Below are 44,246 nucleotides of genomic sequence, written 5' to 3' on the forward strand. Positions count from 1 at the left end.
GGTGAGGAGGCCATCGAAAAAAAAGGCGGTTCTTGGTGAGTGGGGGGAAAACTCTGCCGGGTGGTGTGGGGGGGGGGGGAAAAATGGGTGGGGGGGGGGGGGGGGGGGCCCCCCCCCCCCCCCCCCCACCTCCGATCAGGTGGTTCAGCCGCCGATCGTCTGGCCGATCCAGTCCCGGACCGCGACCGGGTCGGCGAAGATGTCGGGCTCGTCGCCGCAGACCGCCTCCTCCGCGGTGCCACCGAACCGGCTCGTGATGCCGATCTGCTCCCAGCGCCCGGCCGCGTCGCGGATCAGCGCGGGACCGCCGGAGTCGCCCTCGCAAACCGACACCCGGTTGCCGGGGGCGCGCAGGCAGGTGTCGACGCTGCCGTCGGTCTTGGCGCACTCGGCGTCGTCGCCCACCTCGGCGTCGTACTGCTTCAACTGGCGCGGGAAGGCCGGGATCTCGCCGCAGTCGAACTCGCTGCACTCCCGGCCCCAGCCGATCAGCCGGGTGTCCTTGCCCGGCACCTGCTCGGCATCCGCGATCCGCACCGTCGGCAGGTCGACGGGCCGGTCGAGCTTCAGCAGCGCGAAGTCGTACTGCGCCAGGAACTCCTTCTTGTACTGCGGGTGCAGGACCTTCTCGGCGATCCGGCGCTCCTCGCCGCCGGTGGTGCGGTCCGGGCTGCCGACGCGCGCCGTCAGCTGCCCCACGTCGAAGGAGTCGACGCAGTGCGCGGCGGTCAGCAGCCAGCCGTCGTCTATCAGCGTCGCTCCGCAGTGGAACCTGGGCTCGTCCGGCATCTGCAGCGACGCCATGAACGGGTACTGCTCGTCGGCCGGGCCGCCGCCGACGATCGCGCCGGCGCTACCGGCGGTCGCGATCCCGACCAGCGCCGCGCCGAAGGCGGCAGCGAGCAACTTGGTGATGCGCATGGTTTTCCTCTCGATTCGGTGAAGGTCCCGGGCAAGGCCCGGAAGATCAGAGCGCCTTGCGGCGCAACAGCCAGCAGGTCAGCGCGATGCACGCCGCGGCGAGCACCAGGAACACCCCGGCGTCGACGAACTGGAGCGTCCAGAACCGGCTGCCGGGCTGGACGAGCACGAGTTGGGTGTAACCGGCCGCGCTGAGCTGGTCGATCTCGGCCGAGCCGACGGAGTTCGGCGCATGCGGAACGCCGCTGGCCCGGAGCGCCCCGAAGATGTCGAGCTCCTCGCCTTCCGGGCTCCGGTAGACGAACTCGGTCACCCAGCCGCGCGGCCCCCGGTAGTACTCGTCGGTCGTGAGGCGCTGCGGCGACATGTAGTGCGGTCGCAGCCACGCCACGATGGGCAGGAAGACGGCCAGGAAACCGGCCAGCGACAACGCCATCCCGACGAGGAGGTGCTTGGTCACCGTTCCGGCCAGGACGCCGAGCGCGAAACCGAACACGCACGTCGCGGGGAAGGACGGCAGCACCATGCCGAAGGCGTCGAACCAGCTCCACTCCGGCACGGCCGGCTGGAAGTACCACACGTACGCCGCCGAGAACACGGTGCTGAGCACGGCGATCGCGCCGCCGAGCAGGAACACCTTGCTGAACAGCCAGTGCTCGCGGGAGATCCCCTGCGTCCAGGCGTAGCGGAAGGTTCGCTGCTCGATCTCCCGCGTCAGCATCGGCGCGCCCAGGAACGCGCCGATCAGCGCCGGCAGCACGGGAAGCAGTGTCCCCTGCAGGCTGCTCAGCATGCTGAGGGACGACGTCCACTCGCCGCAGTCCATCCCGATACCGATGCAGTCGGCCAACTCGGCCCGCCCCAGCGAATCCCGCATCCCGTTGCCCAGCAACAGGAACCACGCGGCGAAACCGAGCAGAACCGCGCCGACCAGGGCCACCATCAACCGATGTTGCCGCCAGGTCAACCAGATCATTCGTACCTCCGGTTTGGGTTTTCCGGGCAGCATCGGCCGGGGCGCGATCAGCGCCCTCGTCTCGCCCGGAATCAGGTCAGCTGAGTTTGCGGCGCAGCCAGTAGAAGGCCAGCGCCAGACAAGCGATGGTCAACGCGAGGTAGATCCCCGCTTCGATGAACTGGAAGGACCAGAAGCGGTCCGCCGGGTGGTAGGTGACGATGCTGACCGGCGCGGGTTCGCCTTCTCCCCAGACCGCCGAATTCCCGGTCCTTCCCGAACTGTCTTGGAAAACCGAACCGAGGTAGTACACATCGTTGAGCGCGTCGTCGGATCCGGATCGCCCGTCGACCGGGTCGAGCGGCCGGGCGAGGGTCATCGGCTCCATGTAGTTCGGCCGCAGCAGCCAGGCCATCACCACGAAGACGGCTGCGCCGCCGAACATGGTCGCGGCCATCGCGGGCACCGTCCGCTTGATCAGCGTTCCGGCGGCGACTCCCAGCGCGAAGGTGAACAGGCAGCTCATCGGGAACGCCGGGACCGACTGGTTGAAGAAGCGGAACCAGCCCATCTCGGGAACCATCGGCGCGAACCAGCTCATGTGCACGAGGGAGAAGATCGTGCTGAGCACCAGAATCGCGGCCCCGACCAGGAGAACCTTGCCGCGCAGCCAATGGCTCCGCGAGACGCCCTGGGTCCACGCGTAGCGGAACGTGTGCTGCTCCAGCTCCCTGGACACCAGCGGAGCACCCGCGAACATGCCGACCAGCAGCGGCAGCGGCAGCAGGAAGCTGCTGACGTCCTCGCCGAACTTGACCAGGCGCGAGAACCCGTACGCCGCGGTGTAAACCGTCGAGGCATCGGCGCCGAGCGAGCCGGAGAAGAGGTAGATCGCCGCCACGCCGAGGAAGACGACGGCGAATCCGGCCAGCCCGAGCCGGTGCTGCCGCCAGGTCAACCAGGTCATGCGGCGGCCTCCCGGATGCGCTGCGGCGCCGAAGCCGTCAGGTAGTGCATGACGAGCGTTTCCAGGTCGACGCGCTGCACGTCCCACGAAGAGCCGGGAGCCGGGGGATTCCCGCGCACCAGCATGGAAACCCGGTCCCCGCGCTCCTCCCGGTGCACGACCTCGCCGGCCACGCCCGCCGCCGCGCCCTTCGGCCCGATCAGGACGTGGTGCTGCTCCAGCAGGTCGTCGATGTCCTCGGAGAGCTTGACCTGGCCGTGGTCCAGCACGATCAGGTGGTCGCAGAGCCGCTCCAGCTCGGAGACCACGTGCGAGGACAGGACCACGGTGCAGTCCCAGTCGGCCTTCGTCTCCATCAGGACGCTCATCAGCTCCCGCCTGGCCAGCGGGTCGAGGCTGGCCACCGGCTCGTCGAGGATCAGCAGCTCGGGCTTCTTCGCCAGGGCCACCGCGAGCGCGACCTGCGCCCGCTGTCCGCCGGAGAGCCCGCCGATCCGGCTCTCCAGCGGGATGTTCAGCTCGGCGAGGCGGTCCAGCGCGATCTGCTCGTCCCAGCGCTTGTTCAGCATCCGCCCGGCCTTGAGCATCTCGCGCACCTTGAAGTTCCGGTACAGCGAGTGCTCCTGGTCGAGGTAGGCCACGCGGTCCAGCACGGTGCCGGGGCCGACGCGCTCGCCGAGCAGCGTCAGCTCGCCCTCCGTCGGCGCGAGCAGGCCGACCATCAGGTTCAGCAGCGTGGACTTGCCCGCGCCGTTCGGGCCGACGAGGCCGACGACCCGTCCCGCAGGCACCTGCAGCGAGCAGTTCCGCAGGCCCCACTTGCGGCCGTACCGCTTGCCGAGGCCGGTCGCCGTCATGGCGGTTTCAGTCATTGGTTCCCCTCAGGACGGAAGTCGTGCAGCACCGTCGCGATCAGCGCGGCGATGCCTTCGGAATCCATGCCGGCCCGGTACGCCTCGGTCAGCCACCGCTCCAGGCCGGTTCGCAGCTCGGCCTGCTTCTCCGCGGGCAGTCCGGTCAGGCCCCGTTCGATGAAGGTGCCCGCCCCGGGACGGCCCTTGGCCAGCCCCTTGTGCTCCAGCTCGCGGTACGCCTTCAACACCGTGTTCGGGTTGATGACGAGGTTCTTCGCGACTTCCTTGACGGTGGGCAGGCGGTCGCCGACCTGCAGCTGCCCGAGCCGGAGGGCGTGCTCGACCTGATGCACGAGCTGCCGGTAGGGCGGCACCCCGGTACCGCTGTCGACGCGGAACTCGATCAAGCACTTCCCCTATCACTCTATTAACCTACGATCATAGGATAACTTTCGAACGATCTAGGTCAAGCGGAACCCCGAAAATGACCCTGAACAGCGAAAACGCCCCAGCTGAACGCTGAGGCGCGGGATGCCCGTCCGGACCAGGTGATGTTTTGCCCGGTCAGGACCCGTGCGTATTTGGTGCTGCTATGGCGACACAACGTGCACGCGGGACCTGAACTGCAGAAACAGGATTTGGCGTCCGGTCGTTCGGCGGTCAGGACATGGCGAAGTTGTCGCAGAGGGCCTGCCACTCCGCCCGGTCCGGCGGCGGCCCCGGCAGCTCCGCGCCTCCCGCGTGCAGGCCTTCGAGCACCAGGGCCAGGTAGCGCGCGCGGAACTCGGCCCGCCGGGACTCGCTCGTCGGCAGCGCCGGGTTGAGGTGCTTGAGCAGCAGCAGGATGTCCGTCCAGTCCACGTCCGGACGCAGCTCACCCGCCCGCTTCGCGGCGTCGACCAGGGCCTCGATCTCCCTCGCGACGCCCCGCTGGAGCTCGCGGAACTCCGCGGAATAGGTGTGCTGCTGGTCCATCGGCGGCAGCACGGTGCCGATCCCGGAGCCCTCCCGCAGGCAGCGGCGCATGAACCGGACCAGGGCCTGCCACGGGTCGGATTCCTCGGCGCGGGCCGATTCCGCCTCGCCGATGATCCGCCGGAACGCGGCGATGCGGACCTGCTCGACCAGCTCCTGCTTGCTCGGGTAGCGCCGGTACACGCTCGCCACGCCGACTCCCGCGCGCTTGGCGACCTCCGACATCGGCGCCGCGAAGCCCTGCGCGGCGAACACCTCACGCGCGGCGGCGATGACCTGGTCGTCGTATCGCGCGGACCTGTCCGGTGTGGGCATGGCCACAGCATACGCGGACAGCGGAATGATCCATTCCGCTGCGGGGTTGGACCCGAGCGGAATCACTCATTCCGCTGCGGCCCGCTGCGAGCAGGGCGATCCGCGGCCGTTGGAAGCAGAGGAAGGCATGACCACAACGGAGCTCGTCCAGCCCCGCAGCGGAACCCTCGGCCGCGGCGCGCTGTCCCGGCCCGCGTCGTTCTGGTTCGTCGGCGGGGTGTACGCCCTGTTCCTGATGGCCTCCACCGCGCCGTCCCCGATGTACTCGATCTACCAGCAGCGATGGCACTTCACCACCACGGTGCTCACCGAGGTCTTCGCCGTCTACGCGGTCCTCATCCTGCTCGCGCTGGTGCTCTTCGGTTCGCTGTCCGACCACATCGGCCGCAGGCCGGTGCTGCTGACCGGGCTCGTGCTGGAGATCGCCTCGATGCTGGTGCTCGCGATCGCGCCGAGCGTCGCCTGGCTGCTGGTCGGCCGGGCGCTGCAGGGCCTGGCCACCGGGATCGCGACCAGCGCGATCAGCGGCGCCCTGCTGGACTTCCAGCGCCCGGGCACCAACCGCGGATCGCTGATCAACGGCGTCGCGGCCGGGCTCGGCATGGCGCTCGGCTCGCTGCTGGCGGGTGCTCTGGTGCAGTTCGTGCCCGGGCCGACGCTGACCAGCTACCTGCTGCTGATCCTCGGCTTCCTGCTCGCGATCCCGGGCGTGCTGCTGATGCCCGAGCCGGTCGCGCACCGCCGCGCGCTGCGCGAGGTGCTGCGCCCGCAGCGACCGACCGTGCCTGCCGGGAAGGGCGCGACGTTCGCGCTGATGGCGACGACGCTGCTGGCCTCGTGGATCGTCGGCGGCATGTTCATGTCCCTCGGGCCGTCGGTGGCCAAGGGGCTGGTCAGCGGAAACCCCTACCTGGTGGGCGGTTTGGCGGTCGCGGCGCTGGCCGGGTTCGGCGGGCTCGCGCAACTGCTGCTGGGCGGCTGGGAGGCGCGGCGCGCGGTGCGGGTCGGCGCGCCGCTGATGCTCGCCGGGCTGGCCGGGGTTGCGGCGGCGGCGCTCGGGCAGGGCGCCGTGGTGTTCTTCGTCGGCTCGGCGGTGCTCGGCACCGGCTGGGGCCTGGTGTTCATGGGCGGGTTCCGGATGCTGACCGGCTTGGCGGCCCCGGAGCACCGGGCGGGCACCGCGGCGCTGATCTACGTCGTGGCGTACCTGTCGGCCAGCGTCCCCAGCGTCGCCCTGGGCTTCCTCAGCACGGCCTACGGCCTGACCGCGGCGACGCTGGTCTTCACGGCGACGGCCGCCGTCTTCGTCACCGTCGCGGCCCTCTCCACCTTCGCCCGCCACTGACCCAAGTTTCAATTGAGGTTTTTCCAAGCTCGTTTTGCGTGGCGGTGCGGGTGGCGGAACCTCAGAGGCTCCCTGGTCTGTGGGTGCCCTGACTTATGTATGTCCAATACACGGCGTCAGGGCCGTCCTCGCCGAGGGAACCCCGGAGGGGTGGGCACCGTGAACCCGCGGCGGTGCCAGTGTCGTAGGTGGGCTATGCGCCTGCGGCGCATGCGACAGCCCATCGACATGCACCTTTGCGACCCGCGGCTGCGGGCCGACCAGGATGGAAAACGCTCAATGGAAATCGGACCTTCGATTTCCATTGAAATTGCGTTGGAGTCACCCGGTCGGGGCGCAGCGGAGCACCACGACCGGACCAAGCACCTGTTGGCTGCACCGGATGCCGGTGCCCGGCGCCGGACCCTGGAGGCGTCATGACCGAAACCCCGGAAACTGCGGGGAACCCCCGGGACGTGCTGATCGACATCGACCAGGTCCAGGTGCACTTCCCGATCAAGCGCGGCGTGGTGCTGGACCGCACGATCGGCTACGTGTACGCCGTGGACGGCGTGTCGCTGACCATCCGGCGTGGCGAAACCTACGGCCTGGTCGGGGAATCCGGCTGCGGCAAGTCGACGCTGGGGCGCGCGGTGCTGCGGCTGGAGAAGCCCACCGGCGGCAAGGTGGTGTTCGACGGCGTCGACCTGTCCGGCATGAAGGGCGAGCCGCTGCGCCGGATGCGCCGCCGGATGCAGATGGTCTTCCAGGACCCGCTGTCCTCCCTGGACCCGCGGCAGTCGGTGCAGTCGCTGCTGGTCGAAGGCATGCGGGCGCACGGGATGGACAGCGGCCGGGCGGGCACGGACAAGCGGCTGCGCGAGCTGCTGTCGGCCGTGGGCCTGCCGTCGACGTCGCTGCGCAAGTACCCGCACGAGTTCTCCGGCGGCCAGCGGCAGCGCATCGGCATCGCCCGGGCGCTGTCGGTGGGGCCCGACCTGGTGGTGGCCGACGAGCCGGTGTCGGCGCTGGACGTCTCGGTGCAGGCGCAGGTGCTGAACCTGCTGGAGGACCTGCAGGCCGAGTTCGGGCTGACGTACCTGGTGATCGCGCACGACCTGGCGGTGGTGCGGCACATCGCCGACCGGGTCGGGGTGATGTACCTGGGCGGCATCGTGGAGGAGTCCGCATCGGACGATCTCTACGAGGAGCCGCTGCACCCGTACTCGAAGGCGCTGCTCTCGGCGGTGCCGGTGCCGGACCCGACGGTGGAGGACGAGCGGGAGCAGATCCTGCTCTCCGGCGACCTGCCCTCGCCGGCCGCGCCGCCAGCAGGCTGCCGGTTCCACACCCGGTGCCCGTGGCGGCAGGCGACCCGGTGCGACACGGAGCGGCCGGAACTGCGCGAGCTCAAGCCGGGTCACCGGGTGGCGTGCCACTACGCGGAGGAGATCCGCGACGGCAGGCTGAAGCCCCACGAGGTCGAGGCGGAGGCGGTGAACCCGGCGGACTTCGGCGACCTGGACATCACCTCGGCCCCGGCCTGACCGTCGGTCCAGTCGTGAGCGGCTGTGGCTGCTCCAGCGGCCACAGGCACTCACGACGTTCGAAACCGGCGCGCTGATTTCGCGCGTTGTCCACCGCGCCCGGCGCGCTAGGCCCTAGGTTCACAAGATCGTCGGCGGCCGGTGGAACGGAGGCAGCGAGTGAGGTACAGCAGCGCGCCGCGGTGCTCCGCGTGCGAGCACCGGGCGATCTTGGAGCGGGCGACCGCGGAGCGCCTGGTGGCGGAGTCGGGCGAGGTCCTGGTGACCTACGACTGCCCGGAGGGGAACGGGGTGCACCTCTGCAACCCGGACTTCGAGAAGGGCGAAGCCGTCCGCTGACGCCGGAACCCGCCCGATTCCAGGCGGAATCGGGCGGGCGGTGTCGTCAGGTGGTGCGGAGCGGGGCGCTCGGTTCGGCGGGTTCGGGTGGCGCGTCGGGGACCAGTGGCTTGCGGCGGGTCAGCTTGATGCTGCCCAGCAGCACCCCGCCCACCACCACGGCTCCCGCCGCGAGCTCGATCGGGTGCGGCCGCTCGCCCAGGACCAGCCACGCCGTCGTGAAGCCGACCACCGGCACCAGCAGCGAGAACGGCGCGACCATGCTGGCCGGGTAGCGCCCCATCAGCGTCGTCCACAGGCCCGATCCGATGATCGTCGCCAGCAGCGACGTGTACGCGAGCCCGGCGAGCGCGTACCAGCCGGTCGGCGAGTCGAACGCCGTCGCCAGCGCGTCCCAGCCCGCCGTCGGTCCCTCGACCACCGCCGACAGCGCGAACATCGGCAGCGGCGGCACGATGGCGATCCACAGCGCCAGGTGCAGCGGGTTCGACGCGTTCGCCTTCCGGCCGCACAGGTTGCCCAGCGCCCACGAGAACGCGCCGCAGAGCGTGATCAGCAGCGGCAGCAGGGTGGCGCTCTGGGCGCGGTGCCAGCCGATCGCCACCATGCCGAGCACCGCGATGAGGATGCCGACGATCTGCACCGGAGTGAGCCGCTCCCGCAGCAGCAGCGCGCCGAGCACCACGGTGAACGGCGCGGACGCCTGCTGCACCAGCGAGGCCAGCCCGGTCGGCATCCCGATGTTCATCGCCGTGAACAGGAACGCGAACTGCAGGGCGCCGAAGAACAGCCCGTACCCGATGAGCCACCGCCAGGGCACTCGCGGGCGCGGCACGAACAGCAGCACCGGCAGCAGCACGGCGAAGCGGAGTCCGGCGAAGAAGAACGGTGGGAATTGGCCGAGCCCGTAGTCGAGTGCGATGAAGTTGACGCCCCAGAGCACGACGACCACCACGGCCAGCAAGCGGTCTCGTGAGTTCACCTTGACAGCCTGCGGCCCGGCTCTGTGAAGAACAAGCAATACTATTTACAGCTAATGTGTACCATTCCTTCATGGATGTCCGCAGGTTGAGACTCCTGCGCGAACTCGCTGATCGCGGGACGGTCACCGCCGTCGCGAAGGCCCTGTCCTACACCCCGTCGGCGGTGTCGCAGCAGATCCGGGCGTTGCAGGCGCAGGTCGGCGTGCCGCTGACGGAACCGGCCGGTCGCGGGCTGCGCCTCACCGACGCCGGCCGGGCGCTCGCGGCCCGGGCCGACGAGGTGCTGGCCGCGCTGGACCGCGCCGAGGCCGAGCTGGACAGCTACCGGTCGACGCCGCGCGGCGTGGTGCGGGTCGCGATCTTCCCGTCCGGCGCGTTGTTGCTGCTGCCCGGCCTGCTCCGGCGGATGGCGGCGCACCCCAAGGTGCGGTTGGAGTGCCGCGACGTCGACATGACGCCGCCGGAGGTGCCGGCCCTGACCGCCGACTTCGACGTGGTGGTGGCGCACCGGGACGACCAGGCGCCGCCGTTCGACGGCGCGCGCGTGGAGATCACCCCGCTGCTGCGGGAGCCCCTGGACGTCGCGCTGCCGCCGGGCCACCCGCTCGCCGACCGGGAGCGCATCGAGCCGGCGGAGCTGGTCGGCGAGCCGTGGCTGAGCGTGGACGTCGGCTTCCCGGTCGACGACGTGCTGCGCTCGCTGGCGGTCCGCACGGGCGTCCGGCCGGTGGTGGTGCAGCGGATCAACGACTTCCAGGTCACCCAGGCCCTGGTCGCCGACGGCCACGGCGTCGCGCTGCTGCCGAGGTACACAGTGGACTCTCCCCGGCTGGTCATGCGCCCGCTGGCCGGGGTCCGCGCGGGCCGGAACATCGAGGTGGTGTCCAGGAAGGGGGCGACGGAACGCCCGGCGGTCCGCGTCGTGCTCGACACGCTCCTCGCCGAGGCCGCGACGGTCACCGGCGCTTAGTTCCCGGACAGCGGCCCCGTTTCCGCTGCTCACGACCGCGCCTGCGGAACGCGAGATCGCCCGGCTACTCCGGGGCGTGCTCCCGGGCCCAGCGGCAGATCGCCGCGATCTCATCGGCGTGGGCCGGGAGCGTGTCGTCGGTGATGCCGACGACCGGGATGTGCGCCTCGCGGGCCACGTCCGGCGGCCGGTGCAGGAAGCCCTTCTCGTGCACGCCCGTGCTGCCCCGTCCCGGCGTTCCCTCGGCGAGGTGGCCGGTGGTGCGGGCGTACCGGGTGAGCACGCGGGGTTTGCGCAGGTCCCGGTCCGCGCCGTACCACTGCTGGCTCAGCGGGAAGATCGCCGTCAGCGCGTCCCACCAGCCCTCGGTGGCGAGCACCAGCCCGGGGTGGCGGTGGTGCAGCTCGTCGGCGAGCCGGCGGTAGCCGTCGATCACCTCGTAGCGCGGGTCGTTGAACCAGTAGCCCAGGGTGTCCAGGAATGCCGCGTCGACGCCGAAGTCCCGCACCATCGCCGAGATCGACTCCACCAGGTGGGCGCGGAACTCCGGTTCGCCGGGGTTGAGGAAGACCTGATCGCCCTCGCCGACCCGGTCGCCGTCCCAGTCCGGCCGGTTCAGCAGTTCCACGTAGCGGTTGGTGTCGTTGCGCAGCGCCGCCCGCTCCCACCCCGGGTACTCGACCACGTTCGCGCCGTGCCCGCCGTACATCGGCATCAGCCGCACGCCGAGCTGCCGCGCGGTGTGCGCGAGCTCGGTGAAACCCCCTGCGCCGCCCAGGTCTTCGCCGGGCCGGTACCGCGGGTAGGCGTAGTAGTAGCGGCCTTCCCAGCCGGGCAGGTAGGCCAGCACGCGGCTCGGATCGATGTGCCGCGCGACGAAGCGCAGCGCCTCGGCCATCTGCGCGAACGTGTTGAACACGTAGCCCGTCCAGTGCTGGCCGTGCAGCGTCACCACCAGCGCGGTCCGCCGCAGCCAGTCCGGCACGTCCGGGCGGGAGGACCACGGCACCAGGTTCTGCGAACCCTCCACGAAGGACAGGTGCTCGTCCAGGTCGGCGTCGGAGCTGTGCCCGGTGGTGCCCAGCCGCAGCCGGATCGACGGCACCCGGCAGGTCGTCGAGCGCGCCGTCGCCGACGGCACGTGCACCAGCTCGGCGATCGGGCCCGGCGCGTACGGGGGCTGGTGGACGTGCAGGATCTTCCGCCGCACCAGAGGATCGCGGACGCTGAGCGCCAGCCCGTTCGCCTCGTCCCCGGCCGCCACCCAGGGCGTCGCCCAGTCCGAGCCCGGGTATTCCAGCTGGAACCGCTGGCCGTTGACGCCGTGCGCCCAGCCGCGCCCGGTGTTCGGCGTCCACCAGCCGGCCCGCAGCTGCTCCGGCGGCAGGCCGCGCAGCAGCAGCTTCACCGCCTTGATCGGCTCGTCGTGGCGGACCGTGATGGCCCACTCCAGCACGCCGGCCGCGCGGGTCACCTCGACGTCGGCCTCGCCGGCCTCGACCCGGACCTGCTGGCCGAGCCGCGCGTACCGGTCGGCGTGCACGTGGACGCGGTCGCCTTCCCGGACGTGCGCCCGCTCGACGTCGATGCCGTAGCCGTTGGTCGTGGTGAACACCTGCACCGCCCACTCCACGCCAGCGGCGCCGGGGACGGGGAAGTAGGGGTCGCGGGGGTCGAAGCTCAGGTCGGTGTCGATGAGGGCCACGCAGGTGCCTCCGATCCCTCGGCGCCGCGCGACAGGTAGCCGGCGGCCTCGTCCAGCAGCGCTGCGAGGTCATCGGTTTCATCGGCAGTGAAGACGAGCGTCTCGCCCGGCGGCAGCACCACGGCGACCCGATCTCCGACGACCAGCACTGTCATGTTGCCCGAATCGACCGGTGTGGTGCACGGGATTCGCCAGCGGAGCTGTTCGGTCGGGTCCTCGGTCGGCCACATGTCCACCTCAACGCTGCTGCACTTCGGTGCCTGACTGAACCCCGACGGCAGCCCGACATCAAGTCCGGTAGACCGGTCGAGTGATAGAGGCGTGCAACGGCCGCGACGACGTTGCGTGAAAAGGCGATTTGCCCGAAATGGCCCGGCTGTTCAGGTCGACCGCGAAGTTCGCCGCAGGGTCTCGGGCGGAGAACGAAGATATGAGGAACAGGGGGAGGGACCGGCGTCCCCGACGTTTCCCCCGTCTCCGGCCCGTCTCCCCCTGCCCCGTGTTCCCCAGGGGCGTCGCTTGGCATCCCGCGACGTCATCAATGGTGCCGATTCGGGGGAAAGCGCAATACCATCTTTGGTCGAGTGTGTTCACCGGACCGGACGCCGATTCTCGGCCCAGCGAAATGCGACTTCTGGTGTATTCAGGCCGGCGGTTCGGCCCCTCCTGGCGGTTCGGCGAAGCCGTACTCGTGCCCCGCGACCTGGTACAACTCCGCGTACCGCGCCAGCCGGTCGCGATCCAGCCGGACCCCGATGCCCGGCCGGTCCGGCAGGCGCAGCCGGCCGCCCGGATAGCGCAGCGGGCCGTCCTCGACCACGTCGTCGGCGAGCAACCGGCCGTAGGACTGGTTGGCGCAGGGGAATCCCGGGGTGGCGGCGATCAGGTGGGCCGCGGCGCACGTCGCGACACCCAGTTCGCCGAGGCTCTGCTTGACGACCGGGATGCCCGCGGCCTCGCCGATCCCGGCCGAGCGCTTCAGGTTCAGCAGGCCGCCGTCCAGCACGTTGTCCGCCGAGATCGCGTCCGCCGCGCCCTGCCTGATCACGTCCAGCTGGTCGTGCCGCGTGCGCGACGCCGCGTCGGCGAGCAGCGGCACGCCCGTGCGGGTTCGCAATCGGGCCATCTCCGGAAGGTTCCGGCCGGAGACCGGTTGCTCGGCGAACTCGATGTCGTAGGGCTCCAGCGCGCGCAGGGCGCGGAGCGCGGCGGCGGGCGACCACGCCCCGTCGGCGTCGATCCGCAGCGCGGCCCCTGCGCCGATGCCGTCGCGGACCGCGGCCACCCGTGCGACGTCGGTGGCCTGGTCGGCGGCGCCGACCTTGACGTAGAAGCTCCCGAAGCCCGCCGCGGCGCCCCGCACGGCCTGCTCCCGCATCCACTCCGGCGGGCCCGCCGGGACGTAGTGCAGGTATTCGACCTCTTCGCGCAGCGGGCCGCCGAAGAGGTTGACCAGCGGTTGGTCGCAGGCCTTGCCGACGATGTCCCAGCAGGCCATGTCGATGGCGGCCGTCGCGGGGCCGGTGGTGCCCGCGTGGTTCGAGGTGCCGGTGACGTCGATCAGCCTCGCGATGCGTTCGGTGCGGAACGGGTCCTCGCCGATGGCGAACCGCTCGACCCAGCGCAGCGCGGCGAGCACGATCTCGGCCGACGGGTAGGCCGGGGCCTCGCCGAGGCCGGTGATGCCTTCGTCGGTGTCGATCTCGATCAGCACGCTGACCAGGCCGCGGCGGCTGCCTGCGGCCCACCTCTCGGTGGTGTCGAACGGCACGGCGACCGGGATGCTGCGGATGCCGATGATGCGCAAAATGCCCTCCCCCAGGGCATCGCGGGCGGCATCTCCCCAGGCCGCTCGCGACTGCTGTGTGGCTACCGTCACACCAACCGCTGCGCTTCGCCAAAGATGCGCACGTCTTCTGCGTCGTCGATGACACCAATCCGGCCCCGGTACGTACCCTGGCCGATGGTGCCGGTCGTTTCGGCGACCGCGCGACGCGTTCTCGGACCGGAATGGACGTACATGATCGAGTGGCTGGACACGATCCCCCCTGGGGTGATCTACCTGGTGGTCGGGCTGATCATCGGGTTGGAAAGCGTGGGGATCCCGCTGCCCGGCGAGATCATGCTCGTCAGTGCCGGGGTCGCGGCGTCGCAGGGCGTGGCGAATCCGGTCGTGCTCGGCATCGTCGCCGCGAGCGGCGCGATCATCGGCGACTCGGTCGGCTACGCGGTCGGCAAGCGCTACGGCCGCACGCTGCTGGGCTGGCTCGGTCGCAAGCTGCCGAAGCACTTCGGGCCGAAACCCGTGCGCCAGGCGGAACGCGCGTTCGACCGCTACGGCGCGTGGGCGGTGTTCGGCGGCCGGTTCGTGGCGCTGCTGCGCATCCTCGCCGGTCCGCTGGCGGGCATCCTGGGCATGCCGTACCGCAAGTTCCTGATCGCGAACGCCACGGGCGGCATCGCGTGGGCGGGCACGGTGACGACCCTGGCCTACATCTTCGGCGTGGTCGCCGGGCAGTGGTTCCACCGCTTCTCGTGGGTGGCGCTGCTGGTCACGGTGGTCCTGGGCTGGCTGATCGTGCGCTTCGTCCGCCGCCGCGCGGAGCGAGAAGACGAGGCGGAGCTGGAAGAAACCGATAACCCGGACGAAACCGATAACCCGGGCGAAACCGGCGAATCGGCGAAGGTCGAAGGCGCCGAGCCCGAGACCGACGCTCCGGTGCGCTGACGCCGCTGGCCCGCAGTTTCAATTGAAACTGCGATCCGTCCGCGAACGAACGGCCCGTTCACCCCGCCAGAAGGGGTGAACGGGCCGTTCGCGTTGCGTCGGTCAGCGGTTGGCGCGGTTCACCGCGGATACCACCGCGCGCAGCATCGCGGTGATCGTCGAGGTGTCGACGCCGGCGCCCCAGAAGATCTCGTCGCCCACCGCGCACTCCAGGTAGGCCGCGGCGCGCGCGTCGTCACCGGCGGTCAGCGCGTGCTCGTGGTAGTCCATGACCCGCACGTCGTAGCCGATGCTGCTCAGCGCATCGACGAAGGCCGAGACCGGGCCGTTGCCGGTGCCGGTGATCTCCTGCTCCTCGCCGTCCACGACGACGGTGGCGGTGATCGACTCGTTGCCGTTCTCGCCGGCGGCGCGCTGCCGGACCAGCCTCAGCGGCGCGGTGGCCTCCAGGTATTCGCTGGAGAACGCCGACCACATCGCCGTCGGGCTGACCTCGCCGCCCTCGGAGTCGGTGTGCGCCTGCACCACCTTGGAGAACTCGATCTGCAGCTTGCGCGGCAGCTCCAGCTGGTGCTCGGTCTTCATGATGTAGGCGACGCCGCCCTTGCCGGACTGCGAGTTGACCCGGATCACGGCCTCGTAGGTGCGGCCGACGTCCTTCGGGTCGATCGGCAGGTACGGCACCTCCCACGGGTGGTCGTCCACCGGGGTGCCGGCCTGGTTCGCCGCGTCGTGCAGCGCGTCCAGGCCCTTGTTGATGGCGTCCTGGTGGCTGCCCGAGAAGGCCGTGTAGACCAGCTCGCCGCCCCATGGGTGCCGCTCCGCCACGGGCAGCTGGTTGCAGTGCTCGACGGTGCGCTTGACGTAGTCGATGTCGGAGAAGTCGATCTGCGGGTCGATGCCCTGGCTGAACAGGTTCATGCCCAGCGCCACCAGGTCGACGTTGCCGGTGCGCTCGCCGTTGCCGAACAGGCAGCCCTCGATGCGGTCCGCGCCGGCCTGGTAGCCCAGCTCGGCGGCGGCGATGCCGGTGCCTCGGTCGTTGTGCGGGTGCAGCGACAGGATCACCGAGTCGCGCCGGGCCAGGTTCCGGTGCATCCACTCGATGGAGTCGGCGTAGACGTTCGGGGTGGCCATCTCGACGGTGGCGGGCAGGTTCAGGATCACCGGCCGCTCCGGGGTGGGCTGCCAGATCTCGGTGACCGCGTCGCACACCTCGGCGGCGTAGGACAGCTCGGTGCCGGTGTAGGACTCCGGGGAGTACTGGAAGCGGAAGTCGGTGTCGGAGTACTTGCCGGCCAGTTCCAGGGCCATCTCCGCGGCCGAGGTGGCGATCTTCTTGATGCCCTCGCGCTCCTCGCGGAACACCACGCGGCGCTGCAGGATCGACGTCGAGTTGTAGATGTGCACGATCGCCTGCGGCGCGCCTTCCAGCGACTGGAAGGTCCGCTCGATCAGCTCGGGGCGGCACTGGGTGAGCACCTGGATGCGGACGTCGTCGGGGATCGCGCCGTCTTCGATGATCTCGCGGACGAAGTCGAAGTCGGTCTGGCTGGCGGCGGGGAAGCCGACCTCGATCTCCTTGTAGCCCATCTGCACCAGCAGGTCGAACATGCGGCGCTTGCGGGCGGGCGACATCGGGTCGATCAGCGCCTGGTTGCCGTCGCGCAGGTCGACCGCGCACCACAGCGGGGCCTTGGTGATCCGCTTGTCGGGCCAGGTCCGGTCGGGCAGGGATACGTTCTCGACCAGCTCGTGGAAGGGGCGGTAGCGGTGGTGGGGCATCGAGCTGCCCTGCTGCGGGTTCCACGGCTGCTGATCGGCGGGGGCGGGCCGGGACGGCTTCCGCACCTTGCCGCCGAAGGGTGCCTGGGAGTCGGGCGTATTGGTGCTCATCCGAAAGGTTCTCCTGCTCGATTACCGGGTCTGGACCGACGACCGGCGCGTTCGAACCCCGCGACGAGGGGCCGGTCTAGGAGACCCCGTCGCGGCTTCGAAGCAGGAGAACGCGAGCCACGGAGCTAGGCTAACCGCAGTAGTGGCCCGAAATGCAAGCACCCCTTCCACATCGTGGGAAGTGACACGTCACGATCTTCTCTCGCACGAGATCGGATCCGCCTGGCAGAGTGGTCGGTGGATCAAGGGGAGGGTCGATGGCGGCGAAGAAGGGGCGATCCGGGGTCGCGACGCTGATCAACGGTGCGGGCTTCCTGCTCGCCGCGATGCTGGTGCTGCACATCCTGTTCGTGGTGACCGGCTTCCCGGCGGAGAACGGGCTGGCCAGGTCCGTGGCGCAGGCGGCCGAGCCGCTGGCGTTGTTCTTCCCCGGCCTGGTGCAGGCGCCGGCCGAGGTGTTGCAGGTGCTGCTCGACTACGGCCTGGCGGCGGTGTTCTGGGTGCTGGTGGGCGGGCTGCTGGCACGAATGTTCGGCTGACCGCCCCGGTCGTGCCACACTGGAGATCGTGGCGGAAGACGTGAGCGCGGATGCGCACGAGAGCGGTGTGCGTCGCGCTGACCTGCGGCGGGCCCGGGCTCGGGTCGTCGGTGTGCTCAGCAACGTGGTCCGCTGGGTCGGCAACGCGGGCGCCGCGCTGCTGGCGATCCACGTGGTGTTCGCCATCGGCGGTGCCAACCCGGACAACGGCATCGCCAAGTTCGTGGCGTCCTGGGCGGAGCCGCTGGCGCTGGGCTTCGAGGACCTGTTCATGCCGGACGACCCGAAGCTCGCGGTGGCGATCAACTACGGGATAGCGGCCCTGTTCTGGCTGATCGCCACGGCGATGGCGGTCCGCATCCTCCGCGCCATCGCCTGACCGTCCACTTCGGACGTTTCGGCGTCGTGCGCGCTTCGTGTCACTGTGGCGACCAAAAACGCTCACGGGTCCCTTTCCGCCCCACGCGGCCGGATGTGATCGAGCCCGCGATGTGACGCCGGTGGCGTTCGGCGGTGCGACGGCTTCCGGCGCGTGACAATCGGGTGCAACCCAATGCCGCTCGGCGTGGAGCGCGTGTCCCCAAGCACCGGAGGGATGTGCGTGTGACGACCCGAGCGCTCCCCATCACCTTGCTGCCGCCCTGGCTGTTGCGGATGTTGCGGCCGGCGCCGATTCCGGCGGACTGGACCCGGGCGTGCGCCGCGAGCATCGGCGTGGGGCTTCCGCAGGTCGCGGGCCTGCTGACCGGCCGGATCGACGAGGCCGTGCTCGCTTCGGTCGGCGCGCTGTGCGCGAGCTTCTCCGACCTGACCGGCTCCTACGGGTACCGGCTGCGCCGGGTGGGGCTGGCCGCGATCCTCGGCGCGCTCGGGTTCGCGGCCGGGGCCGCCGCGCCGGGCCCGTGGTGGGCGGCGGCGATCGTGCTCGCGGTCGCGGTGCCGTCGGTGCTTTCCAGCCGGATGGGCGATCTCTGGTCGTCCGGCGGCGCGCACATGCTGACGTTCTGCGTGGTCGCGACCGGTCAGCACTCGGCGCTGCCGCTCGGCGCGCAGGTCTGGTGGTTCTTCGCCGGTGAGCTGCTGGTGCTCGCGATCATCGCCGCCACCTGGCCGTTGCGAGGCACGGCCCCGGCGCGCGGCGCGGTCGCGGCGGTCTTCGACGCGACACTGCGCATGTTCGACGCCGAGTCGCCGATCACCGCGCGGCAGAACCTGACGAAGGCGCTGGACAACGCGCACGACGTGCTCGTGAGCGGAGGATCGATGTCGCGCAGCCGCGTGCGCGACCGCCTCTACCTCGTCTACACCTACGCCACGCCGATCGTCGAAGCATCGGTTTCTCTTGCGCACAGCGGAAAGCAGCCGCCGGAGCGGGCTCGCGAAGCGCTGCGCGAGCTGGCGCGCTGCATGCGAACCGGCGACCTCCCGCCGTCCTACCGGCCCGCCTCCGACGAATCACCGCTGGTACGCGCCCTGGACCGGGGCATTGCGGACCTGGTCGCCGCGTTCCGTCGCGCGAAGCTCCCGCCGGTTTCCGGCGATCACCGCGAGCGCTTCCGGCTGTCCTTCGGCCGCTCCACCTGGGCGCAGGTGTGCCGGATGCTGCTGTGCCTGGCGCTCGCGGAGGGGATCGGGCTGGCGGCGGGCATGGACGAGCCGTACTGGATCGCGCTGACGGTAGCGCTGGTGCTGAAGCCGAACTCGGGCTCGGTCTTCGCCCGCACCGTGCTGCGCGCGGTCGGCACCGTGATCGGCGTGCTCGTCGCATCGGCGCTGATCGCGCTCGTGCCGGCCGGCTGGTGGCTGCTGCCGTTCATCGTCGCGCTGGCCGCGAAGCTGCCCGAGGCGCTCAGCAGGCATTACGGCCTGTTCACCGCGGTCATGACGGCGCTGGTGCTGTTGCAGATGAGCCAGAACGCGCAGTTCTTCCCGGCGGCCCGGCTGGTGGACACGGTCGTCGGCTGCGCGATCGTCCTGGCCGGCGGTTCCCTGCTGCGGCCGTTGCACCGGGGACCTGCGCTGCCGAGCCGGTTCGCCGACGCGGTGGAGGCGGTCGCGGAGTACGTGTCCCAGTCGCTCGCGGGGGTCCGCCACGGCCGCCCGGCCCTCCGCCGCCGCACCTACCGCCAGCTGGCGGACCTCAGGTCGGCGCTCCAGCAGGAGCTGATGAACCCGGCGACGGCGGCCGAAGCCGAGCGCTGGTGGCCTGCGGTGATCGTCCTGGAGCGAGTGGTGGACGCGGCCACGGAGAAGGCGGTCCGCAACGGCGCCCAGGACCTCCAGGAGGCTCAACTGCTGGTGTCGACGATGCGGTCGACGACCCGTCAACTCCGCACGACCCCGGGATCCCCGGCGGACTTCCGCGACGACCTGGACCGGATCTACGCGCGGATCGCCGAACCGGCCCCCTGACCCCGCCCCCGACCCCCTGACCTCACCCCCGGCGCACGACCTCAACCGGCACACAGTCCGGTCGATGTCCAGTCGCGATCCATGTCCAGTTTCAATTGAAACCGTTGGAAACAGTTTCAATTGAAACTGTTTGAAACTCGGTGTGTCGGGCCACGACACGCCGGTGCCTGTGGACAACTCCCGCAATTTCAATGGAAATCAGACCTCTGATTTCCATTGAAATTGCGGGACGACGGAATCACGGACCGTGCCGTCCACGGACGGTGCCGTCATCGCGGACCGTGTCGTCGGCGGAGGTGACCTTGTCGTCGGGTGATGTTGTTGATCACGTGGTCAGGGCTGTATCGGGCACCGCCGTTCGGGCGGGTCGTGCCGAGGTCGCCATCCGGGCCGCGACCGCGTCGGTGCTCGGCCGGTGCAGGTGTCCACCGCGCGGCCGTCGGCGAAGAACACCACGGCATCGGCGGCCGGGGCGGGGGCGCATCTTCGAGTTCGGCCTGCAGCGGCTCTTGGACGGGGTCGCCCAGCTGATCCCGGAGTGGCCGATTCCCGTTCGCCGGCAACGATGTTCTCCGCCGCGGCCGACCGCGATCGCGAAATCGGTCGCCGGGCGGGGTGGGCGCTGATAGCTTGCGGCCGTGGATCTCTTCTCGCGCTCTTGGGCTGCGTTGCGGACGGCGGTCGCCGGACTCTCCGACGAAGACTTCGCACAGCCGTCCGGCTGCGCCGGCTGGCTCGTGCGAGACCTGGCGTGCCACCTGGTCATCGACGCCCAGGACGTCCTGATCACCCTCGTGACCCCCGCCGACGAGCAGCCGACCCACGACGCGGTGACCTACTGGGCCGTCTCCGGCACGCCGCCGACCGGCGACGACCCGCTGGACGCGCTGATCGTCCGGCTGGCCGCCGCGTACGAGCGGCCGGAGCTGCTGAAGTTCCACCTCGACGACGTCGGCTCCGCCGCCGGGCGCGCCGCCGAACTCGCCGATCCGAAGCTCGCCGTGAGCACCCAGGACATGGTGCTCACCGCGGGCGACTACCTCTCCGCGTACGTCCTGGAGTGGACCCTGCACCACCTCGACCTGATCGCACATCTCCCGGACGCCGCGGGCCCGCCCGCCGAGGGCCTCGCCCGGACCCGCGAGATGCTGGAGGAGATCGCCGGGACGGCGTTTCCCGCGTCGTTCTCCGACGATGACGCGCTGCTGATCGGCACGGGCCGCCGGGTTCCGACCGACGCGGAGCGGGCCGAACTGGGCGACCTGGCCGCGAAACTGCCGCTCGTCCTCGGCTGATGAGTCCACTGTAGATATTTCGAAGTGCGGTCTCGCCGTGTCGTCGTGGGACCGGGTGTTGTGTTGACGGGAGTGTCGGGTGTCGGTAAGTGATGTGCGGGATGCGTATGGCCGGCGGGCGGAGGAGTACGCCGATCTGGCCGTTCTGGCGGAGTGGATGCCCGAGCCGGACCGGAAGTTGATCTCCAGATGGGCCGGCGAGGTGTCCGGACCCGTGATCGACGCGGGGTGCGGGCCGGGGCAGTGGACCGACTTCCTGCGGGGCCAGGGCTGCGACGTCGAGGGTGTGGACCTCGTGCCGAGCTTCGTCGAGATCGCCCGGTCGCGGTTTCCCGGTGTCCCGTACCGCGTCGGCGAGCTGGATCAGCTCGGCGTGCCTGATCGCTCGGTGGCCGGGATCCTGTCGTGGTACTCGATCATCCACACCGACCCCGAGAACGTGCCCCGCATCCTCGACGAGTTCGCGCGATGCCTGTGCGACGGCGGCAGCCTGTTGCTCGGCATGTTCGAGGGCGCGCAGGTCGAGCCGTTCCCGCACGCCGTGACGACCGCCTACTTCTGGACGATCGAGGAGATGTCGCAGCGTCTCGTGGAATCGGGTTTCCAGGTGGAGGAGACCGAAAGCCGCGTTGATCCGGGCAGACGACCGCACGCCGCCATCGTCGCGCGGCGCGTGCGCGCCGACCAGTAGTCCCGCGTGTGGGTGCCCGGCGCCGTCGATCTGGTCAATCCGCACCGGAACGACGGCGCCGAGCCCCGTTGGGCGGCTCGGCAGGCCTGAATTGGGAAGCCCCGAGGCCTAACCGACCTCGTGGAGCGTCGAGTGGAGCTGCTCCGCCGCTTCCCACGCGTCCACGTAGCGCAGCCACGACGGGGCGAAGCTCAGCTTGAGCAGGTCGTCCTCGGCGTAGTCCACCAGCACGTCGCGGTCGTACAGCGCCTCCGCGATCCGCTGGGCCCTGTCGTGGCGCAGGCTGATCTGCGCGCCGCGCTGCAGCCCTTCGAGCACTGGCACGACTTCGATCTGCGCGTCGGCGCAGAAGTCGTCCAGCCGCGTGAGGAAGACCTCCGCCAGCCGCGCCGCCTTCGCGGCGAGCGCCGCCGGTGCCACACCGTCCAAGATGGACAGTCCCGATCGCAGCTCGGCGACCGACAGGGAGCCCGCGAACCCGTCGCCCAGCGAAGGCAGTGCGCCCGCCGCGGTGCAGGAGGACTTCGGCGCCTCGTGGCGGTGCCGGTCGGCGACGAAGCAGTACGCGGGCGCGCCCGAGCCGCCGCCGAGGTAGCGGTCGCCGCTGCCGATGGCGAAATCCACGTCCCAGCCGTGCAAATCCACGTCCAGCGCGCCCGCCGAGCCGCTGAGCTCCCACAGCGCCAGCGCGCCCGCCCGGTGGATCTCGGCCGTGATGGCGGCCGCATCGCGCACGCCTCCGGTCCGCGCGTCGGTGTGCGACACGGCGACCACCGCGACCTGGCCCGCCGGGAGCTCGGCCAGGTCCGCGCTGCTGCGGATCAGGTGCAGGCGGCCGCCGATGAAGTCGGCCGCGGACCGGGCCAGCAGGCAGTCGGCGGGGAAGCAGTCCCGGCCGACCGCGAGGATCGGCCGCCCCGGACGCAGCCGCGCCGCCGCGAGCAGCGTGTTGAACAGGCTGATCGATGCCGTCTCGGCGACGGTGATCTCGCCGGCCTCGGCGCCGATCAGCGGCGCGAGCGACGCCGCCGCGAGCCGAGCTTCGCCGCGCCATTCGGATTCGCCGCGCACGCGGCCGGTGTAGGGCTGCCGGCGGTGCTCGACGAACCGGCGCAGCCGGTCGGGCGTGGTGCGCGGCAGCGGGCCGCCGCTGCTGCCGTCGAGGTGGATCAGGCCGGGCGGTAGGTCGTAGCGGGCACGTAGATCGGCGAGCGGGTCGGTCCGATCGAGCGCCTCTGCCGTCGGCCGGGTGGTGGTCCACACGAGTGAAGTCTTACCGCATGACCCAACGGTCCGTAACGGGTGAAGCGCTCAGGAGCCGAACATCAGTGGAAGCAGTGGTGCCCACGGCCCAGTGGCCTGCGCCGTTCAGGCGGGTGCGGCCGTGGTCGCGCCGATCACGAGCTCGACCGGCACCGATCGGTGCCGCGGCTCCGGCGGCCGCCCGTCGACCACGCCGAGCAGCGTGCGCACCGCCGACGCACCGGCGTCCTCGGTCGGGACGTGCAGCGTGGTCGCCTCCGGCACGGCGAGGCCGAATTCCGCGAGATCGTCGGCGCAGCACACGCTGAGCTGCTCCGGAACCTGCACGCCGAGCGTGGCCAGCCGGTACATCAGCCCCAGGAACAGCGCGCTGTTGTAGGCGACGGCGGCGGTGCACCCGCTCGCCACCAGCTCGTCGGCGATCCGGTTGCCCGCCTCGAAGGTCGGTGGCAGCGGGCCGAACGCGACGACCTCGTGCCCGGAGCCGTTGCGCAGGCCGTCGAGCCGGCGCGGGTCAGCCCACGAGCCGCGCGGCCCGCCGAGGTAGGCGATGCGGCGGTGGCCGAGCCCGGCGAGGTGCGCGCCCATCTCGTGCAGCCCGCCGGGGGTGTCGATGACGACCGACGGCACGCCGCGCGTCCGCCGGTCGACCAGCACCATCGGCACGTCCGGGAGGGTGAACAGCGAGGCCGGGCCGCGGGGGGCGATGGCCACGAAGCCGTCGACCCGGTCGCGCAGCCGGTCGATCAGGGTCCGTTCCCGCTCCGGCGATTCGTCGCTGACCACGACCAGCAGGTCGTTGCCGGCCTCCTCGGCGGCGCGCTGCGCGCCCGCGATGATCGTCGCGTAGAACGGGTTCGTCAGGTCTGGGACGATCATGGCCAGCAGCCTGCTGCGGCCGGTGGCCAGCGCCTGGGCCGACGGGTGGTAGCGGAAGCCGAGCTCGATCGCCGCGTCGCGAACCCGCTGCCGGGTCCGCTCCGCGACCATCTCCGGCCGCACCAGCGCGCGCGACGCGGTCGCCACCGACACGCCGGCCTTGCGGGCCACGTCGGCCAGCCGCGCCATCGCGTCCTCCCTCACGTCGCTTTGACACCTTCATACCGTGCCGCTTATCGTCCCTGCAATCGCTTGCAGTGCAAGCGTTTGCATCTTTCACCAGGGGAGATACCGCTGATGACCGACGTGAGATCGGGATCGAAGCTGGACGGCTGGTTCCGGTTGTCCGAACGCGGCAGCTCGGTGCGCACCGAACTGCTGGCCGGGCTGAGCATGTTCTTCGCGTCGGCCTACGCCGTGGTGGTGATCCCCGGCATGCTCGCCAAGGCCGGCGTGCCGCACGCGGCGGCCACCACCGGCACGATCCTGACGATCGTGCTGGCCACCGCCGCGGTCGGCTTCTTCGCCAACATGCCGTTCGTGCTCGCGCCGGGGCTCGGCGGAACCGCGCTGGTCGCGGCGACGCTGGTGCAGCAGCAGCACGTGCCGTACCCGGTCGCGATGGGCATGGTCTTCTGGTCCGGCGTGGCGATCCTCGTGCTGTCGCTGCTCGGGCTGCGCGGGCTGCTCGCCAAGGTCATCCCGCAGAACATCCGGGTGGCCATCGGCACCGCCATCGGGCTGTTCATCGTCTACATCGGTTTCAAGCTCTCCGGCATGCTCGAACCGGGCAAGAGCGGGCTGGAGATCGGCGACCTCAGCTCACCGGAACCGCTGCTGGCGCTCGGCGGCATCGTGCTGGTCGCCGCGCTGCAGGCGCGCAAGGTGCCGGGCGCGTTCGTCATCGGCATCGTGGCGCTGACCCTGATCGGCATCCCGCTGGGCGTCACGGAGCTGCCGGACCACTGGTTCCAGGCGCCGGCCGGCGTCGGCCCGGTCGCGTTCCACATCGACCTCTGGAGCGCCCTGCGGCCGGAGTACCTGCAGTACCTGTTCGCGTTCTTCGCCTCGGAGCTGTTCTCCGCGACCGGCGTCGTCCTGGCGGTGACGGAGCGGATCGGGCTGACCGAGCGCGAGGGGCAGAGGTCGAACATCAACCGGACGTTCCTGGTCGACTCGGTCGCGATCACCGGCGGCTCGATGTTCGGCGCCCCGTCGGTGACCACCTACGCGGAGTCCGCGGCCGGGTCCGACGCCGGTGGCCGCACCGGGCTGACGTCGCTGACCACCGCGGGCCTGTTCCTGGTGCTGCTGCTGTTCACGCCGTTCGCCACGATGATCCCGTCGGCGGCGACCGCACCGGTGCTGGTCGTGGTCGGGCTGAGCATGATGCGCGGCTTCAAGAAGGTCGACATGACCGACCTGACCGAGGCGATCCCGGCCGGGCTGCTGGTGGCGTGCACGATCTTCTGGGGCAACTTCGGCAACGGCATCGCGGCCGCCCTGACGGCGTACGTGCTGATCAAGGTGGTGGCGGGCAAGTTCCGGGACGTCCACCTCGGCATGTGGATCATGCTGCCGTTCCTGGTGTTCTTCTTCATCACCTCCGCCCACTAGCGGATCCCCCGGTGGTGTGACCTCCCGCAATTTCCATTGAAATCAGAGGTCCAGTTTCAATTGAAACTGCGGACCATCGGCGTGTCGCACCCCGACATGCCGATGCCTGTGGACAACTTCCCGCAACTTCAATGGAAATCGTCCCTTCGATTTCAATGGAAATTGCGGTGGGGCCGGACCACGACGGCGGCCGAGAAGACCTCGTCGGCCGATCCGCCCGCGACGAATCCTGAGACGAATCCTGAGGAGCCTTGCCTTGACCGACCTGCGGATCAGCGGTGGACGCGTGGTTTCCACGTTCACCGGCGAGATCTTCGACGCCGACGTGCTGGTGACCGGCGAGGTGATCAGCGGCGTCGTGCCGCCCGGCGCCGGGCCGGAAGCCGCCGAGGTGATCGACGCCGGCGGCAGGCTGGTCGTCCCGGGTTTCATCGACGCCCACATGCACGTCGAGAGCTCGTTCGCGACGCCCGCGGCCTTCGCCCGGCTGACGCTCCCGCGGGGCACCACGACGGTGCTCGCCGACCCGCACGAGATCGTCAACGTCGCGGGCAAGGCCGCGATGCGCTGGATGATCGAGGACGGCAAGCGCAGCCCGCAGACCCAGCTCTGGGGCGTGCCGTCGTGCGTGCCCGCGCTGGCGGGCATGGAGTACTCGGGCGCGCACCTCGATCCCGAGGACATCGACGAACTCCTCGGCTGGGACGGCGTTTCCGCCCTCGCCGAGGTGATGGACTACCGCGCGGTGGTGGCCGGCGACCAGCGGATGCACGACATCGTCCGGGTCGCGCGCGAGCGCGGCACCATCCTCGACGGGCACTGCCCGAACCTCTCCGGCGAGGAGCTCAGCAAGTACCTGGCCACCGGCATCGACTCCGACCACACCAAGAACGCCCCAGCGGTCGCGGTCGAGAAGGCGCGCCTGGGCATGACGGTGATGCTGCAGGAGAAGTGCCTGCTCCCGGAGGTCGTGTCGGCGCTGACGTCGCTGCCGCAGCTGCCGCCGCTGTGCCTGGTGACCGATGACCTGGCGGCCGACCACATCGCCGCGAAGGGCCACCTGGACCACATTGGACGGACGGCGGTCGCGGCGGGCCTGGCGCCGCTGGACGCCCTGCGCGCGCTGACCTGGAACCCGGCCCAGCGCCTCCGCAAGTACGACCGCGGCGTGGTGGCGCCGTCGAAGCGCGCGGACCTGCTGCTGCTGGACGGAGAGCTGGCCGACTTCGCCGTGCACACGGTGATCGCCGGCGGAGCTGTGGTGGCCCGCGGCGGCGAGCCGACCTACCCGGCGCCGGACGTCACCGACCACCCCTTCGCCGGTTCCGTGCACATCGACGGGATCGCGCCGGACGAGTTCCGCTGGCGGCTCGACCTGCCGGATGGCCGGCACAAGTTCCGCGCCCTGCGGGTGAACCCGGTCGACACCTACACCGAAGCGGCCGAGGTGCAGCTCGACGTGGTCGACGGCGAAGTGCAGTGGGAAGGCCACGTCGCGCTGCTCCGGGTGCGCAACCGCCACGGCCGCACCAGCACTTCGTGCGTCCCGGTCATCGGCATGTCCCTCGGCGACGGAGCCCTGACCACCACGTACGCCCACGACAGCCACAACTTCGTCACCCTCGGAACGACTCGGCGAGCCATGCGAGCCAGCGCGGAAGCGGTGCTGGCCGACGACGGCGGCGTCGCGGTCGCCCACGCCGGAGGCGTGGCGGCGCGGCTGCCGCTGGCCGTCGGAGGCGTCATGTCGGCGGAGCCGACGGCGGAGATCGTGGCGGGCAGCCGCCGAGTGCGCGAAGCGCTCGAGGCTTGGGGTTGGCGGCACGCGAACCCGTTCATGAGCGTGTCGACGCTGACCCTCGCGGTCTCGCCGAGCGTCAAGATCACCGACCTCGGCCTGGTCGACGTCCTGGCCCGCGACTGGACCCCGCAGGTCCTCGACTGCTGCCACTGACGAACGAGTTCCTTCCGAGCCGCCCGGTGCCGCCGGGCGGCGTCGGGTGCACCGTCACTTCGCGCCCGGCGATGGGCCCGTCAGTCGTCGCCGGTTCGCGCCGTCGCGTTGGCCCGGTCGATCGTGGCCATGTGCTTCTCCGCCCATTCCCGGAGCGCCGCCAGCGGCACTTCGAGCGAGCGGCCGAGCTCGGTGAGCCGGTAGTGCACCTTGGGCGGCACGGTCGGTTCCACGCGGCGGGCGACCAGGCCGTCGCGGGTGAGGCTCTGCAGCGTCGCGGACAGCATCTTCTGCGAGACGCCGGGCATTCGCCGCTGCAGTTCGGCGAAGCGCACTTCCTCGGGCTCGGCGTCGGCGAGGACCTTGACCGCCATCGACGTCCACTTCGTGCCGATCCGGTCCAGCAGCTTGCGGGTGGGGCAGTCGGGGTCGAAGAGATCGCCGCGGCTGCCCTTCGGGGCGGTCACCTGAAACTCACCACCTGTCGCGGAAGTGCCGTCTTGGCACCTCATCTGCCGTTACTTACGGTTTTGTAGTAACCAATAGTAACCGCAGAGGGAGTTATCGTGCCCGACATCGCCCGGGTCCGGGCCAACGGCATCGACGTCAACGTGGCGGTGGCCGGCGCGGGCCCCGCAGTCCTGCTGCTGCACGGCTTTCCGCACACCTGGCGGCTCTGGTCCGAGGTGATCCCGCAGCTGGCGCCCCGCCACCGCGTCATCGCCCCGGACCTGCGGGGCCTCGGTGCCAGCACGAGAACAGCCGACGGCTACGACGCGGGCACGCTTGCCGACGACGCGGAGGCGCTGCTCGATGCGCTGGGGGAGAAGACGGCGGCAGTGGTCGGCATCGACGCGGGAACGCCGCCCGCTTTCCTGCTGGCCATGCGGCGACCCGAGAGGATTCGGCGGCTGGTGGTCATGGAGTCGCTGCTGGGCACGCTGCCCGGAGCCGAGGACTTCCTCGCGGGCGGTGCGCCGTGGTGGTTCGGCTTCCACTCGGTCCCCGGGCTCGCCGAAACCGTCCTGGCCGGGCACGAGGCGGAGTACGTCGACTGGTTCCTCACGACGGGCACCCGCGGCCGCGGCATCCCGGGGGCGATCCGCGACGAGTTCGCCGCCGCCTACGGGGGAAGCGAAGCCCTGCGCTGTGCGTTCTCGATCTACCGCGAAATGCCCACCAGCGCGCGCCAGATCCGCGAAGCGGTCGCGGCGGCCAGGCTCACCGTGCCGACCATGGCGATCGGCGCGCACCCGGTCGGCAGCGCCCTCGAACGCCAGCTGCGCCCGATCGCCGACGATCTCGTGGCGCACCTCGTCGAGGACTGCGGGCACATCATCCCGCTCGACCGTCCCCAAGCCCTGGCGTCGCTGCTGATCCCCTTCCTGGCGGTCGTTTAGGCTGGTCAGCGGCTCGTTCAGAAAAGTTGGAAAAAGTTGGCGCCCGGATGTCGAGGATCCGCCGCGTGCTCCGACCAGAGGGTGACAGCGCGCCGACGGGGCGCGCGGGACGGGAAGGACACCCGAGATGAAGTACGTCGCGATGATCTACGGCAACCAGGCCAAGTGGGACTCCTACCCGGCCGAGAAGTGGCCCGAGGCGATCGCGAAGCAGGACGCGTTCAACAAGAGGTACCGCGAGACCGGCGAGCTGATCGGCGCCTACGGCCTCGCCGACGCGGCCAACGCCCAGCTCATCCGCCGCAAGGACGGCGCCCCGGTGGTCACCGACGGCCCGTACCTGGAGACCAAGGAGTACCTCGCCAGTTTCTACCTGCTCGACTGCGAATCCCTGGAGCGGGCGCAGGAGATCGCGGCCGACATGCCGTTCGCCGATGCGGAGCCGGTCGAGCTGTGGCCGGTGTTGCACGAGGCCGCGGGGGACATGTGAGCCACGCTGTTGAGGACCTGCTGCGCGAACTGGCGCCGCAGGTCCTCGGCTCGCTCGTCCGCCGGTACGGCGTCTTCGACTCGTGCGAGGACGCCGTGCAGGAGGCGCTGATCGCGGCGACCCTGCAGTGGCCGGACGCGGGCGTGCCGGAGAACCCGCGGGGCTGGCTGATCACCGTCGCCTCGCGGAAGCTGGTGGACCAGGTCCGCAGCGAGGCGGCACGCCGTCGCCGCGAGGAAGCCTTGGCCACCCCGCAGGCCGCGCTGCTCAGCCACGCGGCGGACAGCACGCCGGAGACCGACCGGGACGACTCCCTGGCCCTGCTGTTCCTGTGCTGCCACCCCGCGTTGTCCTCGGCGAGCCGGGTTGCGCTGACGTTGCGCGCGGTCGGCGGCTTGACGACGTCGCAGATCGCCGCCGCGTTCCTGGTGCCGGAGCCGACCATGGCGCAGCGCATCAGCCGGGCCAAGCAGGGCATCAAGGCCGCCGGCTCGACCCTCGCCATGCCCGAGGAAGCCGACCGCGCCGAGCGGTTGGACGAGGTCCGGCACGTGCTGTACCTGATCTTCAACGAGGGCTACACCGCGACGGACGGCGCGGACCTGACGGCGCCGGAGCTGTCGACGGAGGCGATCCGCCTCGCCCGCCTGCTGCACCGCCTGGCACCCGAAGACACCGAAACGGCGGGACTTCTCGCCCTGATGCTGCTCACCGACGCCCGCCGTCCGGCGCGCACCGACCAGCACGGCGAACTGGTCCCGCTGGCGGAACAGGACCGCGGCCGCTGGAACCACCGACTGATCGCCGAAGGCATCGAGCTGATCAGCCGAACCCTGCCGCGCGGCCAGGTCGGCCCGTACCAGCTCCAAGCGGCCATCGCGGCGGTGCACGACGAGGCGGAGAGCACGGAAGACACGGACTGGCCGCAAATCCTGGCCCTGTACGAACTCCTGGAACGAACCGGGCCGAACCCGGTGGTGACGCTCAACCGAGCGGTCGCGGTAGCGATGGTCCACGGCCCGGCGGCCGGCCTCGAACTCCTGGCGACGCTGGCGGAGGACAAGCGCATAGCCCGCCACCACCGCCTTTTCTCCACCCGCGCCCACCTGCAGGAACTCCTCGGTGACCACGCTGCCGCCGCAGACGCGTACCGCGAAGCGGCCCGTCGAACCACGAGCGCACCCGAACGCCGACACCTCACGTCTCGCGCCCGCCGCTTGGAAGGCCAGGCATAACCCAAGGAACCTGGGTCCGACCTCGCCGGGTGCACCGAGGCTCGTGCGTACTTTGTGCTGCTATAGCAACACAAAGTACGCACGGCTTTGACCAGACCCTCAGCGCTCGAACCGCCCAGCCTTGACAGCGGCGACGAAGCTGGACCACTGCGACGCGTTCGCGACGAAGTACCCGGCCGACCGATCCTTCGTGTCCCGCACAGCTGCGCCGCTGGCTAACCGCCCGACCTCGACGCAGGAGTCCGTGTTCTGGCTACGGCTCGACTTCCGCCAGCCGGTCACTGAAGTCATCTCGCGGTCTCCATTCCGTTGCGGATCTCGGCGATGTGCTTCCTCGACTCTGCCGGATCCAATGCCGAGTTGAACACCGTCTCAGCCGCTTCGCGGTAGATCTCGATGTCTGCGGGTTCGTGCAGGAACAGGCCAGATCTACGGTTTTCGAGATGCACGGCAGGCGGTGCTTGATCCGACTCGATCAGCACGAACAGACCTTCAAGCGCAGGATGCCAGCCGCTTGTGAAGGTCACGACGCGGATGTCGATGTTCTCCATATCCGACAGTTGGAGTATGTGTTCCAGCTGATCGGCCATAACGCCTGCATCGCCGAGCACTTGTCGTAGAGCTGCTTCACCGATCGCGGCACGGAGGTGAACCGGGCGGTCCTTGCGCGTGATGGCTTCTCGTCTGCCGACTCGGACCGCGATGCGCGTTTCAACCTCGTCCTGCGGTACGCCGCCCGCCGTCATGATCGCTCGCACGTACGCCGTGCTTTGGAGAAGCCCGGGAATGAGCAGCGGCGCCGCATGCGTGATGGTCTTCGCGGTGCGCTCGAACTCGAGCAGGGCGGATAGCTGTTGGCGCTGCTCAGGAAGGGTGATCGCAAGCCAGTGGGACGCGTCCGCGTTCCGGGTCATGTCGAGGATCTCTTCGTAGCGGTCCCCGGTCACGCCCAGTGTGGCCAGAACTCTGGCGACGTCAGCAGGTTTCGGGCAGCGGTCGCCGGTTTCCCAACGGGACAGCGTGCCGGGCGGGCACTCGATCTGCTTCGCCAGCTGTCGTAAACCCAAGCCGCGTTTTTCGCGCGCATCGCGGAGCGCCGAGCCGAGGGCACGAGCCTTGGGAGTTCGGGTGTTTCCAGGCATGCAACAAGAATATTCGCAACAAATGCACTTAAACATCACCCAAACCGGGAATGGTCAACTATTTCGAGGAGATGATTCCATTTTGATGGAAACACTGGAGACGGCAGCAGGAGGCGGCGCAGATGTATGCGTTCCACTGGGTTCCGGCGGATGGTCAGCGGCATGCGAGCCTGGATTCCCGTCCGGGCGGCGGCTATCCGACCGACATGTCGGTGTCGACGTTGTGCGAGCGGGAGTTGCCGGCCGACAACTCGGATCTCGGCTGGCTGTGGTCCACCTGCGGCGACTGCAACGCCGAAGCGCACCGCATCGCCGGAACCCGTCCCGACGCCAACGGCTTCCAGTCGACGTCACCGGGCCGTGGGCGCTGAGAACGCGGCCCTGGCGGTCCTGCTGCGGCGGGCCCAATGGCTGCTCGACGACCTCGCCTTCCAAGTCGGCGCAGGTCACCGCGACGCCGACGACTTCGAAGCCGTCGCCGCCATCCTCGACGAAATCTCCCAACTGCTCAGGGAAAAGTCCCCGACCACCAATTCAGAAGGAACCGTCGAATGCTCGTAATGCTCCCGGTCATCGCCGTGATCGTCACCGCCCCGGCGCTCTTCTTCCTCGCCATGCACTGGAAGACCGACCACCCGCAGCACGCCGGAGGAGGCGAAGGAGCTCTGACGGTCTGGCAGCTGATCGCCAACGTCGAAGCCGAACGACAACAACGTTCCCAACCTGGCCGCCACCGCCTCCGCGAGCCAGCACCCGACGGCGAGCCCCAAAGCTCCACATCGGACACCGAGATCTCCGCTCCACCACAGGAGATCCAACAGAGAATCCTCGAAGCCCTCCACCGCCTCTGAACCCCTAGACCAAGGGCCCGGAAGCCGATGCGCCCCCGACCCCCGGCGCCGGGCCTCTGCGGGCCGGTCGGTGCGCCCCCTCCCCACGCGCCGACCGGCCACCCCCCGCCCTGGGGGTGACGTGGCGGTTTCGCGCGAAACCGCCATTCTCCAGGCGTGCGGACGACGTTTTCGCGCGAAACCGCCGCCCAGCGCGGCGGGTCAGCCGATGGGCAGGCGGGCGCACTCGCGGCAGGCCCGGGCCGACGCCGCCAGCACCGCGTGCGACGCGACCGTGAACGCGCCCGCGAGCAGGATCAGCGGCCACGCGGTCGCCAGCGGCAAGGCGATGGCGAGCGCGATCCCGGCGAACGGCATGGCCACGCTGGCGGTGGTGCCCGCCCAGCCGACCAGCAGCGGAAGCCGGTCCGGCACGGGCAGCCAGCGGGTGAGCGGCCCGGTCGCGGCCAGGGTCGCCGCCGCGAGCGCTCCGGCGGTCGCCGCGACCGCTGTCAGCACCTGGACCGCGTGCGGCAGCTGCCAGCCCTGGATGTGGCTGGCCGTCCAGATCGCGTACCAGCAGGCGATCAGGAACCCGACGGTGATGATGAGAGCCCGGGCGGTGTGCCGGGTCTGGGCGATGGTCAGCTCCTGCTGACAGCTCGGCGCGAGCTCGCCGGGCGTCCCGAACTCCCGCACCGCCTGCTCGACGGCCTCCCGGTACGGCAGCCCTTCGGCGGTCTGCGCCGCCACCGCGTCCACCAGGCCATCGCGGATCTCGCCGACCAGCCGGGACTTCGCCCGCCCCGGTCCGTGCAGGGCGTTCGTCAACTCGGCCGCGTAGTCCTCGATCGGATCGGCGCTCATGTGGTACCCCGCGACGGGTTGAGGACCGCGCCGATGGTGGCCGTGAACTCGTCCCAGGCCTTGCGCGCCTTGGTCAGGTTGCCCCGCCCGGCGTCGGTGAGCCGGTAGCAGCGGCGGCGCCGCTCGCCGATGGATTCCCAGCTGCTGCGCAGCAATCCGAGCCGCTCCAGCCGGTTCAGGGCCGGGTAGATCGTCCCGGTGCGCAGCTCCAGCGCGCCGCCGCTGCGCTGCTGGACCTCGGTGATGATCGCGTAGCCGTGCAGCGGCCCGTGCTCCAGCACGGCCAGCAGCAGCCCGTCCAGATGCCCTCGCACCGCATCGACCCTCATGAGTTGGCAGCCTACACAAGCGTGTATATATTGCCAATCAACATGTCGACAGGGTACATATTCGGGAGTCTGCGGTGACCAAGCTGCTGCTGTCCATCCACGTCCTCGCGGCGATGCTGGTGATCGGCCCGATCACCGTGGCCGCCTCGATGTTCCCGCGATACGCCGAGCAAGTGCCCGAATCCGACCGGGCGGCCGGAATCGCCAAGCTGCTGCACCGGATCTGCCGCGGCTACGCCGTCGCGGGCATCGCGGTCCCGGTCTTCGGCCTCGCGACCGGAGCCCAGCTCGGCGTCCTCGCCGACCCCTGGCTGATCATCTCGATCGTGCTGACGGCGATCGCCGCGGCCATCCTGGTGATGGCGATCCTCCCGGCCCAGCGGCGCATGTTCGGCTCGGCCGACGACCTGCGCGCCACGGCGAAGCGCCTGGCCATGCTCACCGGCATCTTCAACGTGCTCTGGGTGATCGTCGTCGTGCTCATGATCGTCCGCCCCGGCTCGACGACGGGAGCGTGACGGCCGTGCTGACGCTGCGAATCGCGGCCGGCGTCGAGGCGGCCTCACTGGTGATCCTGCTGCTCAACCTGTTCACCGCGCACCTGTCGGCGATCACGTCGCTCGGCGGACCGGTCCACGGCATGGCCTACCTCGTCACCATCGCGGCGACCTTCCTCGTCCCGGCCCCGCCGAGCGCCCGATGGCTCGCGGTCATCCCGGGCATCGGCGGCCTCCTCGCCCTGCGCCGGATCTCCGTCGCCCACCAGCCCTGACGCGCACCACGCCGTTTTCGCGCGAAACCGCCACCATCTCGCTCAGCCGAGCGCGGCGCGGTCGGCGTCGGGGAGCCAGTGGTGGGCGGCGTCGTAGTCGAGCCAGCCGCGCCGGGTCGCGGCTTCGGCGCAGGAACGGCGAAGCACGTCGAGGGAGCGGCTCGGGTTTCCCCGCCGCCAGAGCAGGGACCAGGCGTACAGCGCGTGGGCCGGGTGAGGCGGACCCGGCTCAGCGGCGCGTTCTCCGGCAGCGGGACGCCGCTGGGCAGGATCGCGACGCGCTCCGGTTCCGCGCGGATCTGGTCGAGGAAGTGGTCCAGCCCCAGGTTGACCCCGGCCGCCTCCGCATCGAGTCCGAAGTGGACGGTGAAGCGGTCGAGGAAGTCCAGGCGATCCAGCGCGGCCGGGCACCAGATCGTGCTGCCGCGCAGGTCGGCGGGCCGGAGCTCCGTCGAGCCGGCCAGGGGATGGGCCGGGCCGACGATGGCGACGACCGGTTCGAGGCGCACCACCTGGTGCTCGAACTCCTCGCCGAGCGGAGGAACCCGGCCGAACCCGGCGTCGATCTCGCCGCGCGCCAATGCCGTCGTCGCGGCCGCCAGATCGCGGCTGAGCCCCAGCTCGGCGCCGAGGGAGTTCTCGACGACGAGCCCGATCGTGCGCATCGGGGCGTACAGATGGCCCCAGACATCGACCCGCAACGACCGCTGCTCGCGGCGGGCCTCGGTCACCGCGAAGTCGGCGGCGGCGAGGGTCTGCTGCGCCGGTTCGAGGAAGCGGCGCCCAGCCTCGGTCAGTGCCACGCCGTGCTTGTCGCGGTCGAACAGCCGGACGCCCAACTGGCGTTCCAGGCGGGCGATCCGCTTCGACAACGCCTGCTGGCTGACGAAGAGCTGCGCGGCGGCTCGCCCGAAGTGCGACTCCCGAGCGGCCGCGACGAACGCCCGAACCTGCGCCAGATCAAGATCCACGCTCTCACCTCGAACGACAACCATCGGTTGTCACAGCGTACGGATCGCTGTTGGACCGCCACGCCTCGGCCGATGTCTGCTTGGGGCGCAGCAGAACTTTCAGACGGAGCCGACGTGCACACCTTCTTCGACCAGCCGGACCTCCTCCCCGGCTTCGCCGACGCCAACCGCCCGCGCGCCATCGCGGCGGGCATCGACCCCTTCCAATACGACGCCGTGACCGCAGAGCTCACGTCGATCCGGGACTGGCCGACGGCGTTCGCCCGCGCTGGCCGCGAACACCTAGCCCGTGCCGAGCAGGCCGATGAGCAGGGCCTGAGCGCTTCGGCGGCGGAGGCATACCGCGATGCCGCGCTGTGGTTCCACTTCGCCACCGTGCTGCCGAACCCGGACCTCGACGCGCACGCCGCAGCCGCCAAGGCATCCGCCGAAGCGCAACGCCGCGCCGACCCGGCCGCCGAGCACATCGCCGGCCCCGACTTCACCGGAATCCTGCGGCGCCCGGCGGGCACCCGCGCGCCCGTCGTCGTGCTGATCCCCGGCATGAACTCCGGGAAGGTCGAGTTCATGCCGATCGCGGACAGGCTGCTCCGCCGCGGTGTCGCGGTCCTCGCCATCGACGGGCCGGGCCAGGGCGAGCTCGCGACGCGGAGCCACTGGGAACCCGAGTACCAGAAGGTGGTCCACCGGGTGCTCGACGCCATCGCCGATCGGTCCGAAGTGGACGGACAGCGGGTCGGCGCGATGGCGCTGAGCATGGGCGGCTACCTCGGAGCCCTCGCGGCGGCGCACGAACCGCGCATCCGCGCGCTGGTCAGCGTCAGCGGCCCCTCGGCCCTGCACTGGGACCAGCTGGCGCCCTACGTGACGGACACCTTCGCGCTGCGCACGGGCAGCGCCGCGGCGGGCCGCGACTTCGCCCGCAGGATCAACGCCGCCGAGATCGCCCCGCGCATCGTCCAGCCGATGCGGGTCATCGACGGCGGCCTCGACGTGATCCCGGGAGTCGCCAACGCCGAACCCCTGGCGCGCCACGCCCCGAACGCCGAGTACCTCCTGATCCCGGAGGGCAACCACCTGCTGGAGACCACCCGCTGGAAGTGGCTCCCCGACACGGCCGACTGGCTCGCAGACCACCTCCGCAGGTGAGCCGTTCAGTCAGCCGCGCGGCAGATGGCGCGCGAAGCGCGGCTCAGAACAGCGGCTCGCCCCAGGTGTCGGTGAAGACCAGCTCGGACAGCGGCTTGCGGATGCGCGGGCGCAGCTCCTTCTCCTGCAGCCGCTCCGGCATGCCGTTCAAGGTGCCCAGGCCGCCGACCGCGATCGCGATCACCGGCTCGAACTCGGCGGGCACGCCGAACTCGGCGCGCGCGGCGTCCCGGTCCATCCCGGCCATCTGGTGCGCGTAAAGCCCCTCGGCGACGGCCTGCAGCACGAGGTTCTGGGCCGCCAGCGCCAGCCCGTACTCGCCGTAGGGCATCGGCTCGCCGTCCTCGTCGACCACCCGCGCGACGCCGATCGCGAGCGCCGCCGCATTGGCGGTCCACCCCTTGTTGCCGCGCGACAGCGTGACGTGGATCCGTTCGAAGGTCGCCTCGCCCCGGCGCGCCGCGATGAACCGCGCGGGCTGGGTGTTGCCCCACGACGGCGCCCACCTGGCCGCCTCGAACAACGCCGTGAACTGCCGGTCGCTGATCGTCGTGGCCGGGTCCAGCGCGCGCGGGCTCCACCGCTCGGCCAGCAGCGGGTGCAGCGGCACCGACGTCTCGGCGGGCTTGCTCACCGGAACCTCGGCGGTGTATTCCTCGGCAGTCACGGGCACCTCCTGGATCGCTGGTGGCGAGTCTGTCCGCCGCCCGCGCCGATGTCCATCAGATCGCGTACTGCCACGCCGTCAGCGAGTAGGCGCCGAACCACGACCCGAAGAACACCAGCAGCACCGCGGTGGTCACCGCCGTCGTCGTCCGGCGTCGCGCCAACCCGATCGCGACCGGGATGAGCAGCGGAAACGCCGGCAACATCAGGCGGACCTTGGAGTACATCAAGCCGTCCGAACCCAGGTCCAGCACCACCACGGCGGCCGCGAACGCCACCAGCGGCCACGGCATCCGCTGCCGCACGCACAGCACCAGCAGCACCAGCGCGGCCAGCACGATCCACACCGTGAACGTCTCGAGCACCGACTTGTCCGTGGTCAGCGCCTCGATCATGAACTTGACCGTGGCCTGCCCGCCGTCGAACGCCGACGACCAGCCCCGCTGCTGGAGCGCGAAGTAACCGGTGAGGCTGTCCGTCTGCAACCCCACCCAGCCGATGTAGGCCAGCATCCCGGCCGGCGCCAGCACGATCGCCAGCCACGGGCGCCAGGTGTCCCGGCGGCGCACGATCGCCACCAGCGCGGCCAGCCCGACGACCCCGATCAGCGCCGCGGCCGTCGGCCGCACCAGCCCGGCACCGGCGCAGCACAGCCCGGCCAGCAGCCAGTTCCGCTCGACGACCCCGACCATCGCCCAGATCGCCAACGCGCAGAACAGCGCCTCGGAGTACGCCATCGACAGCACCACGGACATCGGGGCCGCCGCGAACAGCACGACCAGCAGCAACCCGGCGAGGTGCGAGCCGCCGACCAGGCGACCCAGCCGGGCCAGCCCGTACGCGGCCACCACGCCGCAGGCCAGGCTCGCGGTGATCGCCGCACCGACGACGCTGACGCCCGGGACCAGGGCCAACGCCATGATCAGCCACGGATAGCCGGGGAAGAACGCCATCGGTGTCTCGGGATAGCGGTTCCCGAAACCGTCGACCATGCTCGGGTCGACGCCGGCGTACCCGTTCGCCGCGATCTCCAGGTACCAGTGGCCGTCCCAGGCCTGCAGGTTGTCGACCAAGGCCTCGTCGTTCGCGGCCGACAGCCACGCCAGCACCAGCAGTCCGACCAGCCGGATTGCGAGGTAAACCACAGCAGGGGCGAAAGCGACGATCATCCGGCGCTGCCGCGGCGAGCCCCGGCGCGGCCACTCGGACGACCCTGAGTCCGGTTGTTTCCGCAGCGTAGCCGCGGTGTTTCCAACATCGCTCAGAGGTGGATCGATCGCTCCTGGAGGGGTGGACAACCCGGTCCTCCGCTCTTGTCGACAATCGCGTCCCACAGGGTAGTGGCGGCATTTGGGATTGGGGTCGGGCGGTACCGGTTCGGTAGGCTAGTCCGGCAGCGGAGCGACCTGGTAGGAGGCCGTTTCGGCCCGGTGGGCCGACGCTGTCACCTGCCCGGTCGCGGGGCCCTCCGGCCCGCCACGCGGTGTGCCGGGGTGCTCCTTCGTCCACTCGGTGTCAGTGCGGGGACAACCCGCGCCCGGGACGACCGCACGGTCGAGGAGGTTTGTTTCACGTGGCGCTCGTCGTCCAGAAGTACGGCGGTTCCTCACTCGAAAGTGCTGATCGCATCAAACGGGTAGCCGAACGCATCGTGGAGACCCGCAAGGCGGGCCACGACGTGGTCGTCGTGTGCTCCGCGATGGGCGACACCACTGATGAGCTGCTCGACCTCGCCAAGCAGGTCAACCCGGCTCCGCCGGAGCGGGAACTCGACATGCTGCTGACCGCCGGGGAGCGGATCTCCAACGCGCTCGTCGCGATGGCGATCGAGTCGCTCGGCGCGGAGGCGCGCTCGTTCTCCGGCTCCCAGGCCGGCGTGATCACGACCTCGGCGCACCAGAACGCGCGGATCATCGACGTCACCCCGGGCCGGGTGCAGGAGGCGCTGGAGCAGGGGCAGGTCGTCCTGATCGCCGGTTTCCAGGGCGTCTCCCAGGACACCAAGGACATCACGACGCTCGGCCGCGGCGGCTCGGACACCACGGCGGTCGCGGTGGCCGCCGCGATGAACGCCGACGTCTGCGAGATCTACACCGACGTCGACGGCGTGTACACGGCGGACCCGCGCATCGTGCCCGACGCCCAGCACCTCGAGCGGATCACCTACGAGGAGATGCTGGAGATGGCGGCGACAGGCGCGAAGGTGCTGCACCTGCGCGCCGTCGAGTACGCCCGCCGCTACGGCGTGCCGTTGCACGTCCGCTCTTCCTACTCACCCAAGCCCGGAACGATCGTGTCCGGCTCAGTGGAGGACCTTTCCGTGGAACAGGCGATGATCACCGGCGTCTCGCACGACCGGTCGGAGGCCAAGGTCACCGTGCGCGGTGTGCCCGACAACCCGGGCGTCGCGGGCCGGATCTTCCGCGTGGTCGCGGACGCCGAGATCGACATCGACATGGTGCTGCAGAACGTCTCCAGCACCTCTTCCGGCCTGACCGACATCACCTTCACGGTGGCGCGCAGCAACGGTGAGGTGGCCGTCACCGAGCTGGAGAAGATCAAGGACGAGGTCGGCTTCGAGCAGGTCGTCTACGACGACAAGGTCGGCAAGGTCTCGCTGGTCGGCGCCGGAATGCGGTCGCACCCGGGCGTCACCGCGACCTTCTGCGAGGCGCTGTCCAACGCCGGGGTGAACATCGACATCATCAACACCTCGGAGATCCGGATCTCGGTGCTGATCCGCGACACCCAGCTCGACGACGCGGTGCGCGCCCTGCACAACGCGTTCGAGCTCGGCAGCGACGAGGAAGCCGTCGTGTACGCGGGGAGTGGTCGCTGATGGCCCAGGAGAAGAAGACACCGACGCTGGCAATCGTGGGTGCCACCGGCGCGGTCGGCACCGTCATGATCGACATCATCAACAACCGCGAGTCGGTGCCGTGGGGCGAGATCCGGCTGATCGCCTCGGCCCGGTCCGCGGGCAAGAAGATCACCGTGCGCGGCCAGGAGCTCACCGTCGTGGAGCTCGCGCCGGAGGCGTTCGACGGCGTGGACATCGCGCTGTTCGACGTGCCGGACGAGGTATCCGCGCAGTGGGCGCCGGTGGCCGCCGAGCGCGGCGCCGTCGCGGTGGACAACTCCGGCGCGTTCCGGATGGACCCCGACGTGCCGCTGGTGGTGCCCGAGGTCAACGCCGAGAAGGTGCACGAGCGCCCGAAGGGGATCATCGCGAACCCCAACTGCACGACGCTGTCGATGATGGCCGCGCTGGGCGCGCTGCACCGCGAGTTCGGCCTCCGCGAACTGGTCGTCTCCTCCTACCAGGCCGCCTCCGGTGCCGGTCAGGAAGGCATCGACCGGCTGTACGCGGAGATCGCGGCGGTGGCGGGCAAGGGCGTCGGCCAGCGGGCCGGCGACGTCGCCGAGGCGCTGGCCGCGGCCGGGCTGCCGGAGGAGACGCCGTTCAAGGCGCCGCTGGCGCTCAACGTGGTGCCGTGGGCCGGTTCGCGCAAGGACGACGGCTGGACCTCCGAGGAGCTGAAGGTCCGCAACGAGTCCCGCAAGATCCTCGGCATCTCGGACCTGAAGGTCTCCGCGACCTGCGTCCGGGTGCCGGTGGTGACCACGCACTCGCTGGCGGTGCACGCCACCTTCGAGCGCGAGGTGACCGTCGAGCAGGCGCACCGCGTGTTCGAGGCGCAGCCGACGATCGTCCTGCAGGACGACCACGACAACGGCGTGTTCCCGACCCCGGCCGGCGTGGTCGGCGGCGACCCGACGTACGTGGGCCGGGTCCGGCAGGCGCTGGACTTCCCGAACACGCTGGACTTCTTCGTCTGCGGCGACAACCTCCGCAAGGGCGCGGCGCTCAACACCTACGAGATCGCCGAAACCCTCGCGAAGTAAGCCCCACGGGTTCGAAAAGGGCGCCTTCCCCCTGGTAGACGGGGGAGGGCGCCCTTATTGTTGCTGATGCAGCGAGGGCACATCCACTCGAACGTGCGTTTGTGCACCGCGCGTCTCAAACTGGAGTTCGATGGGGCCGATATTGGAGGCATGTCCGTGATGATCTGGCCCGACCACCTGTTGACCTTGGAGGAGTTCGACCAGCTCCCTGAGGACAACTCGCGGCGCTATGAGCTTCAGGAAGGCGTCCTCCAGGTGACCCCTAAAGCAGCCGGTTTCCACCAGTTCGTCCTCAGCAGGCTGACCAGTGTGCTTGATCGGACGCTGCCCCAAGGATGGGCTGCGATAAGTGAGCCCGAAGTCCTAATCACTGAAAAGTGGCCACCAACACTGCGTATTCCAGACGTGATCGTCCTTGGTTTGGAGCGGGTGCTGGAAAGGCCGACGAAGTTCCACGCACAAGATGTGGTTCTAGCAGTCGAGGTGCTGTCGCCCGGCTCGCAGCGGGCGGACAACCTTGTAAAACGTGCCGAATACGCGGAGGCGGGCATCCCCTTCTATTGGATTCTTGACATCCGGTCCCGGCCGACACTTGCTGCGCACCGACTCGTAGACGGTGTGTACATCGAGGAATTCAACGGACCCGGGATCTACCTGACCGGGGCCCCCTTCGATCTGAAGATCGACTTGGATGCACTTGGAACCCGGATCGTCCCGAAACACCCGTGACCGTCGAATGCGCTGCCTAAGGCAAGCTGGTCCGAACCCGGCGGTTAGGTTGGGGGCATGAGTCATGCTCCGGTCGTCCTCGGAATCGATCTCGGTACCACCGCGACGAAGGTCGTCGCGGCGGGCAGCGACGCTCACGTGCTGCACCAGACCGAGCGCGGGTATCCGCTGCGCACCGAGGAGCCCGGGGAGGCGACGCAGGACGCCGTCCAGGTCCGGGACGCGGCGATCGAGGCACTGGCCGAGTGCGTGGCCTGGACGAAGGAGCACGGCCACCCGGTCGCGGCGCTGTCGTTCAGCACCTCGATGCACACCGTCGTCGGGCTCGGCTCGGCCGGCGAACCGGCCACGCCGTCGTTCAACTGGGCCGACACCCAGGCGGCCGAGGTGGCGGCGCGGCTGCGGTCCGACTGGGACACCTCGTCGGCCCTGCACCAGGCCACCGGGACGCCGGTGCACACCCAGTCGGTCATGGTGAAGCTGGCTTGGTTGACCGGAAGTCGCCCCGACCTGACGCGTGACGTGGTGCGGTGGTGCGCGCTGAAGGACTTCGTCGTCGCCGGTTTCGTGGGCGAGTTCGTCACCGAGTACTCGCTGAGCTCGGGCAGCGGCCTGCAGGACATGACGACGCTGCGGTGGCACGAGCCGGCGCTGGAGGTCGCGGGCGTCCGCGCCGACCAGCTGCCGGAGATCCACGCGCCGACCGACACGCTGCCGCTGAAACCGCAGGTGGCCAAGGCCGTCGGCCTGCCGGAGGGGCTGCCGGTGGTGCTCGGCGGCGGGGACGGTCCGCTGGCGAACCTCGGCGTCGGGGCGGTCAGCCCCGGTGTCGCCGCGCTGTCGCTCGGCACCAGCGGGGCGCTGCGGGTGACGCGCGACCGGCCGGGCGTCGACGACCGGTGCCGGACGTTCAGCTATGCGATGGGCGACGGGCTCTGGGTGATCGGCGGTGCCGTGAGCAACGGCGCGGTGGTCGCCCAGTGGGCCTCGGAGACCTTCGGGGTCGACGTCGCGGACCTGCTCGACGAGGCCGCCGCGGTGCCGGCGGGGGCGAACGGGCTGATGGCCCTGCCGTACCTGCTCGGCGAGCGGGCCCCGTGGTGGGAGCCGGGCCTGACCGGCTCGTTCGTCGGGCTGCGGCACTCGCACGGCCGCGCCGAGATGACGCGTGCCGTGGTCGAGGGTGTCGCGCAGCAGCTCGCGCTGGTGCGGGACGCGGTGGTCGATTCCGGGGCCGAGGTGCGTGCGGTGCGAGCCACCGGCGGGGGCTTCCGCAGCGCGTTGTGGGCCGATGCCATCGCCGCGGCGCTCGACATCGACCTGGAGCTGGCCGAGGGCAGCGGCGGGTCCGGGCTCGGCGCGGTGCTGCTGGGCTGGCGGGCGCTCGGCGAGTTCGACTCGCTGGAGCGCGCCGCGGAGCTGGTGACGCCGGAGGGCAAGGTCTCGCCGGACCCGGCGGCGGCGCGGGAGATGGCCCGCCGTCGACCGCTGGTGGAGCAGCTGCACGCGACGCTGCGCGACTTCGAGCTCTGACCGGCGCCGGTCGGATGCGCCGATCGGTTGAGCCAACCGGTCGCAACCGGTGGACCGGGTGCAGCAATCCGGAGCGCCAGCCGGGTTCAGTTCTGGTTCAGACCAATTTTTCGGTGGCATACTGGGCCTCGCTATGACCCTCAGCGCGACCGAGAGCAACCACGCCACCAGCGCGGACGACCCGCGCGAGCGGTTGCGCGCCGCCGGGCTCCGGGTCACCAAGCCACGGCTCGCCGTGCTGCGGTGGCTGGTCGGCCACCCGCACGCGACGGCCGACCAGGTGGCGACAGCGGTGCGCCGACAGCTGGGTTCGGTGTCCACGCAGGCCGTCTACGACGTGCTCAACGCGTGCAGCAACGCCGGGCTGCTGCGGCGGATCGAGCCCGCCGGCCACCCGGCGCGCTTCGAGACCCGGACCGCTGACAACCACCACCACCTGGTGTGCCGCAACTGCGGCCGGACCGAGGACGTGGACTGCGTCCACGGCGAGGCCCCGTGCCTGACGCCTTCGTCCTCGTCGGGCTACGAGGTGGACGAAGCGGAAGTCGTGTTCTGGGGCTACTGCCCGGACTGCCGCTCCGCGGCGACCGCGCCGGAGTAGTCCGGCTGTCGCGACGAGGAACGATCATGACCCCGCCATGACGTGCATCCCTGCGGCCAACGACGTCGCGAAGGTCTGGGAGCTCCAGTCTCCCGGGCCTTCGCGCTTTCCGGAATCGAGGTGATCCCTTCAGGGGCGACCCGATCCGGTCCTGCGCGCCGGGCGGTCTGGTCGGTGCGGGGCTGGCCAGGGCGCTGTCCGGCCTGGTCCACGATCACGAGTTCCAGCTCGGCCCCGAACGTCGAGCCGATGTAGGCGTGCGTGACGGGATCGAAGGCCGGCACCTCTTCGGCCGAGCCGGGCAGGGGGAAGGAGATGTCGATGCCGGGCCTTCCGTTCAGGTCCTTCGCGTCCCCGATCACCGTGATTCCGGGGATCGCGACTGGTGGAGCGGCCGCAAGCGGGGGGGTGTTCCTATGTTTTTGTCAAGCGGCGGCTGGGGGCGCCGTGGGTTGGGTTGTGGGTCGGGCTGGCTGGTAGAGGGTCTTGTCGCGGAG

The 44,246-nt window shown here is 70.4% G+C and carries 48 protein-coding genes; 25 read left to right on the top strand and 23 right to left on the bottom strand.

From position 1 onward, the window contains the following. Positions 1 to 144 precede the first annotated feature (144 nt). The 6 genes from AC07FN_RS28555 to AC07FN_RS28580 all read right to left on the bottom strand — a co-directional run bounded on the left by AC07FN_RS28555 (position 145) and on the right by AC07FN_RS28580 (position 4,987). Positions 145 to 921, bottom strand: a complete 777-nt coding sequence (locus AC07FN_RS28555) for a S1 family peptidase (protein WP_478398386.1) — start codon at positions 919 to 921, stop codon at positions 145 to 147. A 46-nt stretch (positions 922 to 967) separates the two neighbouring features. Beyond that, entirely contained in the window at positions 968 to 1,897 is a 930-nt protein-coding gene (locus tag AC07FN_RS28560; RefSeq protein ID WP_478398387.1) for an ABC transporter permease, read from the bottom strand. A 76-nt stretch (positions 1,898 to 1,973) separates the two neighbouring features. Further along, on the bottom strand, positions 1,974 to 2,843 hold the full coding sequence (locus AC07FN_RS28565) for an ABC transporter permease (RefSeq protein ID WP_478398388.1): 870 nt from the start codon (positions 2,841 to 2,843) through the stop codon (positions 1,974 to 1,976). Further along, the gene (locus tag AC07FN_RS28570) at positions 2,840 to 3,715 is read right to left on the bottom strand and encodes an ABC transporter ATP-binding protein (RefSeq protein WP_478398389.1); all 876 of its coding nucleotides are present in this window, start codon (positions 3,713 to 3,715) and stop codon (positions 2,840 to 2,842) included. Before AC07FN_RS28570 ends, AC07FN_RS28565 begins: the two co-directional genes overlap by 4 nt. Further along, positions 3,712 to 4,104, bottom strand: coding sequence for a GntR family transcriptional regulator (locus AC07FN_RS28575; protein WP_478398390.1), 393 nt, complete (start codon positions 4,102 to 4,104; stop codon positions 3,712 to 3,714). Before AC07FN_RS28575 ends, AC07FN_RS28570 begins: the two co-directional genes overlap by 4 nt. A gap of 253 nt (positions 4,105 to 4,357) precedes the next feature. Then, positions 4,358 to 4,987: a TetR/AcrR family transcriptional regulator gene (locus AC07FN_RS28580; RefSeq protein ID WP_478398391.1), complete on the bottom strand. Its 630-nt coding sequence runs from the start codon at positions 4,985 to 4,987 to the stop codon at positions 4,358 to 4,360. 127 nt (positions 4,988 to 5,114) lie between these two features. On the opposite strand from AC07FN_RS28580, the gene AC07FN_RS28585 reads away from it, so the two are divergent. The 3 genes from AC07FN_RS28585 (at position 5,115) to AC07FN_RS28595 (ending at position 8,197) form a co-directional block, all read left to right on the top strand. Continuing rightward, entirely contained in the window at positions 5,115 to 6,332 is a 1,218-nt protein-coding gene (locus AC07FN_RS28585; protein WP_478398392.1) for an MFS transporter, read from the top strand. Between the two features lie 416 nt (positions 6,333 to 6,748). After that, a complete protein-coding gene (locus tag AC07FN_RS28590; protein ID WP_478398393.1) occupies positions 6,749 to 7,858 on the top strand; it encodes an ABC transporter ATP-binding protein in 1,110 nt (369 codons plus the stop codon). Between the two features lie 159 nt (positions 7,859 to 8,017). Further along, positions 8,018 to 8,197, top strand: a complete 180-nt coding sequence (locus AC07FN_RS28595; protein ID WP_478398394.1) for a hypothetical protein — start codon at positions 8,018 to 8,020, stop codon at positions 8,195 to 8,197. A gap of 46 nt (positions 8,198 to 8,243) precedes the next feature. On the opposite strand, the gene AC07FN_RS28600 is transcribed toward AC07FN_RS28595, so the two are convergent. Continuing rightward, a complete protein-coding gene (locus tag AC07FN_RS28600) occupies positions 8,244 to 9,179 on the bottom strand; it encodes an EamA family transporter (protein WP_478398395.1) in 936 nt (311 codons plus the stop codon). 71 nt (positions 9,180 to 9,250) lie between these two features. Here AC07FN_RS28600 and AC07FN_RS28605 point away from each other — a divergent pair, with 71 nt between their 5' ends. Then, entirely contained in the window at positions 9,251 to 10,150 is a 900-nt protein-coding gene (locus tag AC07FN_RS28605; protein ID WP_478398396.1) for a LysR family transcriptional regulator, read from the top strand. A 64-nt stretch (positions 10,151 to 10,214) separates the two neighbouring features. Here AC07FN_RS28605 and AC07FN_RS28610 read toward each other — a convergent pair whose 3' ends face one another. From AC07FN_RS28610 to AC07FN_RS28625, 4 genes are all read right to left on the bottom strand, one after another. Beyond that, positions 10,215 to 11,855: a hypothetical protein gene (locus AC07FN_RS28610; RefSeq protein ID WP_478398397.1), complete on the bottom strand. Its 1,641-nt coding sequence runs from the start codon at positions 11,853 to 11,855 to the stop codon at positions 10,215 to 10,217. Beyond that, positions 11,831 to 12,085, bottom strand: coding sequence for a hypothetical protein (locus tag AC07FN_RS28615; protein ID WP_235883238.1), 255 nt, complete (start codon positions 12,083 to 12,085; stop codon positions 11,831 to 11,833). Before AC07FN_RS28615 ends, AC07FN_RS28610 begins: the two co-directional genes overlap by 25 nt. Before the next feature lie 413 nt (positions 12,086 to 12,498). After that, positions 12,499 to 13,734, bottom strand: coding sequence for a mandelate racemase/muconate lactonizing enzyme family protein (locus tag AC07FN_RS28620; protein WP_478398398.1), 1,236 nt, complete (start codon positions 13,732 to 13,734; stop codon positions 12,499 to 12,501). After that, complete coding sequence (locus tag AC07FN_RS28625) at positions 13,731 to 13,895, bottom strand: hypothetical protein (protein WP_478398399.1); 165 nt, start codon at positions 13,893 to 13,895, stop codon at positions 13,731 to 13,733. The genes AC07FN_RS28620 and AC07FN_RS28625 overlap by 4 nt, the downstream gene beginning before the upstream one ends. Here AC07FN_RS28625 and AC07FN_RS28630 point away from each other — a divergent pair. Continuing rightward, on the top strand, positions 13,876 to 14,583 hold the full coding sequence (locus AC07FN_RS28630) for a DedA family protein (RefSeq protein ID WP_478398400.1): 708 nt from the start codon (positions 13,876 to 13,878) through the stop codon (positions 14,581 to 14,583). The genes AC07FN_RS28625 and AC07FN_RS28630 overlap by 20 nt on opposite strands. 102 nt (positions 14,584 to 14,685) lie before the next feature. Here AC07FN_RS28630 and leuA read toward each other — a convergent pair whose 3' ends face one another. Further along, the gene (leuA, locus tag AC07FN_RS28635; protein ID WP_478398401.1) at positions 14,686 to 16,479 is read right to left on the bottom strand and encodes a 2-isopropylmalate synthase; all 1,794 of its coding nucleotides are present in this window, start codon (positions 16,477 to 16,479) and stop codon (positions 14,686 to 14,688) included. Positions 16,480 to 16,736: 257 nt separating this feature from the next. On the opposite strand from leuA, the gene AC07FN_RS28640 reads away from it, so the two are divergent. The 5 genes from AC07FN_RS28640 (at position 16,737) to AC07FN_RS28660 (ending at position 21,416) form a co-directional block, all read left to right on the top strand. Further along, positions 16,737 to 17,018, top strand: coding sequence for a hypothetical protein (locus tag AC07FN_RS28640; protein WP_132479048.1), 282 nt, complete (start codon positions 16,737 to 16,739; stop codon positions 17,016 to 17,018). 28 nt (positions 17,019 to 17,046) lie between these two features. Continuing rightward, positions 17,047 to 17,397, top strand: a complete 351-nt coding sequence (locus tag AC07FN_RS28645) for a hypothetical protein (RefSeq protein ID WP_478391792.1) — start codon at positions 17,047 to 17,049, stop codon at positions 17,395 to 17,397. Positions 17,398 to 17,621: 224 nt separating this feature from the next. Beyond that, complete coding sequence (locus tag AC07FN_RS28650) at positions 17,622 to 19,430, top strand: FUSC family protein (RefSeq protein ID WP_478398402.1); 1,809 nt, start codon at positions 17,622 to 17,624, stop codon at positions 19,428 to 19,430. Positions 19,431 to 20,068: 638 nt separating this feature from the next. Beyond that, positions 20,069 to 20,725, top strand: coding sequence for a maleylpyruvate isomerase N-terminal domain-containing protein (locus AC07FN_RS28655; RefSeq protein ID WP_478398403.1), 657 nt, complete (start codon positions 20,069 to 20,071; stop codon positions 20,723 to 20,725). Between the two features lie 79 nt (positions 20,726 to 20,804). Further along, on the top strand, positions 20,805 to 21,416 hold the full coding sequence (locus AC07FN_RS28660) for a class I SAM-dependent DNA methyltransferase (RefSeq protein WP_478398404.1): 612 nt from the start codon (positions 20,805 to 20,807) through the stop codon (positions 21,414 to 21,416). 108 nt (positions 21,417 to 21,524) lie between these two features. Here AC07FN_RS28660 and AC07FN_RS28665 read toward each other — a convergent pair whose 3' ends face one another. Next, positions 21,525 to 22,679, bottom strand: coding sequence for an aminotransferase class V-fold PLP-dependent enzyme (locus tag AC07FN_RS28665; RefSeq protein WP_478398405.1), 1,155 nt, complete (start codon positions 22,677 to 22,679; stop codon positions 21,525 to 21,527). Positions 22,680 to 22,784: 105 nt separating this feature from the next. Continuing rightward, entirely contained in the window at positions 22,785 to 23,762 is a 978-nt protein-coding gene (locus AC07FN_RS28670) for a LacI family DNA-binding transcriptional regulator (RefSeq protein WP_478398406.1), read from the bottom strand. A gap of 93 nt (positions 23,763 to 23,855) precedes the next feature. Between AC07FN_RS28670 and AC07FN_RS28675 the strand changes: the two genes are divergently transcribed. Together AC07FN_RS28675 and AC07FN_RS28680 are read left to right on the top strand one after the other, a co-directional pair. After that, positions 23,856 to 25,175: an NCS2 family permease gene (locus AC07FN_RS28675; RefSeq protein WP_478398407.1), complete on the top strand. Its 1,320-nt coding sequence runs from the start codon at positions 23,856 to 23,858 to the stop codon at positions 25,173 to 25,175. Between the two features lie 256 nt (positions 25,176 to 25,431). Continuing rightward, entirely contained in the window at positions 25,432 to 27,129 is a 1,698-nt protein-coding gene (locus AC07FN_RS28680; RefSeq protein WP_478398408.1) for an adenine deaminase C-terminal domain-containing protein, read from the top strand. An 80-nt stretch (positions 27,130 to 27,209) separates the two neighbouring features. On the opposite strand, the gene AC07FN_RS28685 is transcribed toward AC07FN_RS28680, so the two are convergent. Further along, complete coding sequence (locus tag AC07FN_RS28685; protein ID WP_478398409.1) at positions 27,210 to 27,596, bottom strand: winged helix-turn-helix transcriptional regulator; 387 nt, start codon at positions 27,594 to 27,596, stop codon at positions 27,210 to 27,212. A 99-nt stretch (positions 27,597 to 27,695) separates the two neighbouring features. On the opposite strand from AC07FN_RS28685, the gene AC07FN_RS28690 reads away from it, so the two are divergent. The 3 genes from AC07FN_RS28690 to AC07FN_RS28700 all read left to right on the top strand — a co-directional run bounded on the left by AC07FN_RS28690 (position 27,696) and on the right by AC07FN_RS28700 (position 30,254). After that, on the top strand, positions 27,696 to 28,529 hold the full coding sequence (locus AC07FN_RS28690; protein WP_478398410.1) for an alpha/beta fold hydrolase: 834 nt from the start codon (positions 27,696 to 27,698) through the stop codon (positions 28,527 to 28,529). A gap of 127 nt (positions 28,530 to 28,656) precedes the next feature. Beyond that, a complete protein-coding gene (locus AC07FN_RS28695) occupies positions 28,657 to 29,019 on the top strand; it encodes a YciI family protein (RefSeq protein ID WP_093267318.1) in 363 nt (120 codons plus the stop codon). After that, positions 29,016 to 30,254 carry an RNA polymerase sigma factor gene (locus tag AC07FN_RS28700; RefSeq protein WP_478398411.1) on the top strand — a complete coding sequence of 413 codons (1,239 nt, stop codon included), beginning with the start codon at positions 29,016 to 29,018 and terminating at the stop codon, positions 30,252 to 30,254. The genes AC07FN_RS28695 and AC07FN_RS28700 overlap by 4 nt, the downstream gene beginning before the upstream one ends. A 99-nt stretch (positions 30,255 to 30,353) precedes the next feature. Here the strand turns inward: AC07FN_RS28700 and AC07FN_RS28705 are convergent, their stop codons facing one another. Together AC07FN_RS28705 and AC07FN_RS28710 are read right to left on the bottom strand one after the other, a co-directional pair. After that, on the bottom strand, positions 30,354 to 30,545 hold the full coding sequence (locus AC07FN_RS28705; protein WP_478398412.1) for a DUF397 domain-containing protein: 192 nt from the start codon (positions 30,543 to 30,545) through the stop codon (positions 30,354 to 30,356). Continuing rightward, positions 30,542 to 31,396 (bottom strand): helix-turn-helix domain-containing protein, encoded by an 855-nt coding sequence (locus tag AC07FN_RS28710; protein ID WP_478398413.1) that lies wholly within the window; start codon positions 31,394 to 31,396, stop codon positions 30,542 to 30,544. The genes AC07FN_RS28705 and AC07FN_RS28710 overlap by 4 nt, the downstream gene beginning before the upstream one ends. Positions 31,397 to 31,518: 122 nt before the next feature. Between AC07FN_RS28710 and AC07FN_RS28715 the strand changes: the two genes are divergently transcribed. The 3 genes from AC07FN_RS28715 to AC07FN_RS28725 are packed head-to-tail and all read left to right on the top strand — an operon-like array spanning position 31,519 to position 32,247. Beyond that, a complete protein-coding gene (locus AC07FN_RS28715) occupies positions 31,519 to 31,767 on the top strand; it encodes an HC3 family zinc finger protein (RefSeq protein ID WP_478398414.1) in 249 nt (82 codons plus the stop codon). Next, positions 31,757 to 31,957 (top strand): hypothetical protein, encoded by a 201-nt coding sequence (locus tag AC07FN_RS28720; RefSeq protein WP_478398415.1) that lies wholly within the window; start codon positions 31,757 to 31,759, stop codon positions 31,955 to 31,957. The genes AC07FN_RS28715 and AC07FN_RS28720 overlap by 11 nt, the downstream gene beginning before the upstream one ends. After that, positions 31,948 to 32,247, top strand: a complete 300-nt coding sequence (locus AC07FN_RS28725) for a hypothetical protein (protein WP_478398416.1) — start codon at positions 31,948 to 31,950, stop codon at positions 32,245 to 32,247. Before AC07FN_RS28720 ends, AC07FN_RS28725 begins: the two co-directional genes overlap by 10 nt. Positions 32,248 to 32,448: 201 nt before the next feature. Here the strand turns inward: AC07FN_RS28725 and AC07FN_RS28730 are convergent, their stop codons facing one another. After that, positions 32,449 to 33,093, bottom strand: a complete 645-nt coding sequence (locus tag AC07FN_RS28730) for a permease prefix domain 1-containing protein (RefSeq protein ID WP_478398417.1) — start codon at positions 33,091 to 33,093, stop codon at positions 32,449 to 32,451. After that, a complete protein-coding gene (locus AC07FN_RS28735) occupies positions 33,090 to 33,422 on the bottom strand; it encodes a PadR family transcriptional regulator (protein WP_478398418.1) in 333 nt (110 codons plus the stop codon). Before AC07FN_RS28735 ends, AC07FN_RS28730 begins: the two co-directional genes overlap by 4 nt. A 74-nt stretch (positions 33,423 to 33,496) precedes the next feature. On the opposite strand from AC07FN_RS28735, the gene AC07FN_RS28740 reads away from it, so the two are divergent. After that, the gene (locus tag AC07FN_RS28740) at positions 33,497 to 33,940 is read left to right on the top strand and encodes a hypothetical protein (RefSeq protein WP_478398419.1); all 444 of its coding nucleotides are present in this window, start codon (positions 33,497 to 33,499) and stop codon (positions 33,938 to 33,940) included. Positions 33,941 to 34,067: 127 nt separating this feature from the next. Here the strand turns inward: AC07FN_RS28740 and AC07FN_RS28745 are convergent, their stop codons facing one another. Then, the gene (locus tag AC07FN_RS28745; protein WP_478398420.1) at positions 34,068 to 35,165 is read right to left on the bottom strand and encodes a LysR family transcriptional regulator; all 1,098 of its coding nucleotides are present in this window, start codon (positions 35,163 to 35,165) and stop codon (positions 34,068 to 34,070) included. 114 nt (positions 35,166 to 35,279) lie between these two features. Between AC07FN_RS28745 and AC07FN_RS28750 the strand changes: the two genes are divergently transcribed. Then, entirely contained in the window at positions 35,280 to 36,314 is a 1,035-nt protein-coding gene (locus tag AC07FN_RS28750; RefSeq protein WP_478398421.1) for an alpha/beta hydrolase family protein, read from the top strand. Between the two features lie 43 nt (positions 36,315 to 36,357). Here AC07FN_RS28750 and AC07FN_RS28755 read toward each other — a convergent pair whose 3' ends face one another. Both AC07FN_RS28755 and AC07FN_RS28760 read right to left on the bottom strand, forming a co-directional pair. Then, positions 36,358 to 36,981, bottom strand: a complete 624-nt coding sequence (locus AC07FN_RS28755) for a nitroreductase family protein (RefSeq protein WP_478398422.1) — start codon at positions 36,979 to 36,981, stop codon at positions 36,358 to 36,360. Positions 36,982 to 37,036: 55 nt separating this feature from the next. Further along, positions 37,037 to 38,149, bottom strand: coding sequence for a mannosyltransferase family protein (locus tag AC07FN_RS28760; protein ID WP_478398423.1), 1,113 nt, complete (start codon positions 38,147 to 38,149; stop codon positions 37,037 to 37,039). A gap of 404 nt (positions 38,150 to 38,553) precedes the next feature. Here AC07FN_RS28760 and AC07FN_RS28765 point away from each other — a divergent pair, with 404 nt between their 5' ends. The 5 genes from AC07FN_RS28765 to AC07FN_RS28785 all read left to right on the top strand — a co-directional run bounded on the left by AC07FN_RS28765 (position 38,554) and on the right by AC07FN_RS28785 (position 43,749). Next, positions 38,554 to 39,819: an aspartate kinase gene (locus AC07FN_RS28765; protein ID WP_452613634.1), complete on the top strand. Its 1,266-nt coding sequence runs from the start codon at positions 38,554 to 38,556 to the stop codon at positions 39,817 to 39,819. Then, positions 39,819 to 40,886, top strand: coding sequence for an aspartate-semialdehyde dehydrogenase (locus AC07FN_RS28770; RefSeq protein ID WP_132491746.1), 1,068 nt, complete (start codon positions 39,819 to 39,821; stop codon positions 40,884 to 40,886). The genes AC07FN_RS28765 and AC07FN_RS28770 overlap by 1 nt, the downstream gene beginning before the upstream one ends. A gap of 150 nt (positions 40,887 to 41,036) precedes the next feature. Continuing rightward, positions 41,037 to 41,615, top strand: a complete 579-nt coding sequence (locus AC07FN_RS28775) for a Uma2 family endonuclease (RefSeq protein ID WP_478398424.1) — start codon at positions 41,037 to 41,039, stop codon at positions 41,613 to 41,615. 57 nt (positions 41,616 to 41,672) lie between these two features. Then, entirely contained in the window at positions 41,673 to 43,148 is a 1,476-nt protein-coding gene (locus tag AC07FN_RS28780; protein WP_478398425.1) for a gluconokinase, read from the top strand. A gap of 133 nt (positions 43,149 to 43,281) precedes the next feature. Continuing rightward, positions 43,282 to 43,749 carry a Fur family transcriptional regulator gene (locus AC07FN_RS28785; RefSeq protein ID WP_478398426.1) on the top strand — a complete coding sequence of 156 codons (468 nt, stop codon included), beginning with the start codon at positions 43,282 to 43,284 and terminating at the stop codon, positions 43,747 to 43,749. On the opposite strand, the gene AC07FN_RS28790 is transcribed toward AC07FN_RS28785, so the two are convergent. Continuing rightward, entirely contained in the window at positions 43,707 to 44,111 is a 405-nt protein-coding gene (locus AC07FN_RS28790; RefSeq protein WP_478398427.1) for a hypothetical protein, read from the bottom strand. The two genes, AC07FN_RS28785 and AC07FN_RS28790, sit on opposite strands and share 43 nt — an antisense overlap. Between the last annotated feature and the right edge of the window lie 135 nt (positions 44,112 to 44,246).

The organism is Saccharopolyspora sp. NPDC045941 (assembly GCF_056431445.1).

Coding starts and splice junctions, on each gene's coding strand:
- AC07FN_RS28615 (WP_235883238.1), bottom strand. CDS start 12,085: ATGTGGCCGACCGAGGACCCGACCGAACAGCTCCGCTGGCGAATCCCG.
- AC07FN_RS28760 (WP_478398423.1), bottom strand. CDS start 38,149: ATGATCGTCGCTTTCGCCCCTGCTGTGGTTTACCTCGCAATCCGGCTG.
- AC07FN_RS28605 (WP_478398396.1), top strand. CDS start 9,251: ATGGATGTCCGCAGGTTGAGACTCCTGCGCGAACTCGCTGATCGCGGG.
- AC07FN_RS28590 (WP_478398393.1), top strand. CDS start 6,749: ATGACCGAAACCCCGGAAACTGCGGGGAACCCCCGGGACGTGCTGATC.
- AC07FN_RS28630 (WP_478398400.1), top strand. CDS start 13,876: ATGATCGAGTGGCTGGACACGATCCCCCCTGGGGTGATCTACCTGGTG.
- AC07FN_RS28775 (WP_478398424.1), top strand. CDS start 41,037: ATGTCCGTGATGATCTGGCCCGACCACCTGTTGACCTTGGAGGAGTTC.
- AC07FN_RS28580 (WP_478398391.1), bottom strand. CDS start 4,987: ATGCCCACACCGGACAGGTCCGCGCGATACGACGACCAGGTCATCGCC.
- AC07FN_RS28770 (WP_132491746.1), top strand. CDS start 39,819: ATGGCCCAGGAGAAGAAGACACCGACGCTGGCAATCGTGGGTGCCACC.
- AC07FN_RS28785 (WP_478398426.1), top strand. CDS start 43,282: ATGACCCTCAGCGCGACCGAGAGCAACCACGCCACCAGCGCGGACGAC.
- AC07FN_RS28675 (WP_478398407.1), top strand. CDS start 23,856: ATGACCGACGTGAGATCGGGATCGAAGCTGGACGGCTGGTTCCGGTTG.
- AC07FN_RS28705 (WP_478398412.1), bottom strand. CDS start 30,545: ATGACTTCAGTGACCGGCTGGCGGAAGTCGAGCCGTAGCCAGAACACG.
- AC07FN_RS28570 (WP_478398389.1), bottom strand. CDS start 3,715: ATGACTGAAACCGCCATGACGGCGACCGGCCTCGGCAAGCGGTACGGC.
- AC07FN_RS28735 (WP_478398418.1), bottom strand. CDS start 33,422: ATGAGGGTCGATGCGGTGCGAGGGCATCTGGACGGGCTGCTGCTGGCC.
- AC07FN_RS28565 (WP_478398388.1), bottom strand. CDS start 2,843: ATGACCTGGTTGACCTGGCGGCAGCACCGGCTCGGGCTGGCCGGATTC.
- AC07FN_RS28640 (WP_132479048.1), top strand. CDS start 16,737: ATGGCGGCGAAGAAGGGGCGATCCGGGGTCGCGACGCTGATCAACGGT.
- AC07FN_RS28710 (WP_478398413.1), bottom strand. CDS start 31,396: ATGCCTGGAAACACCCGAACTCCCAAGGCTCGTGCCCTCGGCTCGGCG.
- AC07FN_RS28585 (WP_478398392.1), top strand. CDS start 5,115: ATGACCACAACGGAGCTCGTCCAGCCCCGCAGCGGAACCCTCGGCCGC.
- AC07FN_RS28555 (WP_478398386.1), bottom strand. CDS start 921: ATGCGCATCACCAAGTTGCTCGCTGCCGCCTTCGGCGCGGCGCTGGTC.
- leuA (WP_478398401.1), bottom strand. CDS start 16,479: ATGAGCACCAATACGCCCGACTCCCAGGCACCCTTCGGCGGCAAGGTG.
- AC07FN_RS28780 (WP_478398425.1), top strand. CDS start 41,673: ATGAGTCATGCTCCGGTCGTCCTCGGAATCGATCTCGGTACCACCGCG.
- AC07FN_RS28715 (WP_478398414.1), top strand. CDS start 31,519: ATGTATGCGTTCCACTGGGTTCCGGCGGATGGTCAGCGGCATGCGAGC.
- AC07FN_RS28730 (WP_478398417.1), bottom strand. CDS start 33,093: ATGAGCGCCGATCCGATCGAGGACTACGCGGCCGAGTTGACGAACGCC.
- AC07FN_RS28695 (WP_093267318.1), top strand. CDS start 28,657: ATGAAGTACGTCGCGATGATCTACGGCAACCAGGCCAAGTGGGACTCC.
- AC07FN_RS28725 (WP_478398416.1), top strand. CDS start 31,948: ATGCTCGTAATGCTCCCGGTCATCGCCGTGATCGTCACCGCCCCGGCG.
- AC07FN_RS28560 (WP_478398387.1), bottom strand. CDS start 1,897: ATGATCTGGTTGACCTGGCGGCAACATCGGTTGATGGTGGCCCTGGTC.